The 54783-nt window shown below is 63.1% G+C and carries 60 protein-coding genes, 1 other RNA gene and 1 pseudogene (2 of these 62 running past the window's edge); 29 read left to right on the forward strand and 33 right to left on the reverse strand.

Annotated features, from left to right (window positions below; translation table 11 throughout):
• Window positions 1-258: the 3' portion of an arylesterase gene (locus ACSSV3_RS06495; RefSeq protein WP_354323117.1), read on the forward strand. The gene continues 462 nt to the left of window position 1, outside the view; 258 of the gene's 720 nt are visible here — the last part of the coding sequence; its start codon lies beyond the left edge, outside the window; the stop codon is at window positions 256-258.
• A gap of 19 nt (window positions 259-277) precedes the next feature.
• Here the strand turns inward: ACSSV3_RS06495 and recF are convergent, their stop codons facing one another.
• The gene (gene recF, locus ACSSV3_RS06500) at window positions 278-1366 is read right to left on the reverse strand and encodes a DNA replication/repair protein RecF (protein WP_354323119.1); all 1089 of its coding nucleotides are present in this window, start codon (window positions 1364-1366) and stop codon (window positions 278-280) included.
• Window positions 1367-1606: 240 nt separating this feature from the next.
• Between recF and ACSSV3_RS06505 the strand changes: the two genes are divergently transcribed.
• The 3 genes from ACSSV3_RS06505 to ACSSV3_RS06515 are packed head-to-tail and all read left to right on the forward strand — an operon-like array spanning window position 1607 to window position 2133.
• Window positions 1607-1720 carry an enoyl-CoA hydratase gene (locus tag ACSSV3_RS06505; protein ID WP_454184770.1) on the forward strand — a complete coding sequence of 38 codons (114 nt, stop codon included), beginning with the start codon at window positions 1607-1609 and terminating at the stop codon, window positions 1718-1720.
• A gap of 39 nt (window positions 1721-1759) precedes the next feature.
• Complete coding sequence (locus ACSSV3_RS06510; protein WP_354323122.1) at window positions 1760-1873, forward strand: enoyl-CoA hydratase; 114 nt, start codon at window positions 1760-1762, stop codon at window positions 1871-1873.
• A 44-nt stretch (window positions 1874-1917) separates the two neighbouring features.
• Entirely contained in the window at window positions 1918-2133 is a 216-nt protein-coding gene (locus ACSSV3_RS06515; RefSeq protein ID WP_354323123.1) for a PspC domain-containing protein, read from the forward strand.
• Window positions 2134-2283: 150 nt separating this feature from the next.
• On the opposite strand, the gene ACSSV3_RS06520 is transcribed toward ACSSV3_RS06515, so the two are convergent.
• The 5 genes from ACSSV3_RS06520 to ACSSV3_RS06540 form a co-directional block, all read right to left on the reverse strand.
• Entirely contained in the window at window positions 2284-3066 is a 783-nt protein-coding gene (locus tag ACSSV3_RS06520; protein WP_354323125.1) for an SDR family oxidoreductase, read from the reverse strand.
• Window positions 3067-3069: 3 nt separating this feature from the next.
• Window positions 3070-3591 carry an NUDIX hydrolase gene (locus ACSSV3_RS06525; RefSeq protein ID WP_354323574.1) on the reverse strand — a complete coding sequence of 174 codons (522 nt, stop codon included), beginning with the start codon at window positions 3589-3591 and terminating at the stop codon, window positions 3070-3072.
• A gap of 167 nt (window positions 3592-3758) precedes the next feature.
• Window positions 3759-4433, reverse strand: coding sequence for a TPM domain-containing protein (locus ACSSV3_RS06530; RefSeq protein WP_354323127.1), 675 nt, complete (start codon window positions 4431-4433; stop codon window positions 3759-3761).
• Between the two features lie 3 nt (window positions 4434-4436).
• Window positions 4437-5309, reverse strand: coding sequence for a TPM domain-containing protein (locus ACSSV3_RS06535; protein ID WP_454184771.1), 873 nt, complete (start codon window positions 5307-5309; stop codon window positions 4437-4439).
• Window positions 5310-5314: 5 nt separating this feature from the next.
• Entirely contained in the window at window positions 5315-5917 is a 603-nt protein-coding gene (locus ACSSV3_RS06540; protein WP_354323128.1) for a LemA family protein, read from the reverse strand.
• 177 nt (window positions 5918-6094) lie between these two features.
• Between ACSSV3_RS06540 and mscL the strand changes: the two genes are divergently transcribed.
• Window positions 6095-6514, forward strand: coding sequence for a large conductance mechanosensitive channel protein MscL (gene mscL, locus ACSSV3_RS06545; protein WP_354323129.1), 420 nt, complete (start codon window positions 6095-6097; stop codon window positions 6512-6514).
• A 100-nt stretch (window positions 6515-6614) separates the two neighbouring features.
• Window positions 6615-6956, forward strand: a transfer-messenger RNA (tmRNA) gene (gene ssrA / locus ACSSV3_RS06550).
• Window positions 6957-7033: 77 nt separating this feature from the next.
• On the opposite strand, the gene ACSSV3_RS06555 is transcribed toward ssrA, so the two are convergent.
• The 4 genes from ACSSV3_RS06555 to ACSSV3_RS06570 all read right to left on the reverse strand — a co-directional run bounded on the left by ACSSV3_RS06555 (window position 7034) and on the right by ACSSV3_RS06570 (window position 10973).
• Window positions 7034-7285, reverse strand: coding sequence for a hypothetical protein (locus tag ACSSV3_RS06555; protein ID WP_354323578.1), 252 nt, complete (start codon window positions 7283-7285; stop codon window positions 7034-7036).
• A 92-nt stretch (window positions 7286-7377) separates the two neighbouring features.
• Complete coding sequence (locus ACSSV3_RS06560) at window positions 7378-8625, reverse strand: N-succinylarginine dihydrolase (RefSeq protein ID WP_354323580.1); 1248 nt, start codon at window positions 8623-8625, stop codon at window positions 7378-7380.
• 126 nt (window positions 8626-8751) lie between these two features.
• Window positions 8752-9768: an arginine N-succinyltransferase gene (locus ACSSV3_RS06565; RefSeq protein WP_354323130.1), complete on the reverse strand. Its 1017-nt coding sequence runs from the start codon at window positions 9766-9768 to the stop codon at window positions 8752-8754.
• Complete coding sequence (locus ACSSV3_RS06570) at window positions 9765-10973, reverse strand: hydrolase (RefSeq protein ID WP_354323132.1); 1209 nt, start codon at window positions 10971-10973, stop codon at window positions 9765-9767. Before ACSSV3_RS06570 ends, ACSSV3_RS06565 begins: the two co-directional genes overlap by 4 nt.
• A gap of 123 nt (window positions 10974-11096) precedes the next feature.
• Between ACSSV3_RS06570 and ACSSV3_RS06575 the strand changes: the two genes are divergently transcribed.
• Entirely contained in the window at window positions 11097-13196 is a 2100-nt protein-coding gene (locus ACSSV3_RS06575) for a malate synthase G (protein ID WP_354323134.1), read from the forward strand.
• Window positions 13197-13361: 165 nt separating this feature from the next.
• Here the strand turns inward: ACSSV3_RS06575 and rsmA are convergent, their stop codons facing one another.
• From rsmA to ACSSV3_RS06595, 4 genes are all read right to left on the reverse strand, one after another.
• The gene (rsmA, locus tag ACSSV3_RS06580) at window positions 13362-14192 is read right to left on the reverse strand and encodes a 16S rRNA (adenine(1518)-N(6)/adenine(1519)-N(6))-dimethyltransferase RsmA (RefSeq protein WP_354323135.1); all 831 of its coding nucleotides are present in this window, start codon (window positions 14190-14192) and stop codon (window positions 13362-13364) included.
• Window positions 14185-15216: a 4-hydroxythreonine-4-phosphate dehydrogenase PdxA gene (gene pdxA, locus ACSSV3_RS06585; RefSeq protein ID WP_354323137.1), complete on the reverse strand. Its 1032-nt coding sequence runs from the start codon at window positions 15214-15216 to the stop codon at window positions 14185-14187. Before pdxA ends, rsmA begins: the two co-directional genes overlap by 8 nt.
• Complete coding sequence (locus ACSSV3_RS06590; RefSeq protein WP_454184772.1) at window positions 15213-16556, reverse strand: peptidylprolyl isomerase; 1344 nt, start codon at window positions 16554-16556, stop codon at window positions 15213-15215. The genes pdxA and ACSSV3_RS06590 overlap by 4 nt, the downstream gene beginning before the upstream one ends.
• A 204-nt stretch (window positions 16557-16760) precedes the next feature.
• Window positions 16761-19031 (reverse strand): LPS-assembly protein LptD, encoded by a 2271-nt coding sequence (locus tag ACSSV3_RS06595; protein ID WP_354323139.1) that lies wholly within the window; start codon window positions 19029-19031, stop codon window positions 16761-16763.
• 150 nt (window positions 19032-19181) lie between these two features.
• Between ACSSV3_RS06595 and ACSSV3_RS06600 the strand changes: the two genes are divergently transcribed.
• The 3 genes from ACSSV3_RS06600 (at window position 19182) to ACSSV3_RS06610 (ending at window position 21689) form a co-directional block, all read left to right on the forward strand.
• Window positions 19182-20642 carry a leucyl aminopeptidase gene (locus tag ACSSV3_RS06600; protein ID WP_354323141.1) on the forward strand — a complete coding sequence of 487 codons (1461 nt, stop codon included), beginning with the start codon at window positions 19182-19184 and terminating at the stop codon, window positions 20640-20642.
• A 38-nt stretch (window positions 20643-20680) separates the two neighbouring features.
• The gene (locus ACSSV3_RS06605; RefSeq protein ID WP_354323142.1) at window positions 20681-21115 is read left to right on the forward strand and encodes a DNA polymerase III subunit chi; all 435 of its coding nucleotides are present in this window, start codon (window positions 20681-20683) and stop codon (window positions 21113-21115) included.
• Between the two features lie 61 nt (window positions 21116-21176).
• Window positions 21177-21689 (forward strand): YgdI/YgdR family lipoprotein, encoded by a 513-nt coding sequence (locus ACSSV3_RS06610; RefSeq protein WP_354323144.1) that lies wholly within the window; start codon window positions 21177-21179, stop codon window positions 21687-21689.
• 12 nt (window positions 21690-21701) lie between these two features.
• On the opposite strand, the gene ACSSV3_RS06615 is transcribed toward ACSSV3_RS06610, so the two are convergent.
• The gene (locus tag ACSSV3_RS06615; protein ID WP_354323146.1) at window positions 21702-22340 is read right to left on the reverse strand and encodes a protocatechuate 3,4-dioxygenase; all 639 of its coding nucleotides are present in this window, start codon (window positions 22338-22340) and stop codon (window positions 21702-21704) included.
• Window positions 22341-22502: 162 nt separating this feature from the next.
• Here ACSSV3_RS06615 and ndk point away from each other — a divergent pair, with 162 nt between their 5' ends.
• The gene (ndk, locus tag ACSSV3_RS06620; protein ID WP_354323147.1) at window positions 22503-22925 is read left to right on the forward strand and encodes a nucleoside-diphosphate kinase; all 423 of its coding nucleotides are present in this window, start codon (window positions 22503-22505) and stop codon (window positions 22923-22925) included.
• 82 nt (window positions 22926-23007) lie between these two features.
• On the opposite strand, the gene ACSSV3_RS06625 is transcribed toward ndk, so the two are convergent.
• The 3 genes and pseudogenes from ACSSV3_RS06625 to purM form a co-directional block, all read right to left on the reverse strand.
• The gene (locus tag ACSSV3_RS06625) at window positions 23008-24225 is read right to left on the reverse strand and encodes a sulfotransferase family protein (protein WP_354323149.1); all 1218 of its coding nucleotides are present in this window, start codon (window positions 24223-24225) and stop codon (window positions 23008-23010) included.
• A gap of 17 nt (window positions 24226-24242) precedes the next feature.
• Window positions 24243-24821: pseudogene (purN, locus tag ACSSV3_RS06630) on the reverse strand (phosphoribosylglycinamide formyltransferase); the annotation flags it as partial.
• Window positions 24814-25935 (reverse strand): phosphoribosylformylglycinamidine cyclo-ligase, encoded by a 1122-nt coding sequence (purM, locus tag ACSSV3_RS06635; protein ID WP_354323151.1) that lies wholly within the window; start codon window positions 25933-25935, stop codon window positions 24814-24816. The pseudogene purN and the gene purM, both read right to left, overlap by 8 nt.
• A 75-nt stretch (window positions 25936-26010) precedes the next feature.
• Here purM and ACSSV3_RS06640 point away from each other — a divergent pair, with 75 nt between their 5' ends.
• The 4 genes from ACSSV3_RS06640 to ACSSV3_RS06655 are packed head-to-tail and all read left to right on the forward strand — an operon-like array spanning window position 26011 to window position 29128.
• Window positions 26011-27294, forward strand: coding sequence for a heavy-metal-associated domain-containing protein (locus tag ACSSV3_RS06640; protein WP_354323153.1), 1284 nt, complete (start codon window positions 26011-26013; stop codon window positions 27292-27294).
• Between the two features lie 12 nt (window positions 27295-27306).
• The gene (locus ACSSV3_RS06645; RefSeq protein ID WP_354323154.1) at window positions 27307-27966 is read left to right on the forward strand and encodes an HdaA/DnaA family protein; all 660 of its coding nucleotides are present in this window, start codon (window positions 27307-27309) and stop codon (window positions 27964-27966) included.
• 44 nt (window positions 27967-28010) lie between these two features.
• Window positions 28011-28742 (forward strand): serine O-acetyltransferase EpsC, encoded by a 732-nt coding sequence (gene epsC, locus ACSSV3_RS06650; RefSeq protein ID WP_354323155.1) that lies wholly within the window; start codon window positions 28011-28013, stop codon window positions 28740-28742.
• Window positions 28743-28780: 38 nt separating this feature from the next.
• Window positions 28781-29128 (forward strand): DUF2794 domain-containing protein, encoded by a 348-nt coding sequence (locus ACSSV3_RS06655; protein ID WP_354323156.1) that lies wholly within the window; start codon window positions 28781-28783, stop codon window positions 29126-29128.
• A 36-nt stretch (window positions 29129-29164) separates the two neighbouring features.
• Here ACSSV3_RS06655 and ACSSV3_RS06660 read toward each other — a convergent pair whose 3' ends face one another.
• Both ACSSV3_RS06660 and ACSSV3_RS06665 read right to left on the reverse strand, forming a co-directional pair.
• Window positions 29165-30094 (reverse strand): SDR family NAD(P)-dependent oxidoreductase, encoded by a 930-nt coding sequence (locus ACSSV3_RS06660; protein WP_354323158.1) that lies wholly within the window; start codon window positions 30092-30094, stop codon window positions 29165-29167.
• 139 nt (window positions 30095-30233) lie between these two features.
• The gene (locus ACSSV3_RS06665; protein ID WP_354323159.1) at window positions 30234-30929 is read right to left on the reverse strand and encodes an HAD hydrolase-like protein; all 696 of its coding nucleotides are present in this window, start codon (window positions 30927-30929) and stop codon (window positions 30234-30236) included.
• A 77-nt stretch (window positions 30930-31006) separates the two neighbouring features.
• Between ACSSV3_RS06665 and glmU the strand changes: the two genes are divergently transcribed.
• From glmU to ACSSV3_RS06680, 3 genes are all read left to right on the forward strand, one after another.
• Window positions 31007-32374, forward strand: a complete 1368-nt coding sequence (glmU, locus tag ACSSV3_RS06670; protein WP_354323161.1) for a bifunctional UDP-N-acetylglucosamine diphosphorylase/glucosamine-1-phosphate N-acetyltransferase GlmU — start codon at window positions 31007-31009, stop codon at window positions 32372-32374.
• Entirely contained in the window at window positions 32371-32637 is a 267-nt protein-coding gene (locus ACSSV3_RS06675) for an HNH endonuclease (protein WP_354323163.1), read from the forward strand. Before glmU ends, ACSSV3_RS06675 begins: the two co-directional genes overlap by 4 nt.
• Before the next feature lie 69 nt (window positions 32638-32706).
• On the forward strand, window positions 32707-33066 hold the full coding sequence (locus ACSSV3_RS06680) for a hypothetical protein (protein WP_354323165.1): 360 nt from the start codon (window positions 32707-32709) through the stop codon (window positions 33064-33066).
• 227 nt (window positions 33067-33293) lie between these two features.
• On the opposite strand, the gene ACSSV3_RS06685 is transcribed toward ACSSV3_RS06680, so the two are convergent.
• From ACSSV3_RS06685 to ACSSV3_RS06725, 9 genes are all read right to left on the reverse strand, one after another.
• A complete protein-coding gene (locus ACSSV3_RS06685; protein WP_354323167.1) occupies window positions 33294-33533 on the reverse strand; it encodes a DUF1153 domain-containing protein in 240 nt (79 codons plus the stop codon).
• 249 nt (window positions 33534-33782) lie between these two features.
• The gene (locus ACSSV3_RS06690; RefSeq protein ID WP_354323169.1) at window positions 33783-35924 is read right to left on the reverse strand and encodes a prolyl oligopeptidase family serine peptidase; all 2142 of its coding nucleotides are present in this window, start codon (window positions 35922-35924) and stop codon (window positions 33783-33785) included.
• 251 nt (window positions 35925-36175) lie between these two features.
• Complete coding sequence (locus tag ACSSV3_RS06695; protein WP_354323171.1) at window positions 36176-36433, reverse strand: ATP synthase F1 subunit epsilon; 258 nt, start codon at window positions 36431-36433, stop codon at window positions 36176-36178.
• A 3-nt stretch (window positions 36434-36436) separates the two neighbouring features.
• Window positions 36437-37894, reverse strand: a complete 1458-nt coding sequence (gene atpD, locus ACSSV3_RS06700) for a F0F1 ATP synthase subunit beta (protein ID WP_454184773.1) — start codon at window positions 37892-37894, stop codon at window positions 36437-36439.
• A 10-nt stretch (window positions 37895-37904) separates the two neighbouring features.
• Entirely contained in the window at window positions 37905-38204 is a 300-nt protein-coding gene (locus ACSSV3_RS06705) for a hypothetical protein (RefSeq protein WP_354323175.1), read from the reverse strand.
• Window positions 38204-39073 carry a F0F1 ATP synthase subunit gamma gene (locus ACSSV3_RS06710; protein ID WP_354323177.1) on the reverse strand — a complete coding sequence of 290 codons (870 nt, stop codon included), beginning with the start codon at window positions 39071-39073 and terminating at the stop codon, window positions 38204-38206. Before ACSSV3_RS06710 ends, ACSSV3_RS06705 begins: the two co-directional genes overlap by 1 nt.
• 100 nt (window positions 39074-39173) lie before the next feature.
• The gene (atpA, locus tag ACSSV3_RS06715) at window positions 39174-40703 is read right to left on the reverse strand and encodes a F0F1 ATP synthase subunit alpha (RefSeq protein WP_354323179.1); all 1530 of its coding nucleotides are present in this window, start codon (window positions 40701-40703) and stop codon (window positions 39174-39176) included.
• A 12-nt stretch (window positions 40704-40715) separates the two neighbouring features.
• The gene (locus ACSSV3_RS06720) at window positions 40716-41270 is read right to left on the reverse strand and encodes a F0F1 ATP synthase subunit delta (RefSeq protein ID WP_354323181.1); all 555 of its coding nucleotides are present in this window, start codon (window positions 41268-41270) and stop codon (window positions 40716-40718) included.
• 166 nt (window positions 41271-41436) lie between these two features.
• Complete coding sequence (locus ACSSV3_RS06725; protein WP_354323183.1) at window positions 41437-43011, reverse strand: trypsin-like peptidase domain-containing protein; 1575 nt, start codon at window positions 43009-43011, stop codon at window positions 41437-41439.
• A gap of 108 nt (window positions 43012-43119) precedes the next feature.
• On the opposite strand from ACSSV3_RS06725, the gene ACSSV3_RS06730 reads away from it, so the two are divergent.
• Window positions 43120-43599 carry a DUF1203 domain-containing protein gene (locus ACSSV3_RS06730; RefSeq protein WP_354323185.1) on the forward strand — a complete coding sequence of 160 codons (480 nt, stop codon included), beginning with the start codon at window positions 43120-43122 and terminating at the stop codon, window positions 43597-43599.
• Window positions 43596-44657: a bifunctional transcriptional activator/DNA repair enzyme AdaA gene (locus tag ACSSV3_RS06735; protein ID WP_454184774.1), complete on the forward strand. Its 1062-nt coding sequence runs from the start codon at window positions 43596-43598 to the stop codon at window positions 44655-44657. The genes ACSSV3_RS06730 and ACSSV3_RS06735 overlap by 4 nt, the downstream gene beginning before the upstream one ends.
• On the opposite strand, the gene ACSSV3_RS06740 is transcribed toward ACSSV3_RS06735, so the two are convergent.
• Window positions 44652-45269, reverse strand: a complete 618-nt coding sequence (locus ACSSV3_RS06740) for a hypothetical protein (protein WP_354323187.1) — start codon at window positions 45267-45269, stop codon at window positions 44652-44654. The two genes, ACSSV3_RS06735 and ACSSV3_RS06740, sit on opposite strands and share 6 nt — an antisense overlap.
• 144 nt (window positions 45270-45413) lie before the next feature.
• Between ACSSV3_RS06740 and ACSSV3_RS06745 the strand changes: the two genes are divergently transcribed.
• A complete protein-coding gene (locus ACSSV3_RS06745) occupies window positions 45414-45716 on the forward strand; it encodes a GIY-YIG nuclease family protein (protein ID WP_354323189.1) in 303 nt (100 codons plus the stop codon).
• Window positions 45717-45772: 56 nt separating this feature from the next.
• On the opposite strand, the gene ACSSV3_RS06750 is transcribed toward ACSSV3_RS06745, so the two are convergent.
• Entirely contained in the window at window positions 45773-46408 is a 636-nt protein-coding gene (locus ACSSV3_RS06750) for a glutathione S-transferase family protein (RefSeq protein WP_354323191.1), read from the reverse strand.
• Between the two features lie 122 nt (window positions 46409-46530).
• Window positions 46531-48699, reverse strand: coding sequence for a primosomal protein N' (locus ACSSV3_RS06755; protein WP_354323192.1), 2169 nt, complete (start codon window positions 48697-48699; stop codon window positions 46531-46533).
• A 55-nt stretch (window positions 48700-48754) separates the two neighbouring features.
• Here ACSSV3_RS06755 and ACSSV3_RS06760 point away from each other — a divergent pair, with 55 nt between their 5' ends.
• Window positions 48755-49453, forward strand: a complete 699-nt coding sequence (locus tag ACSSV3_RS06760) for a DUF4197 domain-containing protein (RefSeq protein WP_354323194.1) — start codon at window positions 48755-48757, stop codon at window positions 49451-49453.
• 28 nt (window positions 49454-49481) lie between these two features.
• On the opposite strand, the gene ACSSV3_RS06765 is transcribed toward ACSSV3_RS06760, so the two are convergent.
• Window positions 49482-50138, reverse strand: a complete 657-nt coding sequence (locus ACSSV3_RS06765; protein ID WP_354323196.1) for a DUF2490 domain-containing protein — start codon at window positions 50136-50138, stop codon at window positions 49482-49484.
• Between the two features lie 60 nt (window positions 50139-50198).
• Here ACSSV3_RS06765 and fsa point away from each other — a divergent pair, with 60 nt between their 5' ends.
• The 7 genes from fsa to cysS all read left to right on the forward strand — a co-directional run.
• Window positions 50199-50852: a fructose-6-phosphate aldolase gene (fsa, locus tag ACSSV3_RS06770; protein ID WP_354323197.1), complete on the forward strand. Its 654-nt coding sequence runs from the start codon at window positions 50199-50201 to the stop codon at window positions 50850-50852.
• Window positions 50853-50870: 18 nt separating this feature from the next.
• On the forward strand, window positions 50871-52712 hold the full coding sequence (gene cobT / locus ACSSV3_RS06775; protein WP_354323199.1) for a cobaltochelatase subunit CobT: 1842 nt from the start codon (window positions 50871-50873) through the stop codon (window positions 52710-52712).
• On the forward strand, window positions 52709-53077 hold the full coding sequence (locus tag ACSSV3_RS06780; protein ID WP_354323201.1) for a DUF2513 domain-containing protein: 369 nt from the start codon (window positions 52709-52711) through the stop codon (window positions 53075-53077). Before cobT ends, ACSSV3_RS06780 begins: the two co-directional genes overlap by 4 nt.
• Window positions 53078-53152: 75 nt before the next feature.
• Window positions 53153-53440 (forward strand): ribbon-helix-helix domain-containing protein, encoded by a 288-nt coding sequence (locus ACSSV3_RS06785; RefSeq protein ID WP_354323202.1) that lies wholly within the window; start codon window positions 53153-53155, stop codon window positions 53438-53440.
• Window positions 53437-53721 (forward strand): type II toxin-antitoxin system RelE/ParE family toxin, encoded by a 285-nt coding sequence (locus ACSSV3_RS06790; RefSeq protein WP_354323204.1) that lies wholly within the window; start codon window positions 53437-53439, stop codon window positions 53719-53721. Before ACSSV3_RS06785 ends, ACSSV3_RS06790 begins: the two co-directional genes overlap by 4 nt.
• Window positions 53722-53732: 11 nt before the next feature.
• Window positions 53733-54395, forward strand: coding sequence for a nitroreductase (locus tag ACSSV3_RS06795; RefSeq protein WP_354323206.1), 663 nt, complete (start codon window positions 53733-53735; stop codon window positions 54393-54395).
• Between the two features lie 108 nt (window positions 54396-54503).
• On the forward strand, window positions 54504-54783 hold the 5' portion of the coding sequence (cysS, locus tag ACSSV3_RS06800) for a cysteine--tRNA ligase (RefSeq protein ID WP_354323208.1). The gene runs 1199 nt beyond the window's last position; the window shows 280 of its 1479 coding nt (coding positions 1-280); it begins with the start codon at window positions 54504-54506; its stop codon lies beyond the right edge, outside the window.

Genomic DNA, 54783 nt, shown 5'->3' on the forward strand with positions numbered 1-54783 from the left:
CGCGATATTCCGGTGTTGCTGATGGGAATGCGCAGCCCGCCGAATTACGGGCCGGAATATCAGGCGCAGTTTGATGCGCTCTACCGCGATCTTGCCAGCGAATATGGCGCAGACCTGATCCCGTTCTGGCTGGACAACATTTACCGCGAGCCGAAGCTGTTCCAGTCCGACCGCATCCACCCCACGGCAGAGGGGATCGAACGGCTGGTCGCGGCGACTTTGGGCGAGGTTGCGGAGGCTTTGCCGGAGAAGAAGTAATTCGTCATTGCGCGGGGACTCACATTTTTTCCACTTCCCCCCCGCTGACCCGCCAGATCGCGGCCTCGCCCCTGATCGCGTCGAAGGGGGCAAGCTCGGTGCCGGTCATCCACACCTGCGCCCGCCCTTCGCGTAACCGGCGGAACAGCTCGGCGCGGCGCACCGGGTCGAGATGCGCGGCGACTTCATCGAGCAGCAGCACGCTGGGCCGCCCGGCCGAGGCCAGCACGCCGTGGGCCAGCGTGATCGCAATCAGCATCGCCTTTTGCTCTCCGGTGGAACAGGATGCGGCGGGCTGGCGGGTGGAGGCCATCACCACCTCCAATTCATCGCGCTGCGGCCCGGTGAGCGCGCGCCCCGCCGCCCGGTCGCGCGGGCGATTGCGGGCGAGGTCTGCGCGCAGCGCCACCTCGTCCACCGGCCCGCCGGGGCGATAGGTCAGCGCGGGGCGGGCGAAGGGTTCGGGTGGCAGGGCGGAAAGTTCGTCCGCCAATCGTGTCACCAGTGCGGCGCGGGTGCGCGCCACCGCCGCGCCATGATCGGCCGCCTGCGCCTCCACCGCGTCCATCCAATGCGGATCGCCGCCGCTTTCCAGCACGCGCCCGCGTTCGCGCAAGGCTGACTCCAGCGCATTCACCCGCCGCGCATGGTCGGGCGCTATGGCGAGCGCCATGCGGTCGATGAACCGCCGCCGCGCACCCGCGCTGTCGGTGAACAATCCGTCCATCGCCGGGGTCAGCCAGCTTAGCGCCAGCCATTCCGCCAGGCTCGCCGCGCTGGCGGGTGCGCCGTTGACCCGCACCAGCCGCCGTCCGGGCTGCCCGGCTTCGGTATAGGTGCCGAGCCGCGCGGAGATGGTGCCCGCTTCGGTCAGGCTCGCCCCGATGGCAAAGGGCAGGGGCGGGTCGTCCGGCGCAGCCCTGCGCGCCACCTCGCCAAGGTTGGCGCGCCGCAGCCCGCGCCCCGGCCCCAGCAACGACAGCGCTTCGAGCAGATTGGTCTTGCCTGCCCCATTCTCGCCCACCAGCAGGTTGAAATGCGCCGTATCCGCCAGCGTGGTCGCGGCGTGATTGCGGACATTTTCAAGGCTGATTTTGCTGAGCGCCATCGTGTCAGCGCGGGTAGCACAGGGGCGCGATTTGGCCAGTGCGGCACGCCTGAAATCCGCAATCCCAATCCTTGGTGTAAATTCCCAAGCTTTCGTTTGCCTGAACGGGTTGTCACAGGGGTGAAAGCAAGGAAACGGCGCAAATCAGCCATTTTTCGAGTTTGGCACGGCCCGTGCAAAGTGTTCTGCGTCCCCGGGATGGTCTCGCAGGACAGTAAAATACACCAAGGAGTTACCACCATGTTTGCCCAAGAAGTTTCAAACCGTCTGTTCGCCGCCGCTTTCTCGGTCGTCATTTCGGCCGCGTTTTTTGCCTATGCGATCGTGCCAGCCAGCCCCGGCCTTGTTGCCTGAGCCTGACCTCACCCAACTTTCATAAAAGGATCATTTCCCATGTTCGGCCCCGAAACCAGTGCTCGCTTCGTCTCTGCCGCCTTTGCTGTCGTGTTGACGGTTGCTAGCTTCGCCTATGCGATCATCCCCGCCAGCCCCGGCATGATGGCGTAACCCGCCGCGCCTGCTTCACTATTCGGATATGAGGGATTTTTGACATGAGCAACATCACCAACACCCCCGGTGGCAAGCCGCCGCGCGCCAGCTTCCACCTCGACAAGACCAACGCCAAGGTTTTCGGCGTGTGCGCCGGGATTGCCGATTATTTCGGCATTGATGCGATGCTGGTGCGGATCGGCTTTGTCGCCGCCACCCTGTTCGGCTTCGGCGCCCCGGTGCTGATCTACCTCGCTGTCGCGCTGATCGCGGATTGAGCCAACCGGCTGACAGGCGGAGCGGAATGACCCAGTTCGGGCCTTGCAAGGCCCGCAAGGGCGACCGCCCGCCGGCCGGAAGGCCGCCCCCTCGGCAGGCGATTGCGAAGCAATCTGCCGCGAGAGAAAAAGACTCCCGCTGCCCGGGTTTCACATCGCCGAGATGCCACCATCCAGTTTCAACTCAGCCCCGGTCATGAAGCGGCTTTCGTCGCTCGCCAGATAGAGCACCGCATTGGCGATATCGTTGGGCTCGCCCACGAATTTGAGCGGGATCTGACGCGCCAGCTTTTCCAGCAGCACACCCTTGTCGAGCGACGCCGCCTTGGCGGTCCCGTCAAGGATCGGCGTGTCAATAAAGGTCGGATGCACCGAATTGCAGCGGATGTTCATGTTTTTCTTCGCACAATGCAGCGCAATCGACTTCGACAGCATCCACACCGCCGCCTTCGAGGCATTGTAGGCGGGCATGGTATCGCTCGCGATCAATCCGGCGATGCTCGAGATATTGATGATCGACCCGGGCGCGTGTTCACGCATCAGCGGCAGGGCTTTCTGACAGCCGTGGAAAATCGAATTGACGTTGATGTCGAAACAGCGCTGCCAATCGGCAAAATCGCAAGTTTCGATATTGCCCGCAACCCCGATCCCGGCATTATTGACCAGCACGTTAAGCCCGCCGAGGTGTTCGCGCGCGGCGTCCACCGCTGCTTCCCACTGCATCGGATCGGTCACGTCATGCGCGATAGCAAAGGCGGTGCCCGCGCCCATTTCGGCATTGATCAGCGCCGCTGTTTCCTGCGCCCCCGCAGCGTTGATATCGGTCGCCAGCACCCGCGCGCCTTCCTGCGCCAGCCGGATGCAATGCGCGCGGCCCAGCCCCTGCGCCCCGCCGGTTACCAATGCGAGCTTGCCCGCTACCCGTCCTGCCATAATTCAATCCTCTCCCAAATATTCCGGTGTTTGTAACATTGCGATGCGCACGTCCACCGCGTGGCCCGCGCGCCGCCATTCGGCGACGAAGCGCGAAAGATCGCGCAAGGCGACCCGGTGGACGGTGATGTTTTCGCCTTCAGTCCCCCCGCCTTCACCGACGCGGGTAAGGTCGCGCGCGCGCAGCAGGGTGAAAGCTTCGGACACCATGCCGGGTGAGGAATAGAATTCGCCCAGCACCTCCAGCCGCGCAGCGCGGTAGCCGGTTTCCTCCTCCAGCTCGCGCGCGGCGGCGGTCAGTGCATCTTCGCCTTCGCCGCCGGCATCATCGCCGACCAGACCGGCCGGCAACTCCAGGCAGAAGCGGCCCAGCGGCACGCGGTATTGGCTGACAAGGATGACGTGGCGGGTGCCGTCGGTATCATCATCCAGCGCGATGATCACCGCCGCACGAATGCCGCGTGCGCGCCCGACATATTCCCACCGCCCGCGTTTCTTGGCGGTGATAAAGCGGCCTTCCCACATCACCTGTTCCGGCAGGTCAGCGTCGCGGTCTTTTTGCAAGATGAGAGTCCCCGTTCATCCTGAGCTTGTCGAAGGATTGCCCTTCTTCAGCGTTGGACAAGAAGTGAAGAGTGGCCCTTCGACAGGCTCAGGGCGAACGGGTCAAGCGCGAATTGAGGGGAGGGAACCTAAACCTCGATCAGGCGGTCAGGCAGTTCGTTCACATCATCCGCGCCGCGCGGGAAATGCTGTGCTAGCACAAAGCCGACATCGCCGATGCCCACCGCCAACCCTTCGGCAATTCGGCCTTTGCGGATTTCGATCAGCATATCGCCCATCGCTTCGCCCCACACCTCGGCGGAGACAACCGCAGCGATGCTTTCATCGGCGATGATTTCCGCGCGGTGTTCGCGCATCGACAGGTAGATCATCACCCCGGTGCGCCCGGTGGTGCGGCGATCCGCGCCCACCTTGAACTGGCGCACCGCCTGCGCGTGGACGCGGATGGTCTTGGTGGGGCCGGGGATGAGCAGGAACTTCAGCGGCTCCCACTGCTGCACCAGCATCACTGCAAGGAAGGTGAGCAGCCCCAACCCGATCACCATGCTGGCCAGCTCGCCGGTGCTCCATTGATGGCCCCAGCCGCCGATCAGGCGATCCCACAGGTCAAGGAACGGGAGCGGAAAGGCTGCGAACAGGCTCATCACGGTGAACGCCGCGCCCACCGCCCACAGCAAGGCGACATCGGTATAGCCGTCGGATCGGTCAGCCAGCACGGTCACGATCTCACCCGACGTCTGCGCCTCGGCTGCGGTCACGGCGTCAGCCACCAGCTTGCGCCCGGCTTCATCAAGATAGGCCATTTTCTACCACCCCCCCGATGCGCCGCCGCCGCCGAATGAACCACCGCCGCCGGAAAATCCTCCGCCGCCGCCGAATCCACCGCCAAAGCCGCCGCCGCCCCAGCCATCATCATCGCCGCCCGACAGCGCGCCGCGCAAAATCGCGCTGCCCACTTCCCACAGGATAATGTCGCGGGCGGTGTCGCCCATGTCGCGGCCCAGCGAACCTTCGCGCGCGCCCCACGGGCCAGCGCCCTTGGAACGATATTTGCGCCGCCGCCTGCGCCCGGACATGATCGGCAGGATGAAGAAGAAGACCATGAACGCCAGCCAGATCAGCACGCCCACGGGAAATCCGCCGTCGCCTGCGCGTTTCTTGCCCGCTTCGGCAGCGACCTTCGCGGCTTCTTCGGGGGGCAATTGCAGCTGGGTGATGATCGCATCGGTGCCTGCCTCGATCCCGCCGGGGAAATCCCCGTCGCGGAAAGCGGGCAGGATCTGGTTCTGGATGATCAACGCCGACAGCGCATCGGTCAGATAGCCTTCAAGCCCGTAGCCAACCTCGATCCGCACCTTGCGGTCGTTGGGCGCAACCAGCAGCAGCGCGCCGTCATTGCGGCTTTCATCGCCAAGCCCCCAGGCGCGCCCCAGCTGATAGCCGTAATCGGATATGTCATAGCCGTTGAGGTCGGGAACCGTGGCGATCACCAACTGGCGCTGCGATTGGGTTTCGAGCGCTTCCAGCTTCGCGGTCAGCCGCGCTTCGGCCTCGGGCGTCAGAATGTCGGCATTATCGACCACCCGCCCGGTGAGTTCGGGGAATTGCGGCTGCGCGGCGAGGGGCGCGGAAAGCCACACCCCCGCCAGCGCGAGCACTATTGCAAGGCGGCGAAACACGCCGATCAATTCGACGTCATATCAAGCGTCGGTGCCACTTCGGCGCCTTCGGTCACTGCCTTGTAAGGCACCATCGGTTCCGCGCCGTGGATGATGTTCGCGCCGATGGTGTCGGGGAAGGTGCGGATCGTGGTGTTATATTTGCGCACCGCTTCGTTGTAGTCGCGCAGCGCCACCGCGATGCGGTTTTCGGTGCCTTCAAACTGGCTCTGGAACGCGAGGTAGTTCTGGTTCGACTTGATCTGCGGATAGGCTTCGAAACTGGCCAGCAGACGCCCGATCCCGGCGCTCATCTGCGACTGCGCGGCAGCGAATTGCTCCATCTTGGCCGGGTCATTCAGATCATCGCCGGTAACATTGACGCTGGTCGCTTTGGCGCGCGCTTCGGTCACTTCGCGCAGGATGGTTTGTTCGTTTTCAGACGCGCCCTTCACAATCTCAGCAAGGTTGGGGATGAGATTGGCGCGGCGCTGGAACTGGGCTTCGACATCGGCCCACTTGGCCTTGGCTTCCTCCTCAGCCGCGGGGACCGAATTGATCCCGCAGGCCGCAAGGCTAAGCGCAGCGGCAGCGGCCAATGCGCCGCGCAGCATGGTGGTGAATTTCATCGAAATGATCCCTCCTGATGGCGCTGACCCCCCGATAGCGGACAGCGCGGCAACTCCTGTATTGTGGATATAGCACACCACTTTGCGGGTTCAAGCGGCGGGCTGCGGAAAGCTTGGCGCTTGGCAGCGCGCAAGTGGAGTGCCAGAAGGGCAGAATAGTGGATAAAGGGGATCAATATGCTATCGGATTTCAAGGCTTTCATCGCCAAAGGCAATGTCATGGACCTGGCCGTGGGGGTGATCATCGGCGCGGCATTCGGCGCAATCGTCAAATCGCTGACTGACGAGATCATCATGCCGGTGGTCGGCGCGATCTTTGGCAATATCGATTTTTCGGATCGCTACCTGGTGCTGTCAGGCGAAGTTGCGGATGGCACCACGCTGGCCGCAGCGCGCGAAGCGGGCGCAAATGTGATCGGGCTGGGGGCGTTCATTTCGGTGCTGATCAACTTTGTGATCCTCGCCTTCATCATCTTTCTGATGGTGCGGTATGTGACCAAGGTGAGCGCGCAGTTCAGCAAGCCCGAAGAGGCAGCCCCGGCTGGCCCGAGTGAGGTGGAACTGCTGACCGAAATTCGCGACGCGTTGAAGAAATAACCTTTGCTGTGTGAGCCCCCGCGCAGGCGGGGGCCTCCCAAGGCTTGGCGCTAATTTGCCGGGAGGTTCCCGCCTTCGCGGGAACGCACAATAGGGCTGCTCACTTCACATTCAGGATTGGCGCGCTATATCGGCGGTGTCGGGCAACCGACTATGGCGATAAATTGCTGCGTGCAATAGATGCAACGGACCCGGGGGCAGTACCCGGCGGCTCCACCAGAAACGGCGAATTTTCGCCAGTTCTGATGGGGCCGAACCAGGATCGACGTGTGTTGAAAAGCGTAGTTTTTGCCCGGGCTGAGTAACCCGCATAAGGCTCAAAAACCATAAGTGCCAACGATAACGAAGCACTCGCAATCGCTGCGTAATTGATGGGCTAACGCCCTGATATTATTAGGCTAAAAAGCGCGGTTGGACCGACCGGGCAACAGAACGGATTCCGGGGCTCCGGGGGTAGCTAGCAACAGAAACCCCCACCTTTACAGCAATTGTGAACTACGTCGGGCGCAGGCAACAGCCCTATTCGGACTTTGCGCCTTCGCCGCGCAGTTCGGCCAGTTCTTTTTCCAGCCGGATGCAATCGAGGATCTTCGCCCCGCCGAGGAACACCGCCCCGGTGGTCGCCAGAAACAGCAGTTTGCCGCCAAAGCCGGGATATTCGGTCAGATAGGCGCTGCCCCGCGCCGTTGCGCCAAGTGCCAGCGCATAGATGATCGCGAACGCCTCAAAGCGGTTCTTGATAATGAACAGCCTTCCAAGTTTGCGCAGCATCGCGTGTTCCGATCCTTGGCGGCCCTGCCTGTGCAGAGTCACGTTAATAATGCGGAAACCTTACCCTCAGCGTCGGGAAATGTGCAAACGCGTTAACCAAGTTGGGCCAGATTGAGCGTGTCCAGCAGCGCGAGGCGTGCCGAAATGACGCTGTTTGCGAGATTTTCCGAACCCAGATCAGCCGGATCGATCTGTTCGGGCCAATGCGCAGCGATGGTGCGTTCAATCAGATCGGCCTTGGCTTCGGTAAGCAGGAAGCGCGGATCGACGGTATCCGGCGCGCATACCACCCGCAGCCGTAGGCAGGCCGGGCCGCCACCGTTTGCCATCGACTGTTTCACATCGACCGGGATCACCTGCCGGATCGGGCCATTGCTCGCGAGCATCGCTTGCGCCCAAGCCCATACGCTGGCGCTTTCACGGCATTCCTCGGGCACGATCAACGCCATGCTGCCATCGGGAAGCGTGAGAAGCTGCGCGTTGAACAGATAGGTGCGGATCGCTTCCTGCAAGCTGACCGCGCTCGACGGCACCTCGACCACTTCGAGCGCAGGGAAGGCCGTGCGGATTGCGTCATAGGCCAGCTGCTGGTCGGCAAAGGCTTCGGCATGGGTGAACAGCACCGGGCCATTGGCGACCGCGACCACATCATTGTGGAACGCGCCTGCTTCAATCGCAGCCGGGTTCTGTTCGATGAACACCGTGCGCGCTGGATCAAGCCCGTGGCGGCGAGCGACAAGACGGCTGGCCTGTTCGTGCTGGCGCGCGGGGAAGCGCCCGCCAGTTTTGCCATAGACAAACACCTCGACACCCGGCGCAGCGTGGCTTTCGCACAATCGCAGATGATTGGCCGCGCCCTCATCGCCGAAGCTGCGCGGCACGGCATCGTGGATCGCGAAGTGCCGCGAATCGCCGAATGCGACCTCCAGTTGGCGTTTGGTATCGGGCCATTCCTGCGCGCGGTGGAGCATGGTGACGAGGTTGGCCGGCGTCAGGTGGCAACGCCTGTCGGCGGTATCCGAGGCGGGGCTGACGGTAGCGGCATTGGCGGTCCACATCGACGATGCCGACCACGGCGCGGCGCGCAATTGCGGCGGCTCACTGCCGTCCAATGCCAGCGCCTGCGCCAATGCATGGTTGGGGCGGGGCAGGGGTAGCAGGAACCCCTGCACACCCAGCCGCGCGAGGTTTCCGCGCATCTTCGCCACCCCCTGCAACGCCGCCGCGCGCGGGTAAGACGGATCGCCCGCATGGCTGGCGCTGGCGATATTGCCGAGGCTGAGGCCGGCATAATTGTGGCTGGGGCCAACGATTCCGTCGAAATTGATTTCGGTGAGCATTCCTGTGTCCATCCCGTCATTGCGAGCGACCGCAAGGTCGCGCGGCAATCCATGATCGAACCTTGCGGCAAGCGGGCGGGCCATGGATCGCCGCGTCGCTGCGCTCCTCGCGATGACGAGGGAAAATTACCGCGCCACGCTCCACACGGTATCGCCCTCGCTCACATCAAGCAGATCAGCGCTGGCCGAATCGATTGCGATGCCGCCGTCTGCGTCCAGCACCCGCGCACCAAAGCAAGCGCGGAAGGTGCCGAGCTGGCCGGTGGCAAGGATCGCCCGTTCACCTTCGCTGGCTGAAAGCGCGGTCACGCTTGCCCGCACGCTGCCCTTCACGCTGGTCACATCATCGGTATGCGCGACCATGGTTGGCCCGCCATCGAAGATATCGACATAGCCATCGTGGCGGAAGCCTTCGTTTTCGAGCATCCGCATCGCCGCGCGCCCGGTGGGGTGGGGCACGCCGATCACGCTGCGCGCATCATCATCCAGCATCGCGATATAGACCGGGTGTTTGGGCATCAGATCAGCGATGAACTGGTTGCCGTTGATCGCGTTGAAATAATCCGCGTCCTGAAAGCTCATCCCGAAGAACCGGCCGGCGACCCCGTCCCAGAACGGCGATCCGCCGCGTTCGTCAATGATCCCGCGCAGCTCCGCCAGAAGGCGATCGGCAAACCGCGCGCGGTGCATCGCCACGAACATATAACGCGACCGGGCGAGCAACAGGCCAAGCCCGCCCGCGCGTTCATTGGGGTGGAGGAACAATCCGCCGACCTCGCTCGATCCCTCAAGGTCGGTGACGAGGCTGAGCAGCTCGGCGCGCACCGTGCGGTCAAGTTCCTGCGAATATTGCGTCAGGGTGTTGAGGCGATAGGAATAGAACGGCCAGCGCTGGCCCACCTTGGTCATCAGCTGACAGGTGCCGCGCACCGTGCCGGTGCGGGCGTTTTCCAGCACCAACACGAACTGTTCGTCCACCAACTCATCGGCCTCGCGGGCAAAGGCCGCCTCGGCGCGTTCGAGCTTGGCCTTCAATGCGGCGCGGTCTGGCGGCAGGTTGGTGAAGCCCCCGCCGGTCAGCTTGGCCATTTCGTAGAGCGCCTCAAGATCGGCGGCACGCGCGGCGCGCAGGCGGAAGGTCACGATATTGCTCCCTGTTCTAAATGGCCCATTGCGAGGCGCTCTATCACGCGGGCGGATAACGCCGCGCGGGTCGTAAGGCTGGGGACGATCAGATATTCGTCAGGGCTGTGGATCGCGCCGCCCCGCACGCCCATGGTGTCGACCACCGGGACGCCGCAGGCCGCGATATTATTGCCATCGCACACCCCGCCGGTCGATTGCCAGCGGATGTCCTGCCCCAATTCGGCACCGCATTGGCGCACCAGATCGAACAGCTTTTGCGCGGCGGCATCGACCTTCTTGGGCGGGCGGGTCACGCCTCCGTGGCGATGGGTAGTGACTTGATGAACGGTTTCAATATCGCGCAGCAAGGTGTTGAGATCACGCTCGAACCCTTCCATCGCCGTGGTCGATTTCGGGCGGATGTTGAAACGCAATACCGCATGGTCGGGCACGACATTATTCGCCGCGCCGCCCTCCAGCTTGGCCGGGTTGATGGTGAGATCATCACGCTCCAGTGCCTTCAGCCGCAGAATCAGATCGGCGGCGGCGACAATCGCATTGCGCCCTTCATGCGGGTTGCGCCCGGCGTGGGCGGACTTGCCGGTGATCGTGATCGAATAATTGCCCGTGCCGCCGCGTTCATGCGCCAGCGTCCCATCGGGCAGGGCGGCCGGTTCATAGGTCAGCGCGGCGAGTTTGCCTGCTGCCAGTTCGGAAATCAGCGCGCTGCTCGCCAGCGAACCGGTTTCCTCGTCCGCATTGATCAGCACATCATAGCCGAGGCTGGATGCGCTGGCGGTCTGCTCAAACGCCAACAGCGCGTGGAGCATCACCGCGATCCCGCCTTTCATATCGGCCACGCCGGGGCCGTTCAGCGTCTGATCGTCCAGCCAGCGCTGGTGTTGAAAGGCGTGATCGGCGGCGAACACCGTGTCCATATGCCCGGTCAACAGGATGCGGCGGTTGGCCTGCGGGCGTACCCGCACCACCAGATGCTGGCCGTGGGGCTTGTCGAACGCGCTGCCATCGGCGGCAATCGCGGTGACGGGGGCGGGGGCGATCATCTCCACCGTACCGGGCAGCGCGGCGAATGCCTCGACCAGCGCGGCGGCCTGCTGGGCGAGGCCGGGAAGATTGCCGGTGCCGGTGTTGATCGCGCTCCACGCCTGCACCTGTGCCAGCATGGCGGCGGCATCGAAGGCGGACGGTGTGATCGCGGTCATCCCCCACCTCTAGCCGCGTGTGCGCGCCAGTCCAACCCGTTGCAAAGTGCGCAGGCCTGCGCCATAGGGTTAGCCGTCCTCTCCTCCCCAGGTCTGCCCCACGCCAGCACCACGAGGACTTGAATGACTGACATGACCACCCGCGCCGGAATTGCGATTGATTCCCGCTTGGCGGCTTTCCTTGAAACGCAAGTTTTGACTCCGCTGGGCCGCGATGTTGCGGCGTTCTGGCAGGGCTTTGCCGCGCTGCTGCCGGAGTTTGCCCCGCGCAATGCGGCGCTGCTGGCGAGGCGCGATGAATTACAGGCGCAGATCGACGCATGGCACGTCGCGCGGGCTGGAAAGCCACATGATCCAGTTGCTTACAAGGCATTTCTCGAAAGCATCGGATATCTGGTGCCCGAGCCCGGTGATTTCCAGATCGGCACGCAGAATGTCGATCCCGAGATCGCCACGATGGCCGGGCCGCAGTTGGTGGTGCCGATCCTCAACGCGCGGTTTCTGTTGAATGCGGCCAATGCGCGCTGGGGCAGCCTGTATGATGCGTTCTACGGCACCGATGCGCTTGATGCGCCCCCGGCGCAGCCTGGCGGCTATGACGCGGCGCGCGGCGCGGCGGTGATCGCGCGCGGGCGGCAGTTTCTTGACGACTCTTTCCCGCTCGCACGCGGCAGTTGGGCCGATCTGATCGCGCGCGAGGGCATCACGCTGGCCGATCCGGCGCAATATATTGGCGAGACTGAAAAGGGTGTATTGCTCAAAAACAATGGATTGCACGTCGAAGTGGTGTTCGATTCCACCACTCCTGTCGGCGCGACTGATCGCGCCGGGATCGCCGATATCATGGTCGAATCCGCGCTCACCACCATTGCCGATTGCGAAGATTCGGTCGCTGCGGTCGATGCCGAGGACAAGCTTGCCGCCTATGCCAACTGGCTCGGCGTGATCCGCGGCACGCTGGAGGAAAGTTTTGAAAAGGGCGGGCGCACGCTCACCCGGCGATTGGCGGGCGACAAGTCCTACACCACCCCCGATGGCTCCACCCACGAGCTGCCCGGCCGCAGCCTGCTGTTCGTGCGCAATGTCGGCCACCTGATGACCAACCCGGCGGTCCGGCTTTCAGATGGCTCCGAAGTGCCGGAAGGCATCATGGACGCGGTGTTCACCTCCGCTATCAGCACGCTCGATGTCGAGGGGCACGGCATCTACGGCAACTCGCGTTGCGGATCGATCTACATCGTCAAACCCAAGATGCACGGGCCGGAAGAATGCGCCTTCACCAACGATCTGTTCGATGCTGTGGAAGACCTGCTCGGCCTGCCGCGCCACACGATCAAGGTTGGCGTGATGGACGAAGAACGCCGCACCAGCGCCAACCTTTCCGCCTGCATCCACGCGGTGCGTGACCGGATCGTGTTCATCAACACCGGCTTCCTTGATCGCACCGGGGACGAAATTCATACGTCGATGCGCGCCGGGCCGATGCTGCGCAAGGGCGCGATGAAGGGGTCTGACTGGCTGCGCGCCTATGAAGCAAGGAACGTCGCTATCGGCCTCAAACACGGCCTGTCGGGCAAGGCGCAGATCGGCAAGGGCATGTGGGCCGCGCCCGATCTGATGGGGCAGATGATGGTCGAGAAAATCGGCCACCTAAAGGCGGGTGCGAACACCGCGTGGGTGCCATCCCCCACCGCCGCGACGCTGCACGCGCTGCATTATCACGCGGTGGACGTGTTCGCGGTGCAGAAGGAATTGCCCGAAGCGCCGGGGCTGGACGCGCTGCTGGCGATCCCGCTGGCGGGGCGCGCGAACTGGTCGGACGAGGAACTGCGCGAGGAACTCGACAATAATTGCCAGGGGCTGCTGGGCTATGTGGTGCGCTGGATCGATCAGGGGGTGGGCTGTTCCAAGGTGCCGGACATTAATGATGTCGGCCTGATGGAAGACCGCGCGACCTTGCGCATTGCCTCGCAGCACATCGCCAACTGGCTGCTGCACGGAGTGGTTTCCGAAGCGCAGGTGATGGATTCGCTCACCCGCATGGCCGCCAAGGTCGATGCCCAGAACGCAGGCGATCCGCTCTATGTGCCGCTGACGGGGAACGAAGACGGCGCGGCGTTCAGCGCGGCAAAGGACTTGATCTTCAAGGGGGTGGACCAGCCGAGCGGCTATACCGAACCGCTGCTCCACGCGTGGCGGCAGGTGGCGAAGGGGCAAGGCTAAGACGCGCCGTTGCCAAGCGCGACGAAGGCAACTCGGAAAGTGGGTAGTTTTTGCCCATCTGCGTCACCCCAGCGAAAGCTGGGGCCCAGGGCTACAAGGTGCTGCGCTGGCCGCCTGAGATCCCAGCTTTTGCTGGGATGACGAAGGACAGCAGCCATGTGGCCGCTAGCGGTTATTCACCAAGGCCCGCGCCACCGCCACAAACTCCGCCACACTCACCGTCTCTGCCCGCCGCGTCTCGTCGATCCCCAGCGCCGCCAGCGCCTCCAGCGCGCCCGGCACGCCCTTCAGGCTCTGGCGCAGCATCTTGCGGCGTTGGCCGAAGGCGGCTTCGGTCAACCGTTCGAGCAGTCGGGCAGAAACCCCGTCGGGCATCGCGGTGGGGGTGACGTGGACAACCGCGCTCATCACCTTGGGCGCGGGGGTGAAGGCGCTGCGGTGGACTTTCATCGCCAGCCGTGCGTCGCTGCGCCATTGGGCGAGCACGGCGAGGCGGCCATAGGCATCGTCGCCTGCCGCGGCCACGATGCGGTCGGCCACTTCGCGCTGGAACATCAGGGTGAGCGATTGCCATAGCGGCGGCCAGCTTTCCCCCGATAGCCAGCGCACGAACAGCGCGGTGCCGACATTGTAAGGCAGGTTCGACAAGACGTGGAACGGCGCGCCATCCATCACTGCGTTGTGATCGATTTTGAGCGCATCGCCTTCGATTACAGTCAGTTGTCCGGGAAAGCTCTCCCCCAGTTCAGCCAGCGCGGGCAGGCAGCGACGGTCCATTTCGATCGCGGTGACGCGCGCTCCGGCCCTGAGCAGCGCCCGGGTCAGCCCGCCGGGGCCGGGGCCAACTTCGAGCACCTGCGCGCCCGCAAGATCGCCCGGCAGCGCCGCGATCCGCGCCAGAAGCTGTTCATCGAGCAGGAAATTCTGTCCCAATGCCTTGGACGCGGCGAGGCCATGGCGTTGAATAACCTCACGGATCGGGGGAAGGTCAGGCACGCGCCGCCGCCCGCGCCTTCGCCATGTCCGCCGCCATCACAATCGCAGCCGCCATCGCGCCGGGATCGGCAACGCCTTTGCCCGCGATGTCGAAGGCGGTGCCATGATCGGGCGAGGTGCGGATGATCGGCAGGCCCAGCGTCACATTGACGCCTTCATCAACTTCCAATGCTTTCAGAGGGATAAGCGCCTGATCGTGATACATGCACAGCGCCGCGTCATAGGTGGCGCGCATCCTTGGCGTGAACAGCGCATCGCCGGGGACGGGGCCGAAGGCGGCGATCCCTTCAGCCTGCAAGGCGGCGATGGCGGGCGCAATCACGCGCGCTTCTTCATCCCCGAATTGCCCGCCTTCACCGGCGTGGGGGTTGAACGCCGCAATCGCAAGACGCGGGGCCAACACCCCGAAATCGCGACGTAATCCGGCTGCGACAATGCGCGCCTTATGGGTGATAAGGTCGGACGAAAGCAGCCCCGGCACCTTGGCCATCGGCACGTGGACGGTCAGCGGCACGGTGCGCAAAGATGGCCCCGCCAGCATCATCACCGCATCGCGCCAGCCCATGCCGCAGGCGTCGGCGAGAAATTCGGTCTGCCCCGGATAATCCCAGCCGATGGCGGCCAAGGCACCCTTAGCCACCGGCGCTGTCACCAGCCCTACAGCGACCTCGGTCAGCGCTAATTTTGCCCCCCGGTTAAGCGAGGCAAGCGCCAGTCTGGCGCCGTCTGGAGAGGGTCTAGCGGGGGTCAAGGGCCCATCAAGCCCGGTCAAGACCGGCAGTCCTACAGCCGTAGCGGCGATCGCCTCGACTGGATCGGCAATCGGCACGATCGGGCAGTCAATCCGCAGTCGTTCAGCCGCCGCGCGCAGCAATTCCGGCCCGCCGACCACAAGGGCGGGCGGCGCGCGCCGTTCTGCCCGTAGCCGCGCCCACGCGCCAAGGATGACCTCAGGCCCGATCCCGGCTGGATCGCCGAGCGTAATCGCCAGCGGGCCGGGCGGAGATTTGGGCGCCGCGCTCAATTGTACTCGATATAGGCGTCGTTGCGCAGATCGCGCAGGTAACGCTGGGCGCGCTTGTTGACGCGCTCTTCTTCGATCTGGTCCATCACCGCAGCGAAGGTTGGCGCGCCGGAATCTGCAGGGTCATCGCGCCCGCACACCATCAACACCCGCACGCCTTCCTCGACCGAGCCGAACGCCGGAGTCGTCTGACCGATCTGGAGGTTGAGGAGGAGGGCGCGCAACTGTTCGGGCAGGTTGGCAGCCTTGATCTGGTCGTTCGATACGACATTGGCACCAATCGCGGCTGCGCCCGCATCAACATCGCTGCAACCACGCAAGGATTCGACGAAGGCACCGAATTGCGTGACCCTGGCTTCGGCCTGCTCCTGCGTGGTGCCGGGGTCAAAGCTGATCGATATCTGCTTGAGGCTGAGCAGTGCCTCGTTCGGATCGGGCATCAGCACCTGGCGTTTGTTGATCAGGTACAGGATCGAAAAACCACCGGGAATTTCGACCGGCCCCTGCAATTGTCCGGGCTGCATCGTGCGGGCTACGGTCGCCAGTTGTGGTGGCAATTGTCCCAGCCGTACCCAACCCAGATCGCCGCCAACCACCGCAGTGGTCGCTTCGGAGAACTGCCGCGCATAGGCGACAAAGCTGCCCCCGGCTTGCAATTGCTCCATGATCTGCTGCGCATTGTTGAGCACCGCAGCGCGGTTTTCCGCCGTGGACGAAAGGAATATCTCGCCAAGCCGGTATTCGTCCGTGCCCTTGGCTTCGTTGAGTCGCTGGAGCACGTCATTCACTTCGTCGGCCGAGACATTGACAAATGGCATGATGTTGCGACGCAGCAGGTTTTCCCACGCCACTTCGCCTTCGATCTGGCGTTTGAGCGCCGCGGGGGACGATCCGATGGAGATTAGATACTCGTCCATCTTCTTCGGCTCGCTACCGAAATTTTGCCCCGCGAGCTGCTGATAGGTCTGCTCTACCTCGGCCGGGCTTACGGGCAGCTCGGCTGCGGCAGCGGCCTGGATCTTGAGCGTTTCATCGATCAGGTTGCGCAGCACCTGCACCCGCAGGCGCAACATTTCCTCATCGGAAATCTCGGTTTCGGATGCAGCGGTAATCAATGCGACGCGTTGATCAATATCGGTGCCGGTGATCACAAACCCATTGACCACCGCCATAGCTGTGCGCCGGTCAGGGTCAGCCTTGCCGAACAGGGTGATATCTTCGGGCAGGCCAAACGGATTGTCAGCCGTGGGAACCGCCACGGTTTGCGCCGGTGCAGAAACAGGCATTACCGCCAGCGTGATAAGGCCAGCGGCCCCCAGCGTGGCTGCGGTTCTGGCCAAAAGTATTTTGGAAAACAGCTTCACACTCACTCGATCAATCCCGCCTTATGGTCGAAAAATTCTGCGCAACCCGTCACGCACGCCCAGCCCTTTCATAACAGGGCTGAATGGAAGCTGAGCCTTGCCCGACCTTGGTCAGAGCACGGCTCGCTATCCGATGCGAGCCCTTTAGACCGATTTATCCGCGCTGCCAATTCGTGTGCGCTATCGGAACCCCAGATTGCGCAGTGCGAAGAATACCTGAAACGTGCTGCCGCGCCGCGCATCGCCCGCAGTGATGAAATCGCGCCGCCAGGTTGCGCCGAATTCCATCGTATCATCCTGATAGGCAAAGCCCAGCCGGGTGCGGATCGGTTCAAATCCGTCGGGCATAAAGATCGGGTCATCTTCGGCATCAGTCAGGTTGAACACGCCTGATCCGAACACCGACCATTTGCGCCCGATTGCAACCCGGCCGGCGGCGCGCAGTTCTTCGCGGTCGCGCAGGTCTTCGACCGTTTGAATGTTGCGATTGAGCCGGAGATAGCCGAATTCTAGATAGTTGCGGCGCGATCCGACCGCCGCGTCGATCTCGTTACGGCGGATCGCACCATTATCCTTGTCGAGCCGGAAGCGGTGCGTGAATTTCACGAAGTCGCGGAACCGCACTTCGGTGCGCCCGACAAAATCCGATACCCGTTCGGACAGGCCGGTGCCTTGGGGAAACAAACCATCCGACTCCGCTTCGATCCGGAACGATTGGCCGATGGTCGATTTGATCCGCCAGCCGGGGCGTTGCAGTTCCCAGTCGACCCCCCAGGTCATCCGCGTGCCGTCTTCAACCTGATCATAGCCGGGGAAGCGGTTGAGTGCGAACAGGTTTGAATCCTCAAGATCGATCGCGCGCGAATCTTCGTTGGGCACGGCGAGGTTGCGGATATTGGGGGTGGCGACGAATTGCAGGCGCGGTTTGAATACCTGCGTTCCGCCAAACGCCTGACCTACAAACGGCCATTCAATATCAAGCGCAGCGGTGGCAACCCCGCGTGCGGTCCAGCCTTCGTTGCCGCGATAGCTTAGGGTGGTAGTCGCATCGGTGTTGTTGGTGTGGAAGGCATCGCCGCGCACCAGCCCGGTCAGCGTGACTACCTGACCCATGCCGGTCAACCGCCGCAGGTTCCACTGCGCTCCGGCAAAGGCGCGCTGCGTATCCTGCCCATCATCGCGCAGCAAGGCGACACTGTTGGCCTGAAACTGCAGGTCGCCGCCCAGCACCGGATTGGCGAGTTTCTGGCGGTAATCAATCGCGGGCAGCGCGACCGGGATCTGGCCTTGCTGCGCATTGATGCGCAGCGTCTGCGTCGCCCAGCCGGCAATCGACAGATAGGACAGATCGGTAATGCGTTCGAGATTGGCGGTCGAGCGTAGCCGGTCATCGCGGCTGATATCATAGCGCCGCAAAAAGGTGCGGTCACTCGCCCGCCGGAACGAACCGGTCAGGCTCCAGTCGGGCGAGAGCTGAAACCGGCCGTTGCCTTCGATATAGCCGCGCAGATCGCGCTCTACGCTTGGCGCGCCGGTCAGATCGGTCAGCCGGTCGCTGGACGTAACGAAACCGGTGATCTGATAGGCTCCCTTGTCGGTCAGTTGCCGCCATTTGGCACTGGCCATCGGCGCGACCTTGGTGAAGGCAAAAGCCCCCAATGTCAGATCGGCATTGTCGGCCACGCGCACGTAATATTCGCTGCTCAGTTCCAGACCGTTAACCCGCGAGATGCGCACGTCGGGAACCAGAAAGCCCGACGTGGCCTTGCCATCGGTGCGTAGCGAGAGGCCCGGCATCGGCAGGACGCGGGCACCGAACAGTTCGAGCACCGCGCCCTTGAAGCGCACGGTGTTCTGGTTCTGGTCGTAGATCACGCGGTCGGCGGTGACACGCCAACTGGGGTCTTGCGCGCAGCTTTGCGGGTCGATGACAGGGCAGGCGGTGTAGGCAGCGTCGGTGAAAATCGCCACGCCGTTTTCGTCGCGATCGGCTGAGCGCGCAGCCAGCCTGCCGCCCGCACGTAGCGCGATCAGCAATTCGGACATCGCACCAGTATCAAAGGTTTCGGTCAGTTCGACCTGATCGGTGAACAGTTGGTTGCCCGTTTCGTCCACCAGGCGGACATTGCCGGTGGCGATGATCCGGCCGGTGCGGCGATCCCAAGTGATTTCATCGGCGCGCACGGATCGGTCTTCGGAACGCAGGATCACATTGCCGCGCGCGATGATGGTTTCGGCCTCTTTGTCGTAGGCAATCTGGGTCGCTTCGAAATCGATTGCGCGCGGTGCTGTTTCAGCGGCCTCGACGGGCGGCGGTTCCTGCGCGGCCACAGGCGCGGACAATGCGATCAGCGTGAAGCCCAGCACTGCACACGGCACCGCGCCCCGCGCCGGGAGGCGCAGGCCATAGCGCGCGGCGCTGCGCGATCCATTCAACGAGCCTCCCGACATGGCCTTGCCTATTGCATTGCTCGCGCCTAATCGCAATCGCGTTTGCGGCCCGTCGCGCGCGCTTGTTGGTAAGTGCCCGATGGGCTGCTGTTGCGCCGCGCGAAAGCATATGCCGATCCGGCGCGTCGACCACAAAATTGCGGAGAACCCATGCAGATAATTTTCACCTCCACCCCGCCTTCCACCGTCCGTCTGCACGCCCGCGTGGTTAATCAGGGGGCGGCGTTGACCGGGCTGGACGCGGCACTGGTTGAAGGGGCGGCGGCATCGCGCTTTTCCGGGCGCGCGGGGCAGGTGTTTGAAAGTTTCGCTAGCGTCGAAGGCGCGGTGAAACGGATTGCGCTGGCGGGCGCGGGGGAGGCTGACGGGGCCGACCGGCGGCTCGATTGCGAACGCGCGGGCGCAGCGCTGACGGCGAAATATCTGGTTTCGACCGAGCGTGCGATGGCGCTCGATCTGGGGCAGGCGGGATTGTCGGCGGACGATGCGGCGGCGGTGCTGCTCGGTCTCAGGCTGCGCGGCTGGCGGCACGACAAGTATCGCACCAAGCTGTCGGCTGAAAAGCGCCCCAGCCTTGAAACCGTGCACGTCATCAATGCCCCCGCGGGAACCGAAGCCGCGTGGGAACGCGAAGCCGCGCTGGCCAAGGGCGTCGAATTCACCCGCTATCTGGTGACCGAAGCGCCCAATGTGATCTACCCCGAAACCTTTGTTGCCGCCTGTCAGAAAGCCTTCGCCGGGACGGGCGCGGACATCACCGTGTTGAGCGAGGCCGAAATGGAAGCGCTCGGCATGGGCGCGCTGGTTGCGGTGGGGCGCGGGTCGGAACGCGAATCGAAACTGATCGCGATCCGCTGGAACGGCGGCGCAGCGGACGAAAAGCCGACCGTGTTCGTCGGCAAGGGCGTCACCTTCGATACCGGCGGCATCTCGTTGAAGCCCGGCCCCGGCATGGAAGACATGAAGTGGGACATGGGCGGGGCAGGCGCTGTGGCTGGCGCGATGCTGGCCATCGTCACCCGCAAGGCCAAGGCCAATGTGATCGGCGTGATGGGCCTCGTTGAAAATATGCCCGACGGCAAGGCGCAGCGCCCCGGCGATATCGTCACCACCATGAGCGGGCAGACAGTCGAAGTGCTCAACACCGATGCCGAAGGGCGGCTGGTATTGTGCGACGCGCTGCACTGGGCGCAGGAACAATATGACGCGGCACGGATCGTCGATCTCGCCACGCTGACCGGGGCGATGATCATTGCGCTGGGCAACGAACATGGCGGGATGTTCGCTAATGACGATACACTGGCTGAGCAGTTGGCCGCGGCAGGCAAGGCCAGCGGTGACAAGCTGTGGCGGATGCCGCTGGGTGCCAATTACGACAAACTGATCGATTCGCAGATTGCTGACATGAAGAATGTCGGCCCGCGTGAAGGCGGATCAATCACCGCTGCGCAGTTCCTGCAACGCTTCATCAAGGACGGCACGCCGTGGGCGCATCTCGACATTGCCGGGATGGTGTGGGCGGCCAAACCGGGCCACTCGTGGGAGAAAGGCGCAACCGGATACGGCGCGCGCCTGCTCGAACAATTCGTGCGCGATGTGGTGGAGGGATAACCATCTTCAAATAGCGGAGCGGTAGGACAGCAAGAACTATGAAGTTGGACTTCTGGCAAGTCACCACCGACCCTATCGAAAAGGTTGTCGCCCTGATCGCCAAGCGGACGCTGGCGGAGGGCGCGCGGTTGCTGGTGGTGTCGGATGATGCCCAGCAGCGCGCCGCCATTGCCCGCGCGCTGTGGCAGGCGGGGCCGGAGAGCTTCCTTGCCAATGGTGAGGCCGATGCGACCGGCGGGGCGGATCAACCGATCCTGCTGTCCGCTGAACCTGCCGCCAGCAACGGGGCGAGCCACCTGATCCTTGCCGACGGGGTGTTTCGCGATACCCCCGGCTTTGCCCGCGTGTTCCTGCTGTTCCCGCCCGATGCCGCACCCGCCGCGCGGGCTGCATGGCGCGCGCAGGATGGCAAGGATGATGTGGAACGCGCCTACTTCGCGCAGGAAGACGGGCGTTGGGTCAAGAAAGGCTGAGGGCTTGCCGCAGCAACCCGAATCAATGATATTGATGCGCGTAATGTGAGGGGGATTGCAGATGCGTAAGGTGGCATTGGTATTGGCAAGCAGCGCGGCATTTTTGCTTACCGCCTGCGGTTCGGAAACCTCGGGTGAATTCACTACCAAGGACGGCGAAACCGCCGAATACACCATCGACAAGGATACCGGCGAAACCAGTATGACGGTCGAAGGGCCCGATGGCACCGCCACCTTGCGTTCGGGCGCGGATGTGCCGGTCAGCCTGCCCGCCGGTTTCAGCCTGTTTCCCGGATCAAAGGTGATCACCAACACCGTTGTCAACCAGCCCGGTGGGCAGGGGACAATGGTGATGTTCGAGGCAGACGCCGCCGCCGACACAATCATCGCCCATTACCGCGATCAGGCCAAGGCCGCCGGGTTCGCGATCCAGATCGAAATGAACACCAACGGCACCCTGATGATCGGCGCAGAGCGCGAGCGCGACGGTTCCACGATGTCGATCACCGCGACCGACAATCAGAAGGATGCAACCACCGGACAGATCATCATCGGCAGCAAGACCGGCGGATAATCGCCGCCAGCTTCAGCTGTCGCTCACCACGATGTCCCAGCGATAGCGATCTGCTGCCTGCTGGGCCGCCATCGCGGTGATCGCGTCCTCGCCAAGCTGGTTATAGAGCGCGTCCTTGCTGTTGGTGACGTGGTCTTCGCTGAAATACATCTGCGTTATCAACCGGTGCTGGCGACCACGCACGTCGAAGTGGATGTGCGGCGTGCGCCAGCCAATCGGGCTCGCATAGCCTGCTGGTTTGATCGTCATCACCCGCCATTCGCCGCTTGGGCCGGTGATCAGCCGGGCAAAGCCCTGGAAGTTCGGATCGAGTGGGGCGGTGGCAATATCGCCCGGATGATCATAGCGACCGGCGGCATTGCATTGCCATAATTCCAGTTCGGCACCGCGGACGGGATTGCCCCGGCTGTCGAGCACGCGCCCGGTGACTTCGATGACTCGGCCCAACGCTCGCCCGGTATTGCCCTTGATCATGGTCATGTCGAAATCATCATCGGCTGGACGCATTATCGGATAGAACGGGCCGAGCGGGCCGCTGGCCGTCTGCGCTGGTGTCGCCGCACGGGCGATGCCGCCGGTCGCAATGATGCCTGCTGCGGTTAGTGCGGCGCCAGCAAAGCGCCGCCGCGATAGCGTGTAATCGTTTTCCATGTGTCCCCCCCAATTCCCCAAGCTGCATTGCATAGCATATTTGCTCGATCAAGAAAACGGCAGGCGCCGAGAACACCGTGCGCGACGCTTGCCATTTTGCAGCGCAGCATCTACGGGCGCGGCCAACATCCCCCATAAAAATACGTCCACAGGAGCATAATCATGGCGGTTACCCGCACCTTTTCGATCATCAAGCCCGATGCCACCCGTCGCAACCTGACCGGCGCTGTTACCAAGATGCTGGAAGACGCCGGCCTGCGCGTCGTCGCGTCCAAGCGCATCCACATGACCCGCGAACAGGCCGAAGGTTTCTACGGCGTCCACCGCGAACGCCCGTTCTTTGGTGAACTCGTTGATTTCATGATGAGCGAGCCGGTGGTGGTGCAGGTGCTCGAAGGCGAAGACGCCGTAGCCCGCAACCGCGAAGTGATGGGCGCGACCAACCCGGCGGACGCTGCCCCCGGCACGATCCGCAAGGAACTCGCCCTGTCGATCGGTGAGAACACCGTTCACGGTTCGGATTCGGAAGAAAACGCGGCCATCGAAATCGCGTTCTTCTTCAAGGATGAAGAAATCGTCGGCTGATTTTTCAGGCCGGATGAAATGCAAAGGGCCGCTCCGAAAGGGGCGGCCTTTTCGTTATATCCCACATTACAGCGCCGATCGGCTAGCCCGCCTCAGCAAAGCGCGCCAATTGTTGCGAATGCGCGTGGTGCAGACCGCCCTTGCTTGCCGCCATCCGCTTGCGCATTGCCGCCAGTGCCTGAGACGTAAGCGCAAGCCCAAGATCGGCGTAGCAGCGCCGGATCGCGGCCTCCCAATCGGTATTCAATTCATCGAAGGCAAGCCGCGCGACCGGGCCATGCCATCCGGCCAGCGCGTCGGTCATGCGCTCATCACGCAGCGCGATCTTGCGGCGCCAGCGCGCTGTAATCGCATCAAGATCGCAAGCATCGGACTGCATCGCCATCTGGTTCGCCGCCAGCGATACCGCGCTGCGCAGCACCGCGTCAGGATCGCGCTGCGCAATCACCAAACGGGCGTCGGGGAACGCGGTGAGCAGCGCGGGCAGATCCTCAGCAAAGGCGGGCACCTTCATCACGCGGGGCTTTGGTGCCAGCGCGCGCGTGGCGGCGTCGGTGCGCAGGATGCGGGCCATCTCGCGGTAAATCGGCGCAGCTTCGCGCGCTTCGCTCCATGCGGAAAAAGTCGGGATGTGCCACTGCGATTCGTAGATCGAATGGTGCAGCGCGGCTGAAATCCACGCCAGTTCCTCTTCCACCGCGCCCGGAGCCATCGGATGGATTGCCTGCATCCACGGATTGAGCGCGCCGAGCATGGCGAGTTCGACCGCCGCCTTGACCCGGTTCATGCCCCACCGCGCGGGCACCGGGTGATAGGCATCGCAATAGCGGGTGTGTGAATGCGCCGGGTCAGCCGCCAGCAGGGTGTGGATGCGCGTTGTCCCGCTGCGCATATGGCCGATAACGATGATCGGCGGGGCGAGGCGCGTTTCGAGCAATTCGGGCCGCTTCAGCCACAGCGCGCCGAAAGCGAGGCGGTTCTTGACCACGCGCGACACCTGCCCCCACGCCATCGTGCGGCCCAGCGGGTTGAGATCGGCCTCGGCCTCAACCGCCGCGCACAGGCGTTGCAGCCGCTCGCGAAAATCGGCGACGTCTTCGGGCGCGCGCGCGCCCTGTTCGACCGCCTCAGCCTGCGCGCCAAAGGGCTTGGCCGCCAGCGCCCACAGCGCGTCGGGATCAAGGTTCGGCGGCGGCAGCCAGCCATTGGCCCATGCCTTCCCCAAAAAATCACTGGCCCGCTGCGCCAGCGCCCCGCGCGCCAGTGGATGATCGCGGGCGGGGGTGGAGCGGGGCACCATCAGAATTCGTCCGCGATGTCCGTGAAGCGCGTCACATAGTCTGCCACCGCGCGGGGATAGAGCTGATGTTCGGCCAAGCGCACCCGCTCGGCGAGGGTTGCGGGGGTATCATCGCTCGCAATCGCGACGCGCGCCTGCGCCAGCACCTCGCCTGCGTCGAGTTCGGGCGTGACCAGATGAACGCTCGCGCCTGCGTGGCTATCGCCCGCTGCGATGGCGCGGGCGAAAGTATCCAGCCCCTTGTATTTGGGCAGCAACGACGGGTGGATATTGAGCATCCGGCCCGCCCAGCGCTGCACAAATCCGTCTGACAAGATGCGCATATAGCCCGCCAGCACGATAAAATCCGCGCCCGCGTCTCTAACAGCGGCTTCCATCACCGCGTCATGATCCGCGCGGGTCATGCCCTTGTGCGATTGGGCGAAGGTCGCCGCGCCTTCCAGCGCGGCCAGCGCCAGCCCCGGCGCTGCTGCGTCATTGCTGGCGACCAGCACCACTTCGTAAGGGCAATCTCCCATGCGGCTGGCATAGAGCAGCGCGGCCATATTGGTGCCCGCGCCGGAAATCAGGATGGCGATGCGGGCTTTTTCAGCCAAGATGCGTCGCGCTCCAATCGCTTTTGGCCGCCCAGGTTTCCACCGATCCGCGCACGGTGCAACCCTTGTCGCCCGCGTCGATCCGGCCCACGGTAAACACAGTCTCGCCCGCCGCTTCAAGCCGCAGCGTGACCTCGGCCACCTTGTCCGCCGCCACGGCCAGCACCATGCCGACCCCGCAATTGAAGGTGCGCGCCATTTCTTCTGGCTCGATCTGCCCCTGCGCTTGCAGGAACGCCATCAACCGTGGTTGCGGCCACAGATTTGCATCGACCACCGCGTGCGCGCCTTGCGGAAGGATACGCGGGATGTTTTCGAGCAACCCGCCGCCGGTGATATGGGCGAGCCCATTGATCAAACCGCTGCGGATCAGCGGCAGCAGGCTTGCGACATAGATCCGCGTCGGCGCGATCAGGGCGTTGATCAGCAACTGGTCTTGGTCGAACGGGGCAGGGCGACCCATCTTCCAACCCTTGTCCGCCGCCAGCCTGCGCACCAGCGAATAGCCATTGGAATGCACACCTGACGAGGCCAGTCCCAGCAACACATCACCCGGTGCAACCTTGTCACCCGTCAACTGCTCGCCGCGTTCGACCGCGCCGACACAGAAACCCGCAAGGTCATAGTCTCCGGCGGCATACATCCCCGGCATTTCCGCCGTCTCGCCGCCGATCAGCGCGCATTCGGCCTGCTTGCAGCCGGTGGCGATGCCCGCGATCACGCGGGTCGCCACGCCGTTTTCCAGCTTGCCCGTGGCGAAATAATCGAGGAAAAATAGCGGTTCTGCGCCCTGAACGATCAGATCATTGACGCACATCGCGACCAGATCGATGCCGACGTGGTCGTGCCGGTCATGGTCAATCGCCAGTTTCAGCTTGGTGCCGACCCCGTCATTCGCGGCGACCAGCAGCGGATCGCGATATCCGGCGGCCTTGGGATCGAAAAACCCGCCAAATCCGCCCAACTCGCTGGTCGCGCCGGGGCGCGCTGTGGCCTTGGCCAGCGGGGCGATGGCTTTGACCAGCGCATTGCCAGCCGCAATCGATACGCCCGCATCGGCATAGGTGTAGGAGGAGCCATCCGGCCCGCCATTTGATGTTTTCCCGGCAGTCATGCACGCCGCTTTAGCCTTTCGCGCTTGGAATTCCACTCGCCTTTGGGCAAAAGGCGCGCGATTTCCCCGATGAGCATGACTCTTCCCCTTCCCGGCCATGATGCCGCCCGCCCATTGGCTCGCTGGCTGGGCGGCGCTGTGCTGGCGTTCGCCTTGCTCGGCGGGGCCTATGCGTTGGTGGCGCAGGTGGCGGGCGAACGCGGGATCGCGCCCACCGCTGCCAGCGCCGATATCGAAGTGCGCGGGATCAGCATCGATGTCAGCGGCAAAAGCGCCGAGGACGCCCGCGCCAAAGGATGGCGTGAGGCGCAGCGGCAGGCGTGGGCCAAGGTTGGCGGGCCGAAACTGTCCGACGGGCAGCTTGACGGGCTGGTATCCGCGATCGTGATCGAGCGCGAACGGCTGGGCCCGCGGCGCTATATCGCCACGCTGGGCGTGGTGTTCGACCGTCAGCGCGCGGGCAGTTATCTTGGCGGCCCGGAGCAGGCGGCGCGGTCGGCCCCGTTATTGCTGATCCCGGCGATGGAAAGCGGCGGGGCGTTCATTGCCTTTGAACAACGCAATCCGTGGCAGCAGGCCTGGGCCGACTTCAATCCCGGTACCAGCCGCATCAATTACGTGCGCCTGAGCGGGGCGGGGGGCGATTCGCTGCTGGTCAATTTCGGTCAGGCGACCCGCCGCAGCCGGGCATGGTGGCGCAGTATGCTCGACCAATATGGCGCAACCGATGCGCTGATGGCGTTTGCCCGGCTCGATCACCAGTTTCCCGGCGGGCCGGTCAGCGGCACCTTCACCGCGCGATATGGCCCGGATAGCCGCCTGCTCGAAACTTTCACACTGACGGCTGATGGGCCGGATCAGGTGCCGGAAATGCTGGGCCGCGCGGTTGAACGGATCGACGGCATTTTTTCAGGCGCGCTGGCTGCGGGTAAGCTCAAGCCCGATCCGACCTTGCGGCTGGGCGGCGCTGGCGAAGTTGATCCGGCAATCCAGCGCCTGATCGAGATCGGGCAGGCGGTGAAGGCGCGCGAGGAAGCTGCTGCTGCTGCTGCGGCGGCGGCTGGGATAATTCCGGGAACCAATGCCCTACCGATTAGCGGCCCTGTGCCGGGCGAAGCAACCGTGCGCGCCATCACAGTGCAGTTTGCCACCCCAGATGCCGCCACGTTTGACGGACTGCTGAGCACAGTGCGCGGCACCGCCGGTGTGCGCGGGCTGGGCGTGACCAGCACCGCGATTGGCGGCACGTCGGTGATGAGCGTGAGCTATGCCGGAACGCTCGAAGAACTGGCCGCCGCGTTCGAAGCGCGCGGGTTTACCGTGCGGCGAGGGGCGAATGCGCTCGCCATCAGCCGTTAGGCGCTGGCGGTGATGAACACCCCGTTCCCGTCGCAGATTGCCTTGCCGTTGTCCGGGCGCGGGCCTGCGGGCGCGCAGCGGATCGTGATTGGCGCGGCCAATGCCGGGGTGATCGAGGCGTTGCAGGACCCCGCGCGCTGGCCATTCCACGTCGCCGTGCTGACCGGCCCGCCGCGTTCGGGCAAATCGCTGCTGGCCCGCTGGGCGCAGAGCCTGCCGGGAGCAGACGGGCTTGAGGTGATCGACGACGCCGAACGGGCGGATGAAACCGATCTGTTCCACCGCTGGAACGCGGTGCAGCAAGGCGGGTCACGCGAAGGCGGGGCATTGTTGCTGGTCGCCAATGGCGGCGAGGGAAGCGGTGGGTGGAACATCGCCTTGCCCGATCTCGCCTCACGCATCGGCGGATCGTTGCAACTGGCGATTGGCGCGCCCGATGATGCGATGGCGGGCGCGTTGATCCATGCGCACGCCGAACAACGCGGGCTGAGCCTGCCCGATGGGGCGGCGGAATACCTCGTTCCGCGCACCACCCGCAGCTTTGCCGGGATTGAAGCGCTGGTCGCAGCGATTGACCGCATCAGCCTTGAACGACAGGTGCCCGCCACCATGTCGGTGTGGCGCGCCGCGCTGGAGGCCTTGCATGGGCCAGAGCAGCAACGTCTGCTGTAAGGCGCGATTTGCATCACGCGCCGTTTGATGGGAATAAAGGTGTCATGTTTGAACAGCTGATCAGCTATCTGGATTCGGTGCGCGCGCGCGACCCTGCGCCGCGTTCGCGCTGGGAAATCCTGCTTTATCCGGGGGTTCTGGCGCTGGGGATGCACCGCATCGCGCATTGGCTGTTTGACGCCAAGCTGTATTTCCTCGCCCGGTTTGTGAACCATTTTTCGCGGGCACTGACCGCGATTGACATTCACCCCGGCGCGCAGATCGGCAAGAACCTGTTTATCGACCACGGCTTTACCGTGATTGGTGAAACCGCCGAAATTGGCGATAATGTCACTATTTATCAATGTGTCACGCTGGGCGGCACCAACCCCACCAACGGCAAGGGCGGAAAACGCCACCCGACCTTGGCCGATAATGTCATCATCGGTTCGGGCGCGCAGATTATCGGGCCGATTGTGGTGGGTGAACGCGCGCGCGTCGGCGCGAATGCGGTTGTTACCGAAGACGTGCCTGCGGGCGCGACGATGATCGGGCTGAAGGCGCGTTCAACACTGGTTCCGGCGGAGGAATGGATCAAGGAATTCATTCCCTACGGCACGCCTTGCGATGATTCTCCATGCGATGACGAAGGCCGCCCGCGCCGTGATTGCGTGGAAAAGCTGGAGGCGGAAATCGCGGGTCTGCGCGAAGAAATGGCGGCGATGAAGGCGCTGCTGGCAGAACGCAGCGCGCCGGTTGAGGCTGAGGCCCCGCTCAAAAGCGGAACCAAGGATTGAAGTCAGGAATTAATGTTTCCGGCACAATGGGGTTGCCAATGGGATTGAATGCCGGGCAGGTGGTGGCGTTTCCGGGCCACGCAGCATCGCAGGTCGGGTTCGAACGCGCCGAATTGCAGCGCATCCTTGATCTGTATGGCCGGATGGTCGCCGCCGGACAGTGGCGCGATTACGCGATGGATTTTGACCGCCACTCCGCGACCTTCGCCGCGTTCCGCCGCAGTGCCGAACGCCCGCAGGCCCGGGTCGAAAAACGCCCTGCCTTGCGCGCGAAACAGGGGATGTGGACGCTGTTCGGCGAACACGGACAGGTGCTCAAACGCGGCCACGACCTTGCGGGCGTGCTCGCACCGATGGAGCGGCGGTTGCTGAAGGCGGTGGATTGAAAGCCCCCCTCCCCTAAGGGAGGGGGATAGACAGGATCACCCGCGCGCGCTGCCCGGCCCCGTTCCGGTCACTTTCTGCATCGCCTTCAGGATATTGCCCGATTGTTCGCTGCCCGATTGCGGGGCGATCAGGTTGGTGAAGGCGTTGATTTCTTCCCAATGCGCGGCAAAGCCTTCGACCGTGCGTTCACCTTCGGGCAGCCACACCGCATCGTTCATCACCGTCCACGAGGAGTGGAAACCACCCGCGCCCGCGCCAACAATCGCATTGGTCGGCGCGTCTTCGCTGACGAGGAATAGCGCGGCAGGCACCACGTTTTCGGGCGCGAACAGCTTGAACGCTTCTTCGGGGAACAGATCTTCGGTCATGCGGGTGCCCGCGACCGGCGACAGGGTGTTGCAGCGCACGTTATACTTCGCGCCTTCCAATGCCAGCGTCTTGGTCAGGCCCGCAAGGCCGAGCTTGGCCGCGCCGTAGTTCGCTTGGCCGAAATTGCCGAACAGGCCGGTGGACGACGCGGTCATCAGCACGCGGCCATAGCCCTGTTCGCGGAAGGTTTCCCAGCACGCCTTGGTGGCAAAGGCGCTGCCGGTGAGGTGCACCTTGACCACGAATTCAAAGTCGGCCGGTTCCATCTTGACGAAGGTCTTGTCGCGCAGCACGCCCGCGTTGTTGATGAGCACATGGACGCCGCCCCACTTCTGCTTGGCATCGGCGACCATCTTTTCCATCTGTTCGTATTCGGTAACCGACCCGCCGTTGGCGATGGCTTCGCCGCCCATCGCTTCGATTTCGGCGACGACCTGCGCTGCGGCGTCAGAGGTGCCGGTGCCATCGCGCGCGCCGCCCAGATCATTGACCACAACCTTCGCCCCGCGCCGCGCGAGTTCCAGCGCATAGGCCCGGCCCAAACCGCCGCCTGCACCGGTAACGATGGCAACCTTGTCTTTGAAGTTGATGGTCATGTGTGTTCTCCTGTCCTTGATCTATGCGGCTTCTGGGCGGCGCGGTTTACGCCTGCGTAAAGCTGATTTGTGGCCGCTGCGTGGCACTTTCAAGCGTGGCTTGCAACCGCCGAACTGTCAGGCGGCGGATGCCGTAGGGTCAGCCGCGATGCGAAAGCCGTGTGAGCGCCGGAATCAGATCAGCAAACGAATCGATCACCGCATCCGCGCCCATTTCGTGCGGGGGCGCATCGCAATAGCCATAGGCAGCCGCGACGAACGGCACTTCGGCAGCTTGCGCGGCACGAGCATCATAGGTCGAATCGCCGATGAACACGAATCGCCCGTCGCCCGTGGCAGCGCGCGCGGCGATCACCGGGGCGGGGTGCGGTTTGGCAAGGAACTGGCCATCATCGCCCTTGCCCATCGAATCCCCGCCGATCACGGTTTCAAACGCGCCGATCAGATCAAGCTGGGTCAGGATGCTGCGGGCAAAACCTTCAAACTTGTTGGTGACGACCGCCATCCGCACCCCCTGCGCCGCCAGCTCTGCCAGCGCCTCGCGCACGCCGGGATAGGGCGCGGTGTGGACGGCGTTGTGTTCGGCATAATAGGCCAGCATCGCCTTGTAGAGCCGCTTGAATTCATCATCCGGCAGGCCGCCCTGCGCTTCCACCGCGCGCGCCAGCATGATCTTGGCCCCGCCGCCGATCAGGTCTTTCGAGGTATCGAGCGGTGCCGCATCAAACCCGCCCAGCACCAGCGCATGGTTTACTGCCGCGCCCAGATCGCGAAAGGTATCGAGCAGGGTGCCATCAAGGTCGAACCCGATTGCATCAAAGGGAATTTGCGTCATGGCCAGGCGCGGTGGCGGATGCTTCTTCAAACCGCAAGCATTTGCTGGCAGGCGCGGCTTAACTTACAGGGGCTTTCATGACCACGACGACACATCCTTTCGCCGCCATCATCCTTGCCGCGGGCAAGGGCACCCGCATGAAAAGCGATAGGCACAAGGTGCTGCACCCGATTGCGGGCCGGGCGATGCTCGATCACCTGATGACGTCGGTCGAAGAACTCGGGCCGGAACGGCTGGCGGTGGTGGTCGGCGCAGGGCGCGATCAGATCGAGGCGGCGGTGGGCGCGCGCGCGGCCACCTGCCTGCAAGAACCGCAGCTTGGCACCGGCCACGCGGTAGCGCAGGCCGAGGGCGCGCTGGCGGGTTTTGCGGGCGATGTGCTGGTGCTTTACGGCGATGTGCCCTTCGTGAAGGCGGCGACGATGCGCGCGATGCTGGAACGGTTGCACGGCGCGGATAGCCCGGCTGCGGTGGTATTGGGCTTTGAGCCTGCCGATCCGCTCGCCTATGGCCGGGTGATCGCGGATGATGATGGCCGCATCATCAAGATGGTCGAATACAAGGACGCGGACGAGGGCGAACGCGCTACGCGGCTGTGCAATTCGGGCCTGATCGCGGCGCGTGCGGGCGATCTGTTCGCGCTGCTGGCGCGGGTCGGCAATGATAACGCGCAGGGCGAATATTACCTCCCCGACATCGTCAACATCGCGATTGCCGACGGGCGCACCTGCGCGGTGATCGTGGCGGAAACGCCCGATGAAGTTGCCGGGATCAACAGCCGCGCTGAACTCGCCGCTGCGGAAAGCCGCTGGCAGGCGGCGCGGCGCATCAGGGCGATGGACGAAGGCGCAACCCTGATCGCGCCCGATACGGTGTTCTTCAATTGGGACACGCAGGTGGGCCGCGATGTCACGATTGAACCCAACGTGTTTTTCGGCCCCGGCGTGGTGATTGCCGACAACGTGCTGATCCGCGCCAATTCGCACATCGAAGGCGCGAAGCTGGCGAGCGGGGTCAAGGTCGGCCCGTTTGCGCGCCTGCGCCTAGGCACGGTGCTGGAAGAAGGCAGCTTCGTCGGCAATTTCGTTGAGGTGAAGAACGCGGTGCTGGGGCAGGGCGCGAAGGCAAGCCACCTCACCTATCTCGGCGATGCCACCATCGGCGCGGGCGCGAATATTGGCGCGGGCACGATTACTTGCAATTATGATGGCTATTTCAAGCACAAGACCGTGATTGGTGAGCGCGCCTTCATCGGATCGAACTCGGCGCTGGTCGCGCCCGTCAGCATCGGCGCGGATGCGATTGTCGCGGCGGGCAGCACCGTCAGCCGCGATGTCGCGCCCGGAGAGCTGCGCATGGTGCGCGCCGAACAATTGGTGAAGCCGGGCTGGGCGGATCGGTTCCACGACGCGATGAAGAAGAAGAAAGCGGCGGAGAAGAAGTGAGCGACCACCCCAACTGCTGGCTCTGCTCCCGCCCGCTTGGCGACATCGAGCAATGGCATCATCCGGTGCCCAAGGCCAAAAAGGGCAAGGTGAAGGTGCCGATTCACCCGATCTGCCACAAGACCATCCACGCCAACTTCACCAATAATGAATTGGCGCGGATCGGTGACAAGGCGAGCGTGATCCGCGACAATCCTGCAATCGCCAAGTTTGTCGCCTGGGTGGCAAACAAGCCCGCCGATTTCGACGCGCCGACGCGGTAAGTTGGCCCGTTGGGTCGCAGCACCTGTAATTCCCTTAACTTACTGCAATTCGATGGCATCACCATCGATATGAAAGACGGGGATTATTCCGAAAATTCTGGTGACAAAAGAACAAAAGGGGGCCATTGTAATGAGGTAGGGTTCACGGAGGTAGCGATGATTACTGGCTTGTATGATTGGGAAGATATCTCGAATAAACTTTCAACCCTGCGATTAGAGCGAAAGCGAGTGGAAGAGAGAGCTAATGCTGAAATCCAAAGGCTCGAAGATACAATTCACATTGCCAACAAGCAACTTAATGGATTTATTTTCAAGCTAACTGAAATACATGGGGAGTACAATCCACACTCTACAATAGAGGTTAATTTACTCGATGTTGCTGAGCAAATTGAACTTCCATGGCGATTTGAAGCGAATTATTTTTTATGAAGGACATTGTGTTTCTTATTTCGCTCGAAGCGAAGAATCAGCGGACTTTGCTGAAAAAGCTACACACCATCAAGAACGGCTCAGCGGATGTATGAGCGAGCAAGATTGGTTCGCGCCTTTGGGGGATCTTGCAAAGCTAAATATCCGGGATCTTCCCGCGCCTAAGCCGTAGCTGAGAGAAAAAAGGGCTCGCCACGGAGTTAAGCGCAGCGAATCCCCGTCATTTCTCAGGCATCCTCCATCCGCGCGGCTTTGCCGCCCGCCGCGATATATTCACGCTCCCACTGCGCGAATTCGCTGCGGCTGAGCAGATATCGTTCGCGGGCTTCGGTAAAGCTGATAGCGCGGTCGCGCACGGCGCGCACCACGTCATCCTTGCGCGCCTTGGACCAATGCACGCGGTGGGTTTTCGGCAGGCCGTATTGCTTGATCGCATCGGCAATCGACATGTCTCTGGGATAGGCCATCACTGTGTTCCTCGTCAGCTGTGCGTGTCATCGCCCCCGATGGCCTGAGTGTTGACGAGCAGGCCTAACAAGGTGCTGCCGAACATGGTTAAAACCGCGTTGACGAACCGCCCCGTGCCGCGCTTGCGACGAGCTGAGGGCAAAGTGTCAGCTTATTTTACAAATAGTTACGTTTGCCTGCGTTATCTAACGCAAAAGGGGCGATCCCTTGCCGGAACCGCCCCTGTCTGAGTTATGCGAGAGGCGAATCTATTCGCGATGCTGATCCATCAACCGCTGCATCAGATAGATGAATTGCAGCGCCTGCAGCTTGGCGCGCTGATCATTATCGACCCCGCCGGAGTGCCCTCCGGTGGTGTCTTCGAAGTAGTAATAGGGCTGGCCCAACGCCTTGAGCCGCGCCGCGCCCTTGCGTGCGTGGGCGGGGTGGGTGCGGTCGTCCGCGGTCGATGCCCACAGGAACGGCGCAGGGTAATCCACGCCTTCGACGATCTTCTGATAGGGTGAATAGGCCTCGATCCAGGCGCGCTGTTCGGGGATGCGCGGGTCGCCATATTCGCCGATCCACGATGCCCCGCGCCCGATCAGGTGGAACCGCAGCATATCGAACAGCGGGATCTGCACAATCGCCGCGCCAAACAGGTCAGGCCGCTGGGTAAACGCGGTTCCGACCAGCAAGCCGCCCTGCGATCCGCCCTGAATGCCGAGATGCTGCGGCGAGGTGAAGCCGCGCTTCACCAGATCATCGCCCACCGTGATGAAATCGTCCCAGGTGCGCTGCTTGTTCTCGCGAATCGCGGTCTGGTGCCAGTTCGGCCCGAATTCCCCACCCCCGCGCAGGTTGGCAAGCACATAGGCGCCGCCCTTTTCCACCCACAGTTTGCCCGTGCTGCCGAGATAGGCGGGCAGGCGCGCGATTTGGAAGCCTCCGTAGCCGGTCATCAGCGTGGCGGTGGTGCCATCCAGCTCCATGCCCTTGGGCTTGACGATGAAATAGGGAATTTTGGTGCCGTCGGCGCTGGTCGCCTCGTGCTGCTCCACCTCCATCCCAGCGGGGTCGAAATAGGCCGGGCTGGTTTTGAGCACCGCAGGCGTGCCCGAGCCATCGGCGTAATAGAGCGTGGTCGGTTCCAGAAACCCGCTGACCGTGTACATGATCTGGTCGGTCTCGTCAGACGACGCCGCGATGCCGAGCGTGGCGTTATCGGGCAGGGCCACCTGATGGCTGACCCATTCGCCGCCGTCAAAATTGAACTCCAGCACCTTGCCCACGACATTATCGAGCAGCGTCACGAACAGCGCATTGCCGGTGACCGCGCCGCCCTGCTTGGTCTGGCGTTCGCCCGGTGCCCAGACCAGTGTTTTCTTCGCGCCGTTGGGGTCGGCTTTCCATTCCTCCAGATCGACCGCGATCAGGCTGTCAGCGGGGAAGGTCTGGCCGTCCACCGTCCAATCTTCATCGGTCGAATAGAGCAGGTGGCCATCGACGATCCCGTAAGGCGAGGCCTTTTTGGGGATGTCGAGCGCGAGCCATGCGCCGTCCTTTTCGACGAAATAGAGGCTTTCGTGAAAGCTGATCGCGCGAAACGCGGTGCGGGCGTGGATCGTGCCGGCGTTGTCGCGCAGTAGGCTGGCACCCGCCCACACGTCGGTCGGCTCACCCCGGAAGATTTCGGGTGCGTCGGCGATGTCGGTGCCGCGTTTCCACACCCGGCTGGTGAAGGGATATTCGCTTTCCGTCAGCGTGCCGTCACCGAAACTGCGGCCCACCAGCAGCGTGTCGGCATCGATCCAGCTGACGCCGCCCTGGCTCTTGGCATCGAGCACGAAACCGCCTTCGACGAATTGTTTGGTCGCGGTGTCGAACTCGCGCATGATGGTGGCATCCTCGCCGCCATCGGACAGCGCGATCATGCATTTATTGAGCGCGGGCGGCAGGCAGGTCGAACCCTGATAGACCCACTCCTTGCCCTCCGCCTTGGCGAGCGCGTCAACGTCAAGGATGACCTCCCACTCCGGCTTGTCGGTGCGGTAACTTTCGAGGCTGGTGCGGCGCAGTAGGCCTTTGGGATTGGCCTTGTCCTGCCAGAAATTATACAAGCCATCGGGGCGGAAGCTGACGAAGGGGATGCGGTCCTCGCTGTCGAAAATCGCCAGCGCCTCGGCCTTCAATTGCGCGAACCGGGGGTCAGCTTCAAACGCGGCCAGCGTGCGGGTGTTCTCCTTGGCGACCCAGTCCAGCGCCTCGGGGCTGCGGGCTTCTTCGAGCCAGATATAGGGATCCTGCTCGGGTCCGGGGACGCCGGTGACAGGGGTTTCTTGCGCGGCTGCGCCAGTTGTTGATGCGATGGTCATTGCGAGCGCCAATGCGAATGTGGAGACAAGTTTCACGCGTCCTCTCCTTGGGGGAATTGCTGGATGCGGTTGTGCCGGGGGAGCGCGCGAAAGGGAAGGGGAGATATCTGATTTTGGTGCGCTGCTTTTCTCGTCATTGCGAGGAGCCGCAGGCGACGCGACAATCCAGTGCGCCCACGTGTCGCTCTGGATTGCCGCGCCGCTACGCGGCTCGCAATGACGAAATGAAAAAGGGCGAGCCATCGGCCCGCCCCTTCTGTTTTTTGTGCGTCCCCGCGCAGCTATTGCTACCCCTCGACGTGTTCAGCCAGCACGGTGAGGCCCTTTTCATTGACTTCGGCAAAGCCGCCGCGCACTTCGATCACCTCGGGCGCGCTGGCTTCGGTCTTGTAGATCTGCACCGCGCCATCGCGCACGGTCGACATGAACGGCGCGTGGCCTTCCAGCACGCCGAATTCGCCCTCAGCACCGGGGACGACTACCATGTGGACTTCCTCCGAACGGACGAGTTTGGCGGGGGTCACGAGTTCGAAATGCAGTGGCATTGCTTACGCCTCTTCAGCCAGCTTCTTGGCCTTTTCGACCGCCTGTTCGATCCCGCCGACCATGTAGAAGGCGCTTTCGGGCAGGTGGTCATATTCGCCGTCGACCACCGCCTTGAAGCTCTTCACCGTGTCTTCCAGCTGCACGAACACGCCGGGAATGTTGGTGAACACCTCGGCGACGTGGAACGGCTGCGACAGGAACTTCTGCAGCTTGCGCGCGCGGGCGACGATCAGCTTGTCCTCTTCCGACAGTTCATCCATCCCGAGGATCGCGATGATGTCCTGCAGGCTCTTGTATTTCTGCAAGGTTTCCTGAACGCGGCGGGCGGTTTCGTAATGCTCGTTGCCGACCACGCGCGGTTCAAGCACGCGCGAGGTGGAGTCGAGCGGGTCAACCGCCGGGTAGATGCCGAGCTCCGAAATCGCACGGCTCAGCGTGGTGGTCGCGTCAAGGTGGGCAAACGAAGCGGCAGGTGCCGGGTCGGTCAAATCGTCGGCAGGCACGTAAATCGCCTGCACCGAGGTGATCGAACCCTTGGTGGTGGAGGTGATGCGTTCCTGCAGCTTACCCATGTCGGTCGCCAGCGTCGGCTGATAACCCACGGCGCTCGGAGTACGGCCGAGCAGCGCCGACACTTCCGAACCCGCCTGGGTGAAGCGGAAGATATTGTCGACGAAGAACAACACGTCCTGGCCTTCGACGTCGCGGAAATATTCCGCCATCGTCAGGCCCGACAGCGCCACGCGTGAACGCGCGCCCGGCGGCTCGTTCATCTGGCCGAACACCAGCGCCACTTTTGAACCTTCGCTGGTCGCATTGCCATCGGCGTCCTTGGCGATAACGCCCGCGTCGAGGAATTCGTGATAGAGGTCGTTGCCTTCGCGGGTGCGCTCACCCACGCCCGCGAACACCGACACGCCGCCGTGGCCCTTGGCGATGTTGTTGATGAGTTCCTGAATCAGCACGGTCTTGCCCACGCCCGCGCCGCCGAACAGGCCGATCTTGCCGCCGCGCGCATAGGGGGCGAGCAGGTCGATCACCTTGATCCCGGTGACAAGGATCGCCGCGTCGGTCGACTGGTCGATGAACAGCGGGGCCTCGGCGTGGATCGGCATGGTGCTTTCCGCGCCGATCGGGCCGCGTTCGTCGATCGCTTCGCCGATCACGTTCATGATCCGGCCCAGCACCTTGGGGCCGACCGGCACAGAAATCTGCGCGCCGGTGTTGATCACTTCGCTGCCACGCGTGAGGCCTTCGGTGGCGTCCATCGCGATGGTGCGCACGGTGTTTTCGCCAAGGTGCTGAGCGACTTCGAGCACCAGCGTCTTGTCACCATTGCGGGTTTCGAGCGCGGTCAGGATCGCGGGCAGTTCACCGGGGAACTGCACGTCGACGACAGCGCCGATGACCTGGCTGATCGTGCCGTTGGTGGTCTGGTTGAGAGTGGGGGCGGTGGCCATCTGAATGTCCTTAGTTTCCAAATTCGCTATCGCGAAGTTTAACAATCGTTCCAAAGCAAAAGAGTTCAAAAACCTGTTGTGCGGTAAAACCTTGCTTCACGGCGACACGCAGTTCAAAATTACAGCCGATAATTGCGTCACCGCCTTTCGAGCGTGCAATTTCGGCCATTTTTTCCTTTGAAGATGCAAAAGCACCATCGAAATCGTATCCGCCGGACCCGAGAAAACCCTTTTGCTCGAAGGTATCGAGAAACATCATTATGTCGATGACGTCGTAAGGTTGCTGTATCGCTGTCGTCGAAATCAACATCACAATGCCTCCGCTCCTGCGATAATTTCAATCAATTCGGTGGTAATCGCCGCCTGACGCTGGCGGTTGTAGATGATGGTCAGCTTGCCGATCAGGTCGCCCGCGTTGCGCGTGGCGTTGTCCATCGCGGTCATCGAGGCGCCTTGTTCGGACGCCTCACGTTCGAGCAGCGCGCCGAACAGCTGAGTGCGCACGTAACGCGGCAGCAGTTCTTCGAGGATTTCCTCTTCGCCCGGCTCGTATTCGACCACCGCATCGCTCGCGGCGGTGTTGGTGGGGGCGGGGACGGGGATCAGCTGGTTTTCCGTGGGATCCTGCGCCAGCGCCGATTTGAAGGTCGGATAGACGAGGTGCGCGATGTCGAACTTGCCCGCGTCAAACAGCGCGATCAGTTCATCGGTGATGGCTTCGGCCTCGGTGAAGCCGGGGGTTTTGACCGTGCTGGTGTCGAACCCGTTGCCAACAGCCGAGGGGAATTCGCGCTTCAGCGGCGCGCGGCCTTTCCGGCCGACGAGGTAAAATTCGACTGTTTTTCCGTCCTCGATCAATTCGCGTGCCTTGACCTTGGCGGCCTTGACGATGTTCGAGTTCAACCCGCCGCACAGGCCCTTGTCGGTGTTGACCACCACCAGCAGGTGACGCTGATCCGCGCCGGTGCCTGCCAGCAGACGGGGCGCAGAATCGCCGCTCACCTTGCCCGCCAGCGATGCCATCACCGCTGCCAGCCGCGTGGCATAGGGCCGCCCGGCCTCAGCCGCAGCCTGCGCCCGGCGCAGCTTGGCCGCCGCGACCATCTGTTTGGCCTTGGTGATCTTCTGGGTCGATTTGACCGAGTTGATCCGACCTTTGAGTTCCTTGAGTGAGGGCACTCAAATTTCTCCATTTCGTCATCCCGGCGAAGGCCGGGATCCATATGACCCGTCGAACTAGGCCCCGGCCTTCGCCGGGGTGACGGGGCGGGCGGTGCCCTTACGCGAACTGCTTGGCGAAGGCTTGCAGCGCGGCCTTGGTCTTGCTTTCGGCCTCGCCTTCGAACTTCTTGCTGGTGCGAATCTCGGTCAGCACGTCACCGTGTTCGCGACGCATGAAATCGAGCATCTGGCTTTCATACTCGCCCACGCGGTTCACCGCGATGCTATCGAGATAGCCGTTGGTGCCGGCATAGATCGACACGGTCTGTTCCTCGAACGGCATCGGCGAGAATTGCGCCTGCTTGAGCAACTCAGTCAGACGCGCGCCACGGTTGAGCAGTTTCTGCGTCGCCGCATCAAGATCGGAACCGAACTGCGCAAACGCCGCCATTTCGCGGTATTGCGCCAGATCGAGCTTCATCGAGCCCGCCACCTTCTTCATCGCCTTGGTCTGCGCGGCACCGCCCACGCGGCTGACCGACAGGCCGACGTTGATCGCCGGACGGATGCCCTGATAGAATAGCCCGGTTTCGAGGAAGATCTGGCCGTCGGTGATCGAGATCACGTTGGTCGGGATATAGGCCGACACGTCGCCTGCCTGCGTTTCGATGATCGGCAGCGCGGTGAGCGAACCGTGGCCGTTATCGGCGTTCATCTTGGCCGCGCGTTCAAGCAGGCGAGAGTGCAGGTAGAACACGTCGCCCGGATAGGCTTCACGGCCCGGAGGACGACGCAGGAGCAGCGACATCTGGCGGTAAGCCACGGCCTGCTTCGACAAATCGTCATAAACGATCACGGCGTGCATGCCGTTGTCGCGAAAAAATTCACCCATCGCGCAGCCGGTATAGGGCGCAAGGTATTGCAGCGGGGCAGGTTCCGATGCGGTCGCAGCGACCACGATCGAATATTCCATCGCGCCGTTTTCTTCGAGCTGCTTGACGATCTGCGCCACGGTCGAACGCTTCTGGCCGACCGCGACATAGACGCAGTAAAGCTTCTTGCCTTCATCGTCGCCCGCGTTGGCTTCCTTCTGGTTGATGAAGGTGTCGATCGCGACCGCAGTCTTGCCGGTCTGACGGTCACCGATGATTAGCTCGCGCTGACCACGGCCCACGGGCACCAGCGCGTCAATCGCCTTGAGGCCGGTCTGCACGGGTTCGGACACCGATTCGCGCGGGATGATGCCCGGCGCCTTCACTTCAACGCGGCTGCGCTGGGTGGTTTCGATCGGCCCCTTGCCGTCAATCGGATTGCCGAGCGCATCGACCACGCGGCCCAGCAGGCCCTTGCCCACCGGCACGTCAACGATGGTGCCGGTGCGCTTGACGATATCGCCTTCCTTGATCTCGGCGTCCGAGCCGAAGATCACGACACCGACATTGTCGGCTTCGAGGTTGAGCGCCATGCCCTGCACCCCGTTGGCGAATTCGACCATTTCGCCGGCCTGCACCTGATCGAGCCCGTGGATGCGGGCGATCCCGTCACCCACGCTCAGCACGGTGCCGGTTTCGCTGACTTCGGCCTCGGTGCCGAAATTGGCGATCTGGTCCTTGATGACCTTGGAGATTTCTGCGGCACGGATTTGCATGGGTAGTGTCCTTTAAGCCTTCATGGCCTGGGCTAGCGAGTTGAGACGGGTGCGGATCGAGGCATCAATGCGCTGCGAACCGATGGTGACGACAATCCCGCCAAGCAGATCGGGATCAACCGAGGCGGACAGCATGACAGTGCGCCCTTCGCGCAGCGTCAGCTTGGTTTTCAAGGCGGCGATCTGATCATCGCTGAGCGGATGTGCGCTGGTGACGGTGGCGGTCACTTCACCGCGCTGCGCGGCGGCAATCGCCCGAAACGCGGCGATAATTGCAGGCAGTTTCGCCAAACGACGGTTGCCTGCCAGCACTCCGATGAAATTAGTGGTGAGCGTGGACAGTTTGAGCTTTTTCGCCACTGCCGCCATCGCCTTGCCCTGCACATCGCGCGCGAGTTCGGGATTGGTGGTCAGCGCCGCCAGATCGCCCGATTCGGCCAGCGCCGCTCCGAGCGTTTCGAGATCGCTCTCGACCGCAGTGACTTTGCCGCTTTCGCTGGCAAGATCGAACAGGGCCGAGGCATAGCGTCCGGCCAGACTAGCCTTGATACCGGCGGAAATATCCACGCGCTTGCAATCCTCTTGGAAGCTTCGAAGGGGTAATGCTTGGGCCTTGGGAATGGGGGATGCACAAAGGCCCCCCACAAGGTTGGCGCGCGCCTAGCAATTGATTCCCGCTGGTGCAAGCCACTGGACGGGATTTGTCGGAACATGACGCGTTCCGCGCGCCGGCTTAGTTCGAGTTCGCGCCGCCCGCCTTCGCCGCGCAACTATAGACCAGCCGTTCATTCGGGCGATCCGGCAGCAATGCGATCAGCGCGGATTGCTGTTCGCCCAGCGTGCGTGCGGCATCGCTCACCCCGCAGGCTGGCGGCGTGTAGGCGGCGCGGGCCTCGCGCGCGGCGGCCAGTGCTGTTTGCCCGAGCAGATAGCGATCGGTGCGGAAGGTGCGCGTGTCGGGATCATAATAATTGACCGCGACCGCTGCATCATCCTGCGCCGCGAACACCCGCGCCCATTCGCCGCCGGTGCCCAGCCCGTATTGGGTGCGGCCATTGACGCAGCCATCGGCCGACCATTCGAGCGCGATATCATCGGTGCGTGCGGCGGTCACCCGGCTGCGTTCGGGCACCAGCGTGCAGATCAGCGCGCCTTCCGCTGCTAGCGATGGGCTGGCGGAATCCCCTCCGCCCTGCGCATCTTCGCCTTGGGCGGCGGCAACGGCGGCTTCGACGCGGTCTTCGATTTCGCTGAGGCCGGGGCGGGTGATCCACAGCAATGCCGCCGTAATCAAGGCAGCCCCTGCCAGCCCTGCGGCGATCCCGGCGTGTTTGCGCCGCGCCGGGTTGCCGCGCCACATCGCCGCAGCATAGGCGCCGCCAACCGCGCCAAGCAGCGCGATCAGCGCCATCGCCATCGCGTTTTCGCGCGCGGCGATCACCTCCATCTGCGCGGTCAGACGGGCGTTATCGCGCAATTCGCGCAAGGCCTCCGCCTGGCTCGCCAGCCGTTCGCGCGCCTGTGCCTGCTGCGCCTCCATGCGCTGGCGTTCTGCGGCATTCAGATCGTCGATCGACCGGCAGGGCAGCGCATTGGTAATCGGCTCCACCCCGTTATCCCGCAAGAATGGCAGCAATTCGCGCAGGGAAACCGCGAAGTAGAACTCCGCATCCCCGCTCATCGAATCGGCGCTGAAGGAATTGACCCCGATCACCCGCCCGCACGGATCGAGCAGCGGCCCGCCCGAATTGCCGCGCGCAATCGGCGCGGTGTGGAGGATGGTGTCGAATTGACGGCTGGGCCGCTCGCCCGACACGAATCCGCGCGATTTGACCGGCGGCTGGGCGCGGAAAATGTCGGCCATGCTCAACCCCTGGGCCAGATCGACATTCATCGGATAACCGACCGCCGAAACCTCGCCCAGATCGCCGCTGACCCCGCCCGCCAGCGCCAATGGCGGGAGGCGCAGGCTGCCACTGGCGATCTCAAGCAACGCCAGATCATTGCGCGGGCTGACCGCGATCACGCGGGCAAATGCGCCGCCTGCGCCCTCGCTCGGCACGATCCCGATGCGCAAGGTATCATCCAGCAACGCCTCGCTGACGACGTGCGCGTTGGTGACGATCTGTGTGGCGCTGACGGCAAAGCCGCTGCCGTGGCTGACCGGCGCAGGCTCGCCCCCATCAGCCCCGATCACCACCACCCGCACCACCCCGCGCGCGGCGGCATCGACATCGCCGGGATCGGCGGCGGCGGGGGCTGCAAGGGCGATCAGGAACAGGGCGAGGGCGCGAAGAAGGCGGGTCATGCGCGCTGCTATAGCCATTTTTTCGCCCCATGCGACATTGAACGCAAAGGCGGGGGGTGCGCGGGCGGGCCGGGTGTGGCTATCTATCGATCATCTGTTCGGAGGACGATGGTGGAATACGAGATCAAAGGGCTGGATTGGAGGGAGTTCGCGCCGCTATACGGTTTGGACGACGAGGAGCTGGTTCGGCGTGGCGTCGTACGGATGGTGGTTGATGCTCAACCAGGCTACCCTTGCCGCGTGACACTTGAGGATGCAGTTGCGGGCGAAACTGTGCTGTTGCTCAACCACACTAGCCGTGCAGATTCAGGCCCATATCGAACGAGCCACGCAATCTTCGTGCGCGAAGGTACAAAGGCAGTGGCGCGTTACATAAACGCAGTGCCGCCAGTGTTTCTGCCACGAGTGCTGTCCTTGCGGGGGTTTGACGCTGATGGCATGATGGTTGACGCTATCCTTGCACAGTCGGGTGAGGCGGATGCAGGCTTGCGGCATCTGTTTGCTCAGCCAACGATAGTGGAAATCGACGCGCACAATGCGGTGCGGGGGTGTTTTGCCGGACGGGTCCGGCGGAAATGTTTCACGTGAAACCAATAAAACCATCAACAATACCTTTGGGCGATGATGATCGCTGGCGCATCGCGCTCGCCAAAGACCGGCGGTTTGACGGCGTATTTGTGACCGGCGTGCATTCGACCGGGATATATTGCCGCCCATCGTGCCCGGCGCGCGCGCCGCTGCGCAAGAATGTGCGGTTCTATGCGAGCCCCGGTGAGGCAGAGAATGCGGGTCTAAGGGCTTGTAAACGCTGCTCTCCTGATACCCAAAGCGCCGAGGAAGCATGCGTGCTGGCCGCTATCGCCGCGATTCGAGCCAGCCTTGATCAAGGGCGCGGGCCGATGACGCTGGAGGCGCTGGCCGGCCTGACCGGCTACACCCCCACCCACTTCCAGCGCTTGTTCAAACGCACCGTCGGCCTGTCACCCGCCGCCTATGCCAAGGCATTGCGCGAAGAGCGGGTGCGCGGCGCGCTGTCCGACGGATTGGGGGTGACCAAGGCGCTATCTAGCGCGGGCTACGCGGGTTCTAAACAGTTCTACGCAGAGACGAAAGGCAAGCTGGGCATGACGCCGAATGACTGGAGCAAAGGCGGCGCGGGCAAGCGCGTGCATTGGGCGGTTTTGCCGACGACGCTGGGGCCGATGCTGGTCGCCGCGACCGACAAGGGCGTGTGCTGTCTGGCGTTCGGAGAGGACGAAGGGGAGTTGCGGGCGCGCTTTGCGAAGGCGGAGCTGGTGCCAGCGGGTGAGGACTTTCGCGCGTTGTTTGCGCAGGTGCTGGAGGCGGTCGAACAGCCGGGGCCGGGGTCTGCCGCGATCCCGCTCGATGTGAAAGGCACCGCGTTCCAGCAGCGCGTCTGGGAAGAACTGCGCCGCATCCCGTACGGCGAAACGCGTTCCTACGGCGAGCTGGCAGCAGCCCTCGGCAACCCCAAAGCCAGCCGCGCGGTCGGCGGGGCGAACGGGGCAAACCACGTCGCAGTGCTGATCCCCTGCCACCGCGTGATCGCGGCGGACGGGTCGCTGGGGGGCTATGCCTACGGGCTGGCGATCAAGGCGGAGTTGTTGAGGCGGGAAGGTTCATAAACTGACACTGTCGATGTCCAGATACGACATTTCTTGGAAGCTCCAAGAACCTCCGGTTTTGTGTGGTCCCTTCCAACCTTTTTCGAGAAGAACCTTTAATTTTCGACCATATCGCCTCATCAGGCCGCAATAGGCTGTCCAAAGTTGAGGAGTGAACCAGCGTTGCATATCGGATTGCTGAGCCGTCAAACCACACGGATAACGAGACCAAGTTTCAATGCCTTCTTCGAACACAGCAATAATCAATTCGCTGCGCTTAGGCATTGGTATGAGAACAGACCGATTTTTGAGGTCGATGAGCCGATGAGAACGTAGCTCCCGCGCAAGCCTGCCGTCTGCCACGAAGTTTGGGTTTTCGTAGACAAGAAAAGCCTTGATCGCGTTTTCAAGAGCGAAACCCCCTAGCAGGAACATGGATCGGTCAACGACGTCCCACTTCAGCGTCTTGCCACCACCGTCGTTGAATTGGAGATAGCCACGTCCTTTTTGGCTGTTAAGACGGACACACTGCTCAAAAAGGTTGTCGGCAGTCAAAAGCCAATGGTGAGGGTTCGCTAACTCTGCAAACCATTGCTGGTTTGATTCACCGTGCTTCGGAGGATAAACTTTCATTGTTCTACCTTACCCGACATTTTTGGCGGAGTGAAGGCAGCGGGACCCCGGCTCGGGGGCCGGGGTGACGGGAACAGGGCAAAACCTCCACCCCATCGTCGCCCCGGGCTTGACCCGGGGTCCCGCTTTCTTTTCAATGACCTGATGGATCGCGAAACGCAGGGCGGCTGGATCTACATCATGGCGGACCGCTATCGTGGCACGATGTATGTGGGCGTCACGGCCGACCTTGCGGCACGGGTGAGCCAGCACCGTGCGGGCAGCGGTTCTGACTTTTGCGCGCGTTATGGCTTGCAGCGGCTGGTGTGGGCCGAGCGGACTGACGCCATCGACGCTGCGATTGCGCATGAGAAACGGGTCAAACGCTGGCGGCGTGAGTGGAAGTTCGCGTTGATCGAGAAGGGCAATCCGGATTGGGATGATCTTTTCGACCAGTTGCTGGCCTGAAGAAGCGGGACCCCGGCTCGGGGGCCGGGGCGACGTTGGGGAGGGGTGTGTTCCCCTCAATCCAGCTTGGGCGGCATTCCCGGTTCGCACTTCGCCATTGCGCGCTGATAGGCCTCACGTGCGCCAATCCGCTTCAAATAGGCTTGCAGGTTCGGCATTCCGTCAATGCTCGACCCGCTCATCGCGCGGCTGGTGGTCAGCTGAAACCCCATCATGATGTCGGCCGTGGTCAGCTGCGCGCCGCCGAAATACTCGGCCTCGCCCAGCCGTTTTTCGACAATCGCCCAGCCTTTCGCCACGCGATCCGCCACAAATGCGGGCAGTTCCTTCGCCCCCATGAATTGCGCCACCAGCGCCATCATGCCGTTGGTCATGAATGTCGCGTTGGCCCAGTGGTAATAGAACAGGTGATCGGCAAAATCGGGATGATCCGCGCCGGGCACCAAGGGCGTGTCGGGCGCGTATTTGGCGATGATGTAATCGATGATCGCCCCGCTTTCCCCCAGCACAAAATCGCCGTCGGTAATCACCGGCGCAATGCCCATAGGGTGCAGCGCCTTGAATTCATCGGGCGCGAGGCGGTTATCGGTGCGGCGGTTATACAGTTTCAGATCGTATTCCAGCCCCAATTCCTCGGCCAGCCAGACGATGCGTTCGGATTGCGACAGCCGCAGGTGGTGGATGGTCAACATTGGGGGGCCTTTCTGATGAGTGTTTGCGCGCCCAGTCTTTGCGTGCGGGCACCAGAGAGTCGAGCAAATTGTCGGCGGCCACGCGATATTCGCGCCGTTTGGCCGTGGCCCGCGATCATGCGCTACACAAAGCTGTAGGGATCAATATCCACCCCCACCCGCACCCCCGGCGCGAATTGCACCGCGCCGATCCAGTCGCGCAAAACCGCTTGCAGGTTGGCGCTGCGCCGTGCGTTGACCAGAAAGCGGTACCGATAGCGCCCGCGCAGTAAGGCCAGCGGGGCAGGTGCGGGGCCGAGGATTTGCACATCGGCCAGCCGGGGCCGCGCATCGCCCAATCGCGCCGCCGCCGCGCGCGCCTCGCGCTCGTCCTCGGACGACAGGATGATTGCTGCCCATCGCCCGAAAGGCGGGGCGCCCGCATCGCGCCGCGCGGCGGTTTCGGCGGCGTAGAACCCGTCGCGGTCACCGTCGGCCAGCGCGGCGATCACCGGGGCATCGGGGTGGCGGGTCTGGATCAGCACTTCGCCCGGTTTCGCCCCGCGCCCGGCCCGCCCCGCGACCTGCGCGATCTGGCTGAAAGTGCGCTCACCCGCGCGCAAATCCCCGCCTTCAAGCCCCAGATCGGCATCGACCACGCCCACCAGCGTGAGTTCGGGGAAGTGAAACCCCTTGGTGACAAGCTGCGTGCCGATGATGATGTCGATCGCACGGCCTTCTGCCATCGCGATGAACTCGGCGGCGCGTTCGGGCGTGTTGAGCGTGTCCGATGTGGCAAGCGCGACGCGGGCATCGGGGAATAGCTCGCGCACCTCGTCAGCGATGCGTTCCACCCCCGGCCCGCAGGCGACCAGGCAATCGCTCTCGCCGCATTCGGGGCAGGCATCGGGCACCCGCGTTTCAAACCCGCAATGGTGGCAGGCGAGCCGCGCCGACAGGCGGTGTTCGACCAGCCAGGCGCTGCATGACGGGCATTTGAAGCGGTGCCCGCAATTGCGGCACAGGGTCAGCGGGGCATAGCCGCGGCGGTTGAGAAACAGCAGCGATTGTTCGCCCTTGTCCAGCCGATCGCGCAAGCCATCGACCAGCGGCCCGGCGAGCCAGCGCCCGGAACCGGGCTTCTCCTCGGTCAGATTGACCAGCCGCACTGTCGGCAGGCTCGCCCCGCCAAACCGGCTGGGCAGATCGAGTTTTTCATACACCCCGATATCGGCCATGTGCAGGCTTTCCAGCGCGGGCGTGGCGCTGGCGAGGATCACCGGCACGCCTTCAAACCGCGCGCGCATCACCGATACGTCGCGCGCGTTATACCGCACCCCGTCATCCTGTTTGAAGCTGATTTCGTGCGCTTCGTCGACCACGATCAGGCCGGGATTGGCGTAGGGCAGGAACAATGCCGAGCGTGCGCCGACCACCACTTGCGCTGACCCGTCCGCAATCGCGCGCCACGCCCGCCGCCGCTCGGTGGATTTGAGCGAGGAATGCCACAGCACCGGGGCCGCGCCAAACCGGGCAGCAAAGCGCGCGAGGAAGTTTTCGGTCAGCGCGATTTCGGGGAGCAGCACCAGCACCTGCTTTGCACAGCGCAGCGCCTCTGCCACGGGTTCAAAATAGGTTTCGGTCTTGCCAGACCCGGTCACTCCGTCGAGCAGGAAGGGGGCAAATTCGCGCGCCTGCACCGCCGCCACCAGCCGTGCTGCAACTGCGGCCTGAATCGGGGACAGGTCGGGTTGATGGTGGTCGGGATCAGCGGGATCGTAAGGCCGGTCGATCGCGACGGTAACGGGTTCGATCTGCCCCGCGCCCGCCATCCCGCGCAGCACGCCTTCGGACACCCCGGCGATGGCGGCCAGTTCGCGCATGGTGCCCTGTTCGCCGCCGAGCTTTTCCAGCGCGGTTTTGCGCGGCGCGGTCAGCCGCCCGGAACCTTCCGCGCCCGTCAGCCGGTATTCGGTCATCGTCGCAGGGCCGCCGAGCGCGCCGCCACTGGCCAGCGCCATGCGCGCCACACTGGCGAGCGGGGCGCAATAATAATCCGCGGTCCATTCGATCAGCCGCCGCAGCGGCGCGGGCAAGGGCGGCACGGGCAGCACTTCGATCAGCGGGCGCAGGCGTTCAAAGGCGATCTCGTCGCCCGGCAATCGCCCTTCGTCCCACACGATCCCCGTCACCTTGCGCGGCCCCAAGGGCGCGATCACCACGCTGCCCGCAGGCGCAGCCACCCCTTCGGGCAGCCGGTAATCGAGCGGGCCAAGCGCGGCGTTGAGGATCAGCAGGCGGACGCGGTTCATCGTGCCGCCATATGGGCGCTGGCAAAGGGCAAGGGCAAGCAGGGAGACCCGATAAATGACCGATATTGCCAACTTCACCCCCACCCGCCGCGCGTTGATAGCCGGAGCCGCTGGCGCGGGCGCGCTGTTGCTGATGCCGGGATGCGCCAGCACTAGCGGCGGGTTCAGCATGGTCGAAGCGGTGCGGCGGATGCTGCTGCTGGCGTCCGAAAACGCCTTTGCGCGCCTGACCGCGCCGGGCGGGTTCTGGGACGAACAGGTGGCGCGCATCGGGCTTAACCAGTTGATGGGCACGCGCGGCGATGTGCTGTCGCGCATCCTCACCTCTTCACTGGTCAAGGATCGGCTGGAAGAACGCTTTGCCAGCCTCGCCATCGAAGCCAGCTTTCGCGCCGCGCCGGTAGTAACCGATGCGGTGCGGGTGATCGGGTTTGAAAACGCGATTGATCTGGTGCGCGGCGGGCCAACCGCGGCCAGCACGTTCCTGCGCGCGGAAATGGGCAGCGCGCTGATTGATGCGATGGTGCCCGAATTGGGCGAAGCGATCCGGCTGAGCAATGATCCACTTATCGGCCAAACCATCGGCGCGCTGACCGGGGTCAATCCCGGCGATGTCGCCAGCCGTATCGGGCGCGAGGTGGATAATGCAGTATGGGGCGAAATCGCGCGCGAGGAAGCCGCGATCCGTGCCAACCCGCAGGCCACCCGCGATCCGCTTCTGATCGGGGTGTTCGGGCTGGGCCAGCGAATCTAGACCCGGCCGAATCTAGAACCGGCCGAATCTAGAACCGGTAAGTCAGCACCGTTTGCGGCACGTGGCTGATGCGCGCTGGCAGGTCGCGGCGCGGGAACACCACCAGCCAGTAATTCGCGCCCAGTTCCAGCCGGTCACTGACGCGGTAGGCGATGCCCGTCTGCGCGCGCCATTGCTCGGTCGATGCGCCTTGGTCTGCATTGCGCGATTGCAGCAGACCCAGCCATTCGCCGCCTACCTTGGCACTCCAACCGCTGCCAATCGGCTGATTATACTCGATGCGCTGGCGCAGGCGCAGTTCCACCCGGTCGGCTCCATCAAAAAACCGCTGTTCAAACCGGGTGCGTGCTTGCACCCGGCCACGCCGCACCACTGCCTGCTGGAATGACCGGATTTCGGTGTTGCCCCCGGCATCGAACACCCCGCCGCCCCCGCCGATGCGCACGCCATCGGCCACGGCTTGCAGGATCGTGAACCGGATCGTCTGCTGATCGCCCCCGCGCGCCTGTTCGCGCCATCGCTGGCTGCCATCGATGGTCAGGCTGGTGTCGCGATCAAGATCGCCGGTGACAACGAAGTATTGCCACAATTGCGTGTCTTCATCGGCGGCAATCGCTTTCGACGGTTGCCAAGCCGCAAGCATGGCGGCAAGCAGCATCGCAAAGCGTGTGGACGATCCGATCATGCGCGTTTCCTACGCCGCGTGGCCGCGTTCTGGCTACCTGCAAATTATTGGAGTGAACCCATGAAATTCTTTGTCGACACTGCCGAGATTGAACCGATCCGCGAACTGGCTGCCACCGGCCTGCTGGACGGCGTCACCACCAACCCTTCGTTGATCGCCAAATCGGGGCGCGATTTCATGGAGGTGACGCGCGAAATCTGCGGCATCGTCGATGGCCCGGTTAGCGCCGAAGTGGTCGCATTGGACCACGCGACGATGATGAAAGAGGCCGAGGTGCTGCGCAAGATTGCCGACAATGTCTGCATCAAGGTGCCGCTGACGGTGGACGGGCTGAAAACCTGCAAGGCGCTGACGGGCGAAGGCACGATGGTCAATGTGACGCTGTGTTTCTCGGCCAATCAGGCGCTGCTGGCGGCGAAAGCGGGGGCGACATTCATCTCGCCGTTCGTCGGGCGGCATGATGATAACGGGTTCGACGGGATGGACCTGATCGAGGACATCCGCCTGATTTACGACAACTACAACTTCGCCACCGAGATTCTGGTAGCATCGGTGCGCCACGTCACCCACGTCTTGCAGGCCGCCAAGATTGGCGCCGACGTAATGACCGCGCCGCCCAAGGTGATCCACGACCTGTTCAAACACGTGCTGACCGACAAGGGCATCGAAGGCTTTCTGGCCGATTGGGCCAAGACCGGGCAGAGCATTTTGTAACGCGAGCATTATTGAGGCATGGCAGACCAATCCCCGCTCGATCTGTTCAAACAGGCGCTGACCGGCGCGAGCCGCGCGATTGCGCGCGATCCGGAGGTTGAGGTCGCGTGGAGCGCCGATGTGCCCGGCGCTGCGGGCAACCGGTTCCGCGTTCCGCTGCCGGGGCGTGATCTGCCGGCCGATCAGGTGACCGAAGCGCGCGGGTTTGCGGATAGCTTTGCACTGAAACTGCGCCATCACGACGCGGGCCTGCACGCGAAATCCGCGCCGCCCGAACCGATTGCGCGGGCGTGCTATGACGCGATCGAGCAGGTGCGGTATGAGGCTTTGGGTGCCAACCGCTTCGGCGGCATCCGCGCCAATCTTGATGCCGCAACCGAATTGCGCACCGCGTCGGACAAGATCGTGCGCGCGCAGAATTCGTCCGAAGTGCCACTGCAAACCGCGCTCGCGCTGCTGGTGCGAGAGGCGCTGACGGGTGAGGCGGTGCCGGAAAAGGCGCGCGGCGGGCTGGAATTGGTGCGCGCCTTTCTGGAGGAAAAAGTCGGCAAGGATTTCGGCGCGCTGGCGGAAAAACTCTCCGATCAGGAAGCGTTTCAGAAGCTCGCGCTCGATATGCTGCGCGAACTCGATCTGACCCAGCCGAGCGACGCCCCCGACCAAAGCGATTCCGACGACGCAGACGATGATGACGGCCCCGACTACAACGAGGGCGAAGACGAAAATCAGGGCGAGGGCGATCCGCAATCCGCCGAAATGGCGGGCGACATGGCTGAAGGCGAAGGCGAGGGCGACGAATCCGCGCAGGCCGAGGCCGATGGCGATATGTCCGAAGGCGAACCGGGAGAGGATGGCGATGGCTCCGAAGCGCCGGTGCGTCCCAACCGCCCGCACGGCGACATCCCCGCCAGCGTCGATTACAAGGCCTTCACCACCCGTTTCGATGAAGAGGTCGCCGCGCCCGACCTGTGCGATGCCGAGGAACTCGACCGGCTGCGCGCCTATCTCGATAGCCAGCTGACGGGGTTGCAAAGCGTGGTGACGCGGCTCGCCAACCGGCTGCAACGCCGGTTGATGGCGCAGCAGAACCGCAGCTGGGATTTCGACATGGAGGAAGGCGTGCTCGATGCGGCGCGGCTGGCGCGGGTGGTCATCTCGCCCGGCACGGCGCTCAGCTACAAGGTTGAACGCGATGTCGAATTCAAGGACACCATCGTCACCCTGCTGATCGACAATTCGGGATCAATGCGCGGGCGGCCGATCAGCATCGCCGCGATCAGCGCCGACATTCTGGCGCGCACGCTGGAACGCTGCGGGGTGAAAACCGAAATCCTCGGCTTCACCACACGCGCGTGGAAGGGCGGGCAAAGCCGCGAGGCGTGGCTCGCCGATGGCAAGCCGGCCAATCCGGGGCGATTGAACGACCTGCGCCACATCATCTACAAACAGGCCGACGAACCCTGGCGCCGCGCGCGCCGCAATCTTGGCCTGATGATGCGCGAGGGGTTGCTGAAGGAAAACATCGACGGTGAGGCGCTGATCTGGGCGCACAGCCGCCTGCTCTACCGCCCCGAAGAACGCCGCATCCTGATGGTCATCAGCGACGGCGCGCCGGTGGACGATTCGACGCTATCGGTGAACTCGGCAGGCTATCTGGAAGCGCACCTGCGCAGCGTGATCGAGTGGATCGAGAAGGTGTCCCCGGTGCAGCTGGTGGCGATCGGGATCGGGCATGACGTGACGCGATATTACCGCCGCGCGGTAACGATCATGGACGTGGAACAGCTCGGCGGCACGATCATGGAGCAGCTGGCGGAGTTGTTCGAGGATGAGAAGGGTGTGAAGGGGCGGGGGCGGTGAAGCGTGATATGGATCTTGTTCGGGACATCCTAATTTGGATGGAGTCGCAGCCAGATGATCGGTTTTCGCTGCAACAAGTCCTCGTTGATGGGAAAACTTCGATGACGCGTGAAAAATTTGAAACCGTGGTGCATCATGTTTTGCTATTAGAAAGTGGAGGCTACATTCACCAACCTCAGAGGCATTATTATGGGATGACTTGGGAGGGGCATGAATTTCTAGATAAGGTTCGTGACCCGGAGATTTGGCGAAAAACAAAGGCAGGTGCCACAAAATTGAATACATGGAGCGTGAAGCTTCTTGGCGAATTGGCAACTGGCTACATCAAGGCGAAAGCGGTTGAATTGGGATTGCCGCCCTTTTGAGTTTCTATGACGCGGCTGCTCGTAACACCGCAGCTTCCTTGCCCCAATCACACAAAGTATGATATCTGCATACGCATGAGCAAACTCGAACGCATCACCGTCACCATGCCCGCCGAAATGGCAGCCAAACTGCGCGCGGCGGTGGAGGAGGGCTCCTACGCCACCTCCAGCGAAATCGTGCGTGAGGCCGTGCGGGCGTGGGTCGACAAGGAAGAACGGCGTGAAGCGGCGCTTTCCACCTTTCGTTCCGAGATTCAAAAGGGGCTGGCTGGCCCCTTCCGCGACGGTGAGACCGTGATGAATGAACTGCGCGATTATGTCGGCAAGCTGGTGCAGGAACAGACCCACGACGAAGCGGCATGAAATACCGCGTTTCTGACGAGGCGCAGCGCGACCTCGTAGGTATCGGTCAGCACATCGCCCAAGATAATCCTACGCGGGCCTTGTCATTTATCGATGAAATGACAGCGAAATTCCGCCTCGCGGCAGATCGCCCACTATCATTTCCGGCGCGGGAGGAGTGGCACCCCGATTTGCGCTCAGCCTTGCATCGACCATACATCATCGTATTCCGCGTCGCCGATGATCATGTCGACATAGTGCGTGTCTTCCACGGTGCGAGAGATATTCCGAACTTGCTTTGAATGGGATTACAATGAACGTTACCGAAGCCGTTACCACCCGCCGATCAATCCGCACTTTCCTCGATAAGCCGGTTGATCTGGCCACCATCACCCGCGTGATGGACAAGGCCCGCTGGGCCGCATCGGGGTGCAATTATCAGCCGTGGGAAGCCAGCATCGTGACCGGCCAGCCGCTCAAGGATTTGCAGGCCAAACTCACCGCCTCCGCGCCGCAAGCCGCCGAATATGATTGGACCGCGCCCGGCACCGAAGATGCCTACAAGCAGCGCCTCAACGCGGTTTCGCGTGAGATGTTCGGCGCGATGGGCATTGCCCGCGACGATGGTGAGGGGCGGATGAATGCGATGATGCGCAATGCCACCAGCTTTGATGCGCCTGCGGTCATGTTCGTCTATTTCCCGCGCCTGATGAAAGAACCGCAATGGTCGGACACCGGCATGTGGCTGCAAACCATCGCGCTGCTGCTGCGCGAGGAGGGGCTGGATAGCTGCTTTCAGGAATATATGGCGCTCTATGCCAATGTGATCCGCGAGTTCCTCGGCCTCGATCACGAACGCTATATGTTATTCTGCGGCATGGCGATCGGCTACCGCGATCCCGATGCGCCGCTCAACAATTTCGAGCGTGAGCGGGTGCCGCTGGAAAGCCAAGTGAAGTTCATCGGGTTTGCGTGAGCCGCCGTCACCCCAGCGAAAGCTGGGGTCTAGGGCCGCACACAATGACCTCGCCGCCTGAGATCCCAGCTTGCGCTGGGATGACGGAATAGGGCAAAGGCCGCCCATATGACCGACCTCAAACTGTTCAACTCGCTCACCCGCAAGCTCGAACCCTTCACCCCCGTCCACCCGGGCGAGGCGCGCGTCTACACCTGTGGGCCGACGGTCTATAACTACCCGCATATCGGCAATATGCGCGCCTATGTGTTCGCCGATGTGCTGGGGCGGACGCTGAGCTGGAAGGGGTATACACTCACCCACGTCATCAACATCACGGACGTGGGCCACCTTACCGACGATGCCGACGCGGGCGAGGACAAGATGGAGAAGATGGCTGCGGAAAAGG

The organism is Porphyrobacter sp. MBR-49 (assembly GCF_053628655.1).

Excerpts from the sequence above, each read along its gene's own strand:
- ACSSV3_RS06510 (WP_354323122.1), top strand. The coding sequence starts at position 1,760 with ATGTTCGGCCCCGAAACCAGTGCTCGCTTCGTCTCTGCCGCCTTTGCT.
- ACSSV3_RS06795 (WP_354323206.1), top strand. The coding sequence starts at position 53,733 with ATGAACGTTACCGAAGCCGTTACCACCCGCCGATCAATCCGCACTTTC.
- ACSSV3_RS06730 (WP_354323185.1), top strand. The coding sequence starts at position 43,120 with ATGGTGGAATACGAGATCAAAGGGCTGGATTGGAGGGAGTTCGCGCCG.
- ACSSV3_RS06680 (WP_354323165.1), top strand. The coding sequence starts at position 32,707 with ATGAAAGACGGGGATTATTCCGAAAATTCTGGTGACAAAAGAACAAAA.
- epsC (WP_354323155.1), top strand. The coding sequence starts at position 28,011 with ATGTTTGAACAGCTGATCAGCTATCTGGATTCGGTGCGCGCGCGCGAC.
- ACSSV3_RS06560 (WP_354323580.1), bottom strand. The coding sequence starts at position 8,625 with ATGCTCACCGAAATCAATTTCGACGGAATCGTTGGCCCCAGCCACAAT.
- ACSSV3_RS06645 (WP_354323154.1), top strand. The coding sequence starts at position 27,307 with ATGAACACCCCGTTCCCGTCGCAGATTGCCTTGCCGTTGTCCGGGCGC.
- ACSSV3_RS06540 (WP_354323128.1), bottom strand. The coding sequence starts at position 5,917 with ATGAAATTCACCACCATGCTGCGCGGCGCATTGGCCGCTGCCGCTGCG.
- ndk (WP_354323147.1), top strand. The coding sequence starts at position 22,503 with ATGGCGGTTACCCGCACCTTTTCGATCATCAAGCCCGATGCCACCCGT.
- ACSSV3_RS06755 (WP_354323192.1), bottom strand. The coding sequence starts at position 48,699 with ATGAACCGCGTCCGCCTGCTGATCCTCAACGCCGCGCTTGGCCCGCTC.
- ACSSV3_RS06570 (WP_354323132.1), bottom strand. The coding sequence starts at position 10,973 with ATGACCGCGATCACACCGTCCGCCTTCGATGCCGCCGCCATGCTGGCA.
- ACSSV3_RS06695 (WP_354323171.1), bottom strand. The coding sequence starts at position 36,433 with ATGCCACTGCATTTCGAACTCGTGACCCCCGCCAAACTCGTCCGTTCG.
- ACSSV3_RS06505 (WP_454184770.1), top strand. The coding sequence starts at position 1,607 with ATGTTTGCCCAAGAAGTTTCAAACCGTCTGTTCGCCGCCGCTTTCTCG.
- purM (WP_354323151.1), bottom strand. The coding sequence starts at position 25,935 with ATGACTGCCGGGAAAACATCAAATGGCGGGCCGGATGGCTCCTCCTAC.
- ACSSV3_RS06725 (WP_354323183.1), bottom strand. The coding sequence starts at position 43,011 with ATGACCCGCCTTCTTCGCGCCCTCGCCCTGTTCCTGATCGCCCTTGCA.
- glmU (WP_354323161.1), top strand. The coding sequence starts at position 31,007 with ATGACCACGACGACACATCCTTTCGCCGCCATCATCCTTGCCGCGGGC.
- ACSSV3_RS06705 (WP_354323175.1), bottom strand. The coding sequence starts at position 38,204 with ATGTTGATTTCGACGACAGCGATACAGCAACCTTACGACGTCATCGAC.
- ACSSV3_RS06660 (WP_354323158.1), bottom strand. The coding sequence starts at position 30,094 with ATGACCATCAACTTCAAAGACAAGGTTGCCATCGTTACCGGTGCAGGC.
- ACSSV3_RS06615 (WP_354323146.1), bottom strand. The coding sequence starts at position 22,340 with ATGGAAAACGATTACACGCTATCGCGGCGGCGCTTTGCTGGCGCCGCA.
- recF (WP_354323119.1), bottom strand. The coding sequence starts at position 1,366 with ATGGCGCTCAGCAAAATCAGCCTTGAAAATGTCCGCAATCACGCCGCG.
- ACSSV3_RS06600 (WP_354323141.1), top strand. The coding sequence starts at position 19,182 with ATGCAGATAATTTTCACCTCCACCCCGCCTTCCACCGTCCGTCTGCAC.
- ACSSV3_RS06625 (WP_354323149.1), bottom strand. The coding sequence starts at position 24,225 with ATGGTGCCCCGCTCCACCCCCGCCCGCGATCATCCACTGGCGCGCGGG.
- ACSSV3_RS06790 (WP_354323204.1), top strand. The coding sequence starts at position 53,437 with ATGAAATACCGCGTTTCTGACGAGGCGCAGCGCGACCTCGTAGGTATC.
- ACSSV3_RS06785 (WP_354323202.1), top strand. The coding sequence starts at position 53,153 with ATGAGCAAACTCGAACGCATCACCGTCACCATGCCCGCCGAAATGGCA.
- ACSSV3_RS06530 (WP_354323127.1), bottom strand. The coding sequence starts at position 4,433 with ATGGCCTATCTTGATGAAGCCGGGCGCAAGCTGGTGGCTGACGCCGTG.
- ACSSV3_RS06605 (WP_354323142.1), top strand. The coding sequence starts at position 20,681 with ATGAAGTTGGACTTCTGGCAAGTCACCACCGACCCTATCGAAAAGGTT.
- cobT (WP_354323199.1), top strand. The coding sequence starts at position 50,871 with ATGGCAGACCAATCCCCGCTCGATCTGTTCAAACAGGCGCTGACCGGC.
- ACSSV3_RS06515 (WP_354323123.1), top strand. The coding sequence starts at position 1,918 with ATGAGCAACATCACCAACACCCCCGGTGGCAAGCCGCCGCGCGCCAGC.
- ACSSV3_RS06595 (WP_354323139.1), bottom strand. The coding sequence starts at position 19,031 with ATGTCGGGAGGCTCGTTGAATGGATCGCGCAGCGCCGCGCGCTATGGC.
- ACSSV3_RS06745 (WP_354323189.1), top strand. The coding sequence starts at position 45,414 with ATGGATCGCGAAACGCAGGGCGGCTGGATCTACATCATGGCGGACCGC.
- ACSSV3_RS06640 (WP_354323153.1), top strand. The coding sequence starts at position 26,011 with ATGACTCTTCCCCTTCCCGGCCATGATGCCGCCCGCCCATTGGCTCGC.
- ACSSV3_RS06525 (WP_354323574.1), bottom strand. The coding sequence starts at position 3,591 with ATGTGGGAAGGCCGCTTTATCACCGCCAAGAAACGCGGGCGGTGGGAA.
- atpD (WP_454184773.1), bottom strand. The coding sequence starts at position 37,894 with ATGGCCACCGCCCCCACTCTCAACCAGACCACCAACGGCACGATCAGC.
- fsa (WP_354323197.1), top strand. The coding sequence starts at position 50,199 with ATGAAATTCTTTGTCGACACTGCCGAGATTGAACCGATCCGCGAACTG.
- ACSSV3_RS06685 (WP_354323167.1), bottom strand. The coding sequence starts at position 33,533 with ATGGCCTATCCCAGAGACATGTCGATTGCCGATGCGATCAAGCAATAC.
- ACSSV3_RS06665 (WP_354323159.1), bottom strand. The coding sequence starts at position 30,929 with ATGACGCAAATTCCCTTTGATGCAATCGGGTTCGACCTTGATGGCACC.
- ACSSV3_RS06750 (WP_354323191.1), bottom strand. The coding sequence starts at position 46,408 with ATGTTGACCATCCACCACCTGCGGCTGTCGCAATCCGAACGCATCGTC.
- ACSSV3_RS06765 (WP_354323196.1), bottom strand. The coding sequence starts at position 50,138 with ATGATCGGATCGTCCACACGCTTTGCGATGCTGCTTGCCGCCATGCTT.
- ACSSV3_RS06610 (WP_354323144.1), top strand. The coding sequence starts at position 21,177 with ATGCGTAAGGTGGCATTGGTATTGGCAAGCAGCGCGGCATTTTTGCTT.
- mscL (WP_354323129.1), top strand. The coding sequence starts at position 6,095 with ATGCTATCGGATTTCAAGGCTTTCATCGCCAAAGGCAATGTCATGGAC.
- ACSSV3_RS06655 (WP_354323156.1), top strand. The coding sequence starts at position 28,781 with ATGGGATTGAATGCCGGGCAGGTGGTGGCGTTTCCGGGCCACGCAGCA.
- ACSSV3_RS06740 (WP_354323187.1), bottom strand. The coding sequence starts at position 45,269 with ATGAAAGTTTATCCTCCGAAGCACGGTGAATCAAACCAGCAATGGTTT.
- ACSSV3_RS06575 (WP_354323134.1), top strand. The coding sequence starts at position 11,097 with ATGACTGACATGACCACCCGCGCCGGAATTGCGATTGATTCCCGCTTG.
- ACSSV3_RS06760 (WP_354323194.1), top strand. The coding sequence starts at position 48,755 with ATGACCGATATTGCCAACTTCACCCCCACCCGCCGCGCGTTGATAGCC.
- ACSSV3_RS06555 (WP_354323578.1), bottom strand. The coding sequence starts at position 7,285 with ATGCTGCGCAAACTTGGAAGGCTGTTCATTATCAAGAACCGCTTTGAG.
- atpA (WP_354323179.1), bottom strand. The coding sequence starts at position 40,703 with ATGCAAATCCGTGCCGCAGAAATCTCCAAGGTCATCAAGGACCAGATC.
- ACSSV3_RS06520 (WP_354323125.1), bottom strand. The coding sequence starts at position 3,066 with ATGGCAGGACGGGTAGCGGGCAAGCTCGCATTGGTAACCGGCGGGGCG.